The sequence below is a fragment of the Bauldia litoralis genome, from assembly GCF_900104485.1.
In the GTDB taxonomy this organism is placed as follows: domain Bacteria; phylum Pseudomonadota; class Alphaproteobacteria; order Rhizobiales; family Kaistiaceae; genus Bauldia; species Bauldia litoralis.
In genome coordinates this window covers 1-57,671 of record NZ_FMXQ01000006.1, presented here as the reverse complement: position 1 = coordinate 57,671, position 57,671 = coordinate 1, and the positions used below count along the sequence as shown (strand labels likewise).

The following is a 57,671-nucleotide window of genomic DNA, read 5'->3' as shown; positions in this document are numbered from 1 at the left end:
GATCCAGGCAAAAAGAGCGACAATGATAGACCCAAATTTCATTTCTTACTCCACCAGACAAAAGCGCCGGTTGCGGCGGAAGTTAGCGTTTGGAGCCTGTAAAACCTAGGCCCCTGCCCGCCTCACCGGGCGCTCGCTCCCCTCATCGCATATTCAGCCGACGTCCTGGAACGGGAACTGCCATCTCAATGCAAACGACTTCAACCGGAAAATGGGATTTCTGGATCGACCGCGGCGGCACCTTCACCGATGTCATCGGCCGTGATCCGCAGGGACGCCTGACCTCCACGAAGCTGTTGTCGGAATATCGTTCGGAATTCCGCGATTCCGCCGTCACCGGCATCCGCCGGCTGATGGGACTCACCAATGGCGCCTCGATCAGGCCGGAGACCATCGCCTCCGTCAAGATGGGAACCACCGTCGCCACCAACGCCCTGCTCGAACGCAAGGGTGACCGGGTCCTGCTGCTGATCACCGGCGGCTTCCGCGATGCGCTGGAAATCGGCTACCAGGCTCGCAGCGACATCTTCGCCCGGAAGATCGTCAAGCCGGAACTGCTCTATGAGCGCGTCCGGGAGATCAACGAGCGAGTCCGCGCCGACGGCACCGTCGAGAAGACACCCGATACCGGCGAGATTCGCCGCCACCTCGAATCGGCATGGCAGGACGGCATCCGCTCCGTCGCCATTGTCTTCATGCATGCCTGGGCCTGGCCCGACCACGAGCGCCAGGTCGCCAGCCTGGCGCGGCGGATGGGCTTCCCGCAGGTTTCGGCCAGCCACGAGGTGTCGCCGCTGATCAAGCTGGTCGGCCGCGGCGATACCACCGTGGTCGACGCCTATCTCTCGCCGCTGCTGCGCCGCTACGTCCTCAAGGTCGCGCATGAACTGAGCAGTCCCGCCACCACCCGCACCGTCACCGACCCGGTTCCCGATCGCGACGAGGAAGTGCCGCGGCTGATGTTCATGCAGTCGTCCGGCGGACTGACCGACGCCAGCCTGTTCCAGGGCAAGGACGCGATCCTCTCCGGACCGGCCGGCGGCGTGGTCGCGGCGGTAGAGACGGCGCGCCTTGCCGGCTTCGGCAAGGTGATCGGCTTCGACATGGGCGGCACCTCGACCGACGTTTCGCATTTCGACGGCGACTATGAGCGGACCTTCGAGACCGAGGTCGCCGGCGTGCGCATGCGCGCGCCGATGATGCGGATCAACACCGTCGCCGCCGGCGGCGGCTCGATCCTCAAATTCGAGCAGGGCCGCTACCAGGTCGGCCCGCAATCGGCCGGCGCGATGCCCGGCCCGGCCTGCTACCGGCGCGGCGGCCCGCTGGCGGTCACCGACGCCAACCTGATGGTCGGCAAGCTGCTGCCCGAACACTTCCCTCACATCTTCGGGGAGAAGCAGGACCAGCCGCTCGACGCCGCCGTCGTCGCCGAGCATTTCGCCGCACTGGCCGCTGAGGCCGGCACCGGCCAGCCTGCCGAGGAGGTCGCCGACGGCTTCCTGCGCATCGCGGTCGAGAACATGGCCAACGCCATCAAGACCATTTCGGTGCAGCGCGGCCATGACGTCACCGACTATGTGCTGAACTGCTTTGGCGGCGCCGGCGGCCAGCATGCCTGCATGGTGGCCGATACGCTGGGCATCCGCACGGTCCTGATCCACCCCTATTCCGGCGTGCTGTCGGCCTATGGCATGGGCCTCGCCGACATCCGCGCCACCCGCAACCGCGCCGTGATGAAGCCGCTCGACGCGACGGCTGAACTCGACCCGGTCGCCGGGGATCTGGAAGCGGAAGCGGTCGGCGAACTGCGCGAACAGGGAGTCGAGGCCGCGACCATCACCATCGTCGCCCGCGCCCATATCCGCTACGACGGAACCGACACAACCCTGCCGATCACCGTGCTCGAACGCCCGTTCGGCGATGCGGCCGTTCCCTTGCTGACCGCTTCCGCGATCGCGGAAGCCTTCGGCATGGCCCACCGCGCGCAATACGGCTTCGCCTTCGACGACAAGCCGCTGATCGTCGAGTCGCTGGAGGTCGAGGCGATCGGCGGCGGCGCCGATATCGACGAGACGCCGGAGCCGTTATCCTCCGAGCCGCCGGAGGCCGCCGGACGGACGCGCTTCTATTCGCATGGCGCCTGGCACGATGCCGACATCCTGCTGCGCGCCAACCTGAAGCGCGGCAACGCGGTCCCCGGCCCCGCGCTTGTCATCGAGCCGCACCAGACCATCGTCGTCGAGCCCGGCTGGCAGGCCGAGGTCACGGCCCGCGACCACATCGTCATGACCCGCGTCGTCCCGCTGCCGAAGCGCCAGGCGATCGGCACCGATGCCGACCCGGTGATGCTGGAGGTCTTCAACAACCTGTTCATGTCGATCGCCGAGCAGATGGGCGTGACACTGCAGAACACCGCCTATTCGGTGAACATCAAGGAGCGCCTCGACTTCTCCTGCGCCGTCTTCGACGGCGACGGCCGGCTGGTCGCCAACGCCCCGCACATGCCGGTCCATCTCGGCTCGATGGACCGCTCGGTCGAGACGATCATCCGCCAGAACGAAGGCGACATTCACCCCGGCGACGTCTTCGCGCTCAACGCACCCTATAACGGCGGCACCCACCTGCCCGACATCACCGTCTGCACCCCGGTCTTCGAATCCGCTGCACAAGGCGCAATCGGGAAGCAGGAAGAGGCGAGGAGTGCCGAAGGCACGACAGGGAAGCAACAAGACCCGAGGAGCGCCGAAGGCGCGACCGGGAAACAAGAAGACCCGAAGAGCGCCGAAGGCGCGACCGGGAAGCAAAAAAAGATCCTCTTCTGGGTCGCCGCGCGTGGCCATCATGCCGATGTCGGCGGGTCGGCCCCCGGCTCGATGACGCCGCTGGCGACCACCGTCGAAGAGGAAGGCGTGCTGATCGACAACTTCCGGCTGGTCGATCGCGGCCGCTTCCGCGAGGCGGAGCTGGTCGACCTCCTCACCAGTCACCGGTGGCCCTGCCGCAACGTCACCCAGAACGTCGCCGACCTGAAGGCGCAGATCGCCGCCAACGAACGCGGCGTCCACGAGCTCGGCCGCATCGTCGACCACTACGGTCTCGACGTCGTCCAGGCCTATATGGGCCACGTCCAGGACAACGCCGCCGAGAGTGTGCGCCGGGTCATCGACGCGCTGCGCGACTCCGAATTCGCGGTCGAGACCGACCAGGGCGCGACGATCCGGGTCAAGATCACCGTCGACCGTGACAAGCGCGAGGCGACTGTCGATTTCACCGGCACCAGCGCCGAACAGAAGACCAACTTCAACGCGCCGGAACCGGTGACCCGCGCTGCCGTGCTCTACTGTTTCCGCGTCATGGTCGACGACAAGATCCCGATGAATGCCGGGTGTCTCAGGCCGCTGCGCATTGTCATCCCCGAAGGCTCGATGCTGTCGCCGCGTTATCCCGCCGCCGTCGTCGCCGGCAATGTCGAGACCAGCCAGCAGGTGACCAACTGCCTGTTCGGCGCGCTGAAGGCGATGGCCGCGGCGCAGGGAACGATGAACAACCTCACCTTCGGCAACGACCGCGTCCAGTATTACGAGACGATCTGCTCGGGCGCCCCCGCCGGCCCCGGCTTCGATGGCGCCGACGCGGTCCATACCCACATGACCAATTCCCGGCTGACCGACCCGGAGATCCTGGAATTCCGCTTCCCGGTACTGCTTGAGGATTTCCACATCCGCGCCGGTACCGGCGGCCGGGGCAAGTGGTCGGCCGGCGACGGCACCCGTCGAACGCTTCGTTTCCTCGAGGAGATGGACTGCGCGATCCTGTCCTCGCATCGCAAGGTCAGGCCGCACGGCCTGGAGGGCGGCCAGCCCGGCGCGCTTGGCGAGACCCGCGTCCGCCGCGCCGACGGATCGGTCGACGTGCTCGAGGGCTGCGCCCAGACGCGCATGGCGCCGGGCGACGCGATCACCGTGACGACACCGACTGGCGGCGGCTACGGGAAATCGTAGCCGGCGATCTGTCCGCCTTCCGTCCGCGTTACTCGATGGATCCGACCGCCAGGTCGTCGATGGAGTCGGGCAGGAGTTGCTCGATTGTCTGCTCCGTCCCCTCCTTCTGCGGGAAGAACGGCGACGAGTCGTAGGTCGGCAACTGGCTGCTGATCGTCACCTGGTCCGGCGACTTGCTGATCGAACCGGTATAGGCGGCCGACAGGCCATAGCGCGGCTGGCCTGGGATCGCGGCATATTTGGCGCCGATGAAGGGTCGCCGGGCCGGCGGCGTCATCGGCGGCGACGGCTTGCAATAGGTCGCCGTGCCGTCTTTGCCGTGCCGGGCGAGATCGACGTGGAAATGATCGGCGTGGTAGGCGGCGCCGGGACCGAGCACCGTCTTGAAGGTCTTGCAGGCGCTTGAGAAGATTTCCCTCAGGAATGCCCGCTCGTCGGCGCTGCCATTCCAGTCGGTCTTGACCGAGATGTATCGCCCGTTGGCCAGCTTGAAGCCGGCGATATCCAGGGCATTGCCGAAGGCGTGCTCGGAGAGTTCGGCGCCTTTCTTGCTGTTGCGGGTGCGGCAGCTATACGCGGAAATCTGCCGGATCTCGACGATCGGCATGCCGAAATTGACGAAGGCCGCCGGCTGGACCGAGTAACGCATCCAGATCTCCAGCGCCGTCATGATCGGGCAACCGAGGGTGGCGTCCGGCCCGATGCCGATCGTCCCGTCCTCCAGCGCCTTGACCTTGAGCGGATACTCAATGCCGCAGGCGCCCTTGTCGTTGATCGATTTGACCTGGGCGACGAAATAGGACTGCGGCTTGCGCACCATGCATGCGCGCTCGGCCTGCTCGCGCCAGGAGTTCTGACGATCGGGGCCGAGGAAGTTCAAGGCGCATCCGCTGACAAGTATGCACAGACCAGCGGTCACCGTCAGATACGCAACACGACGGAGCATGGGGCGACCATGCCGCCGCCATCGTTAAGGAAGAGTCAAAAACCGGGGCCAGCGAACCGGATCGCACAGCTGAAACAGGCGGTTCCGCCGATTGCCTCAGACAACCACGACGCCCTGGTGCTTGGCCTTGTCCTCGGGCTCGACATGGATGGTGATCATCGCGTCGGGAACCTCGGTCTTCAGCGCCTTTTCGATCCGGTCGCAGATCGCGTGGGACTCAGACACCGCCATCGTCCCCGGCACGACGAGGTGGAAGTCGACGAACATCGCCCGCCCGGCGTTGCGGGTGCGCACGTCATGGGCCTCGATGGCCCCCTCCGCGTTGGCCGAGATGATGCTGCGGATCTCGTCCAGCATCTGCGCCGGCACCGCCTCGTCCATCAACCCGCCAAGCGACTCGCGGATCAGCCGCCATCCCGACCACAGGATGTTGACCGCGACCAGTGCGGCGAGCAGCGGGTCGAGCCAGGGAATGCCGGTGGCCACCGCCAGGATCAGGCCGGCGAGGACCCCGATTGAGGTGAACACGTCTGTGAGCAGGTGACGGCCGTCGGCGACCAGCGCCGGCGACCGGCGCTTGCGCCCCTCGGTGATCAGGAACCAGCACCAGGCGCCGTTGATCGCCGAGGCGAGCGCATTGACCAGCAGGCCCTCGACCGGGGCTTCCAGCATGCGGGGATCGAGGAAGGAGAAATACGCCTCGCGCAGGATCGACAGCGCGGCGATGATGATCAGCACGCCCTCGAGGACGACCGAAAGATACTCGGCCTTGTGGTGGCCATAGGGGTGGTTGGCGTCGGCCGGGCGGGCGCTGTAGGCGATCGCCGCGAGGGCGGCGACAGAGCCGGCGACATTGACGATGCTTTCCAGCGCATCCGAATAGAGCGCGACGCTGCCGGTGATCAGCCAGGCAATCATCTTCAGCCCGAGCACGGCGATACCGACGCCGACGCTGATCGCCGCGATGCGCCCCGTACTCTGCATGCGAAGGTCGGCGTGACCCTTCACCGGTCAGTCCGCCATGGTCTCGACGGAGGCGAAGCTTTCCGCCGGCCCGCCGGCCTCGAACGGGGTCGTCACCTCGACGAAGGTATCGGGATAGAAGCCGTTGAACCGGGTCCTCAGCGCCAGCGAATAGGCGCCGATATGGCCGATCTCGATCCAGTCGCCGGTATTGACCGTCTCCGGCAGGAAGAACGGCCGCGAAAGGATATCGACGGAATCGCAGGTCGCGCCGCAGACCTTGAACGGCACGACATTGGCGGGATCGCCGGTGCGCTTGCGCCGCGCCGGATCGGGCAGCAGTCGCGCCGGCAGCGTGATCTTGCCGGTCCAGGAATCCGACAACGACGCCCAGATGCCGTCGTTGATGTAGAGCCGCTTGCCCTTCTTCAGCAGCACCCGGACGATCAGCGAGAAGCTCCGCGCCGCGATCACCCGGCCGGGCTCGGCAACCATCGGCACGTCGTCGAAGCCCCACTCGGAAGCCTCGCGAACAACCTCGGCCACCAGTTCGCCGGTATCGGGATGCGGAGGCGCCTTGCGCCGCGGGTCGTGGCCATAGGGCGCGGGGAAGCCGCCACCGATGTCGAGCAGCTCGATCGGCACGCCCGAGCGCGAGCGGACCCAGGCGGCCGAGGCCAGCGCCCGCTCATAGGTGTCGGTATCCTCGACCTGGCTGCCGACATGGAAGCAGAGGCCGACGCGAAAGCCGATGCCGGCGATTCGCTGGACGAGCTCCGCCGCATGGCCGGGAGCCGCGCCGAACTTCTTCGACAGCTCGTAGGCCGCGTGGCCGCGCGAGGCGAGCCGCACCAGCAGCGTGATCTCCTCCGGGTCGAGGTCGAGGCCGCGCACGGTGCGCAGGATCTTCGCCACCTCGTCCTCGTGGTCGACGGCGAGAATGCGGATTCGATAGGTCTCGAGCGCCAGGCGGATGTCGGACTGGGCCTTGACCGGGTGGGTGTAGAACAGCTCGGCATCCGGCGCGACGGCGCGGGCGGCGGCGAATTCCGCCGGCGAGGCGACGTCGAAGCAGTCGATCCCGGCCTTCGCCAACTCGCGCAGCACCATGTCCTCGCCGTTGGTCTTGACCGCATAGGCGGTCTTGCCGGGAAAGGCGGACTTGAAGGTCAGCGCGTCGGCCCGCAGCACCTGGGGCCGAAAGCAGTAGACCGGCATGTCCGGCCGCAACGCATGGGCTGCGTCACGGGCGGTCTTGAATTGTTCCATCGGGGACCTGTTGGTGCGATCGCGCGGGCCGGATCACGCTACCAGCCATCGCAGTGCAGCGAAAGGCGACCGGCGCGCGGCCGGCGTCAAATCCACGCTGTTGATTTTAGACAACACTTTCGGAAATCCTCGACTGAACAGCCAATCGCCGGTTGAGATTTGCCCGGCGCGAAAATTATAGTGCCCGACATCGTTCTCGCCTCGTTGGCAACAGGTGGCTCCTGATTCATGGGCACGATGCTTCGGCTCACCGCCGCGACCCTGGTCGCGACCGCACTCTTCTCCCAATCCGCGGCGGCGGATTTCGAGCTCGGCTTCTACGGCGGCTGGAACGGCAGCTTCGACAGCGACGCCCAGTTCCGCCGCGGCGACACCAACTTCACGATGCACAGCGTTCCCTGGGAAGGCCTGTCCTTCGACTTCCAGGGGGGCGCGCCCTACTACGGCGCGCGGGCGACCTACTGGCCCGACGCGGCGCCCGACTGGGGCATCATGCTCGACTATACCCACGCCAAGGTACGCGCCGAAGGCTCGGCAAAGGTCAAGACGAGCGGCAAGTACATGGGCGCCCCCGCCCCCAACAAGATGCGGGTGTCCGATGCGTTCAACCGGTTCGAGTTCACCGACGGCCTCAACATGATGACGCTGAACGCGGTGCGCAAACTGCCCCCGCTGGGCGCCGCGCGCCCCTATGTCGGCGCGGGCATCGGCCTTGCCCAGCCCCATGTCGAGGTGACCGGCCCGGGCTTCCCGAAGACCTTCGAATATCAGGTGACCGGCGTCGCCGCCCAGGTGCTGGCGGGCATCAGCGTCCCGGTCGGCGAGAGGGTCTCCCTGTTCGGCGAATACAAGCTCAGCTACGCCGGGGTCGACGCTGATCTCGCCAAGGGCGGGCGCCTGTCGACCAGCGTCTGGACCAACCACCTCCTGGTCGGCGCATCGCTGCGGTTTGGCGGCGGCTCCTAGACAACGCCGGCCGCACTTTTTCCACAGCCATTCTTCCATTATTATCAACGACTTAGAGGCGAAACACCGGTATCGACCGACGCTGCTTTTGCACTGCACAACACAAAATGCTTGCCGATCGGAAATCCACGGTTACACTTTAGTCATAATTCGGAACCGGAGGAGCAAACCATGATGAGCCTTGCCCGTCCGCTCCATATGGCGATGGTGTGTGCCGCGTTCCTTTTTGTTGCTGCAGTAGTTATCGGCGCCCTGTAAGGGGCCACAAGATTTTTGTAGATTGAGTTGTTCGGTTCGGCCGGGCCCGCGGGAGCGAGGTGCCCGGCTTTTTTGTGCCCGATCCCCGGCCAGCCCTGCCCCGAGCCCCCGACTTCCCTGGCCGCTAGCGGTAGAAGCTCGGCATGAACATGATCAGCACGGCGAGGATTTCCAGCCGCCCCATGATCATCGCCAGGCACATGACGATCTTGGCGCCATCGGGAAGGCTTGAGAAATTGCCGGTCGGCCCGACGACCTCGCCGATGCCGGGGCCGATATTACCGATCGCCGAGGCGGCGATCGAGAGGCTGGTCTCGCCGCCCATGCCGAAGGCCGCCATCACCACCGCGATGACGGCAAAGGCGACGAAATAGATGAACACGAAGACCCCGACCGAGGCGGCCTGCTCGTCCTGAATCACCCGGCGCCCGTAGCGGATCGGCGCCACGGCATTCGGGTAGATCGACCGCTGGATGTGCTGGCGGATGACCGCATAGATCACCTTGAAGCGAAAGATCTTGATCGCCCCGGCCGTCGATCCGGTGCAGCCGCCGACGAAGCTGAGGGCGAAGAACCATACCGAGGCGAAGGTCCCCCACAGGACATAGTCGCTCGATGTGAAGCCGGTCGTCGTGGCGATCGAGACGACGTTGAACGCCGCCTTGGTCATCGCCGTATTCCCCGGGAACCCGACCGCGAGGAAGAGCCAGAGGGCGAAGACCGCGACGAGGATGACGAGCAGCGCCAGGTAGGTGGTGACCTGGGTGTCGAACCGGTCCTGCAGCGAGCCGGCCCGCAGCATCCGCAGGAGCGACAGGAAGGGCAGCGCCCCGAGCACCATGAACAGGATCGCCGCCCATTCGAGCGCCGGGCTGTCGAAATAGCCGAAGGACGCGTCATGGGTCGAGAAGCCGGCGGTGCAGATCGTCGTCATCGCGTGGTTGAGCGCGTCGAACGGCGTCATCCCGAGCATCCAGTAGACGACGAAACAGGCGGCGGTCAGCGTCACGTAAATCTCGACGATCGCCGTGGCGATGCTGCGCATCCGCGGCAGCGACTTCTCCGAGCGCTCGGTGAATTCCAGCCGGAAGAGCTGCATCCCGCCGATCTTGAGGAAAGGCAGGATGACGATGGCGAAGCCGATGATGCCGATGCCGCCGATCCACTGGGTGGTCGAGCGCCACAGCAGCACCGAGCGCGCCACGCCGTCGAGCCCGACCATCACCGTCGCGCCGGTTGTGGTGATGCCCGACACCATCTCGAAATAGGCGTCGACGACCGGCAGGCTGACCGGTTCGGCGATCAGCGGCAGCGCGGCGAAGGCCGGAACGACGATCCAGGCGACGACCGTCAGCAGCGTCGCGTCGCGGAACCTGAGTTCGAAGGTGCGCCCCCGCGTGGTCAGGACGCAGCCGCCGGCGACCAGCGCCGTGATCACCGCCGAAACGGCGAATTCCTCGGCATGCCCGTCCTGCGTCGCCAGGGCGAAGAGCGCCATCACCCCCTCGCCGGCCGCGATCGCAAACAGGATCCAGCCCAAGGTCAGAATCGCCGGCCAGATTTGAGGCAGCAAATGCGGACTCCGTCGCGACGGCGGCTCGTCTTCGGGAAGACCCCGCGCCTGTCTCCTCCCGCCGATACCATATGCGGCGAAGCGAACCGCCGCGAATCCCGCGACGGCTGAACTGGAGAGGTCCCTTTAGCCCAGATCGGTGCGATCGGCTATCCGCAACGGCAATCGCCGGCGAATGGCCGGATCAGTCGGTCGCCGGTCCGGCCGACCAGAATCGCGTCTCGACGGCAAGCTTTCGCCCGGCCTCGAGGATCGCCGCGTCGGTGCCGAGCGACGTCGTCACGCTGCCCCGCTTCTCGTCATAGGGCGCGCCATGCAGCGCCGGCTCGCGCCACAGCCCGGTGGTGATGGTGATGCCGCGATAGACCAGTTCGCCATCGACCCGCGACAGGTTCATGCCGCCGGAGGACGAGCCACTGGCGTCGCAATCGGAGCGGTAGAAGGAGGTGATGCTCGACGAGATCGGCACCCGCCGGATCTTGCAGCCCTGCACCACCGGCACCTCGTTGGGCACCGCCTTCTCCATTCCCGCCGGATGGGCGGTAACGACGATCAGCTCGTCGCCGGCCTTCACCGCCTTGTCCTCCGCCACCGGAAACGGCTCGGCGCCCGGCACCGGCGAAACCAGCGGCACCACGGCGAAGTCGTAATTCGAGCCGGCTTTCGGCGGCAGCGCCCCGAAGACCGCGGACTCGGGCGCCAGGTCGATCTTCACCGCCTCCCAGTCCTGTGTCTTGAAGAAGCACGACGAGCGCCGCGCTCCGGTCTCCGGATCGAAGAAGATATGCGCCGCGGTCAGGATCTGCTGGTTGTTGAGGAACAGCGCGCCTGAGCCCAGCGACGGCGTCGGCTGGAAGCAGCCGACATAGCCGGACACCTTGCGGATGCGGTCGATCTCGTCCGGCGAAAGGCCGAGCGATGGCCCGATCACCAGGAGCGAGTCCCGGTCGTCGGTGCCGTCGATGACATTGGCGCTCGCAAAGGCGGTCGACAGAACCAGGGCAAGCGCGGGAAGGACGATTGATTTCATGATGCGGGCCGGCAGACCGTCAGATGGTGGGCGGGGCCGCATCTGATACAACCGGCAGCGCCATTTGCCAAACGGGGACGCCTATTCCGCCGCGTCCCGCCGTCCCGGCTGGTAGTTGAGGATCGGCGCCAGCCAGCGCTCGGCCTCGGCCATCGACCAGCCCTTGCGCCGCGCATAGTCCTCGACCTGGTCCTGCTCGATGTGCCCGACGCCGAAATAGTAGCTCTCGGGATTGGCGAAATAGACGCCGGAAACCGAGGAGGCCGGCCACATGGCGAAGCTCTCGGTCAGCCGGATGCCGGTCGCCGCCTCGGCGTCGAGGAGATCGAACAGCGTCTGCTTCTCCGTGTGGTCGGGCTGGGCGGGATAGCCCGGCGCCGGCCGGATGCCATCATAGCCTTCGCCGATCAGTTCGGCCGGAGTGAGGTTTTCGTCCGGCGCATAGGCCCACAGTTCCTTGCGGACGCGCTCATGCATCCGCTCGGCGAAGGCCTCCGCCAACCGGTCGGCCAGCGCCTGGCTGAGGATCTTGGAATAGTCGTCATTGGCCCGCGAGAAGCGCTCGGCGATCGCTTCCTCGCCGATGCCGGCGGTCACGGCGAAGCCGCCGATATAGTCGGCCCGGTCGCTGCCGACCGGCGCGACGAAGTCGGCCAGCGCCACATGTTTGCGCCGGTTGCTGGAGCGCGCGATCTGCTGGCGCAGCGTATGCAGGCGCGCCCGTTCGGTTGTCCGCGTCTCGTCGGCATAGACGACGATGTCGTCGCCGTCGGCATTGGCCGGCCAGAAGCCGACAACGCCGCGCGCCGTCAGCCAGTTTTCCTCGACCAGCTTGGTAAGCATCGCCTGGGCGTCGTTGAACAGCGAACGCGCCGCCTCGCCGACCTTCGGATCGTCGAGAAGCAGCGGGTATGTTCCCTTGATCTCCCAGGCCGAGAAGAACGGCGTCCAGTCGATATAGGGGACCAGTTCGGCAATCGGGTAGTCGTCGAAGGGGCGCGGACCGAGGAAACTTGGCGCCGTCGGCGTGAAGGCCGGCCAGTCGATGGCGTGGCGGTTCTCGCGCGCCTTGATGATCGACACGCGCTTCTTGTCCGCCTGGCCACGGGCGTGGCCCTCCGCCACCTTGCGATACTCGTCGCGGATGCCGGCCATGTAGTCGCCCCGCGTCGCGCCGAGCAGGCTGCCGGCGACGCCGACCGCCCGGCTGGCATCGAGCACATGGACGGTCTGGCCGCGCTCGTAATTCTGGGTGATCTTCACCGCCGTATGGACCCGGCTGGTGGTGGCGCCGCCGATCATCAGCGGCACCTCGAAGCCCTCGCGCTCCATCTCCGCCGCGACATGGCACATCTCGTCGAGCGACGGGGTGATCAGGCCGGAGAGGCCGATGATGTCGACCTTTTTCTCGCGCGCCGTCTCAAGGATCTTCGCCGCCGGCACCATGACGCCGAGATCGATGACCTCGTAGTTGTTGCACTGGAGGACGACGCCGACGATGTTCTTGCCGATGTCATGCACGTCGCCCTTGACGGTGGCGAGCAGGATGCGGCCGGCGAGGTTGGATTCCTCGGAGCCGGAGATCCGCTTCTCCTCCTCCATGTAGGGCAGCAGGTAGGCGACCGCCTGCTTCATCACCCGCGCCGACTTGACCACCTGCGGCAGGAACATCTTGCCGGAGCCGAACAGGTCGCCGACGACGTTCATGCCGCTCATCAGCGGGCCTTCGATGACGTCGAGGGTCTTGTCGGCCGCGGCGCGCGCCTCCTCGGTGTCCTCGATGATGAAGTCGGTGATGCCCTTGACCATCGCATGCGACAGCCGCTCGTTGACCGGCCATTCGCGCCAGGCGAGGTCGACCTCCTTGCGCGCCGACGCGCCACCCTTGTAGCGCTCGGCGACTTCCAGAAGACGCTCGGTCGAATCCTCGCGACGGTTGAGGACGACGTCCTCGGCCAGCTCGCGCAGTTCCGGGTCGATGTCGTCATAGACCGGCAGCGCGCCGGCATTGACGATGCCCATGTCCATGCCGGCCTGGATCGCGTGGTAGAGGAACACCGAATGCATGGCCGCGCGCACGCTCTCGTTGCCGCGGAACGAGAAGGACAGATTCGACACGCCGCCGGAGATATGGGCGCCCGGCAGGTTCTGCCGGATCCAGCGCACCGCCTCGATGAAGTCGACGCCGTAATTGTTGTGCTCCTCGATGCCGGTGGCGACAGCGAAGATGTTCGGGTCGAAGATGATGTCGCTCGGCTCGATCCCGACTTCCTCGGTCAGGATGCGATAGGCGCGGGCGCAGATCTCCGTCTTGCGCTTGAAGGTGTCGGCCTGGCCCTCCTCGTCGAAGGCCATGACGACGACCGCGGCGCCGTAATTGCGCACCTTGGTCGCCTGCTCGCGAAACGGCCCCTCGCCTTCCTTCATCGAGATCGAGTTGACGATCGACTTGCCCTGGACGCACTTCAGCCCGGCCTCGATCACCGACCATTTCGATGAGTCGATCATCACCGGCACGCGGGCGATGTCCGGTTCCGCCGCCATCAGGTTGAGGAAGGTGACCATCGCCGCTTCGGAATCGAGCAGGCCCTCGTCCATGTTGACGTCGAGGACCTGCGCCCCGTTCTCGACCTGGTCGCGGGCGACCTCGAGCGCGGTGTCATAGTCGCCCGCTGTGATCAGCTTGCGGAAGCGGGCCGAGCCGGTGACGTTGGTGCGTTCGCCGATATTGACGAAGGTGGCTGTTGGTTTTGTCATGATGCGACTTCAAATGCCTCGAGACCGGATAGCCGGAGCTTTGGTGTTGCCGTCGGCAGCACGCGCGGCGCCGCCCCCTCGACGGCCTTGGCGATCGCCCGGATGTGATCCGGCGTCGTTCCACAACAGCCGCCGACGATATTGACCAGCCCGGCTTCGGCGAATTCGCCGAGTTGCGCCGCCATCGCTTCCGGGCTCTCGTCATATTCGCCGAATTCGTTCGGCAGGCCCGCGTTGGGATAGGCGCAGGTCAGCGTATCGGCAATCCGCGAAATCTCGTCGATATGGCCCCGCATCTCCTTGGCGCCGAGCGCGCAATTGAGCCCGATGGTCAGCGGGTGGGAATGGCGCAGCGAATACCAGAAAGCGGTCGGCGTCTGGCCGGACAGCGTCCGCCCGGAGAGATCGGTGATCGTGCCGGAAATCATCACCGGCAGCCGCACGCCCTTCTCGGCGAAGACATTCTCCAGCGCCATAACGCCGGCCTTGGCGTTCAGCGTGTCGAAGATCGTTTCGTAGAGGATCAAGTCGGCGCCGCCGTCGATCAGGCCGCTGGCCGCCTCGCCATAGGCGGCGACGAGGTCGTCGAAGGTGACGTTGCGAAAACCGGGGTTGTTGACGTCGGGCGAGATCGAAGCCGAGCGGTTGGTCGGGCCGATCGCGCCGGCGACGAAGCGCGGCCGGTCGGGCGTCTCGGCGGTGACCTCGTCGCAGGCCTCGCGGGCAAGCCGCGCGCCTTCCCGGTTCAACTCGTAGGCCAGCGCCTCCATGCCGTAATCGGCCTGGGCGATCGAGGTCGAGGAGAAGGTGTTCGACTCGACGATATCGGCGCCGGCGCGCAGATATTCGAGGTGAAAGCTCTTGATATGCTCGCCCTGGGTCAGGTTGAGCAGATCGTTATTGCCCTTGAGGTCGCTCGGCCAGTCCTTGAACCGCTCGCCGCGAAAATCCGCCTCGGTGAGCTTCAGCCCCTGGATCATCGTGCCCATCGCGCCGTCGAGCACGAGCACGCGCCTGGCGGCGGCGTCGCGGAGACGCTTCTCGGTTTCGCTGTAGTCAGCCATGGTTCGTTACTCCGTTACGCCCGCCTTGGCGGCAATGAATTCGAGCCGGTTGCCGAAGGGGTCGCGCATGTGGAACCGGTCCTTGGCAATCGAGTCGGCGCGGGTAATCTCCTGCCCCGCCGCGGTCAGGCGATCCGCCAGTCCGCCGATGTCATCGACGAGGATGCCCGGATGGGCAAGCGCCGCGGGCCGAAAGCCGGCACCGCAGCGAAAGTGAACTTCCTGTTCGCCGAGCCGCACCCAGAGAAAGCTGCGTCCCGCATTCTCGCGCGGCCGCGGGATTTCCTCCAGCCCCAGCAGATCGACATAAAAGCCTCGCGCCGCGTCCTCGCCGCCCTCGGGCACCTCGATCTGGATGTGATCGATGCCGAGGAAGGTCACGCCGCGGCCTCGGTCGGCGCCGGCTTGGCCGGCCGCATGCCGAGCAGGTGGCAGATGGCATAGACCAGGTCGGCGCGGTTCATCGTGTAGAAGTGGAAGTCGGTGACGCCGCGATCGACGAGGTCGAGCACCTGTTCGGCCGCGACCGCGGCGGCGACCAGCTGCCGTGTCGCCGGATCGTCCTCCAGCCCCTCGAAGCGCTGCGCCAGCCAGTCCGGCACCGAGGCGCCGCAGCCGGCCGCGAAACGCGCCACCTGGGCGAAGTTGTGGACCGGCGCGATGCCCGGAACGATCGGGATATTGATGCCGGCCGCCCGCACCCGCTCGACATAGGCCTCGTAGAGGTCGTTGTCGAAGAAGAACTGGGTGATGGCGCGGTCGGCGCCGGCATCGACCTTGCGCTTCAGCATGTCGATGTCGGCGGCAAGGCTGCGGCTCTCGGGATGCTTCTCCGGATAGGCGGCGACCGAAATCTCGAAATCACCGACCTTCTTGATGCCGGCAACGAGTTCCGCGCTGTTGGCATAGCCACCCGGATAGGGTTCGTACGCCGTGCCTACCCCGTCGACCGGATCACCGCGCAGCGCCACGATGTGCCGGACGCCGGCTTGACCATAGCCGCGCACTACCTCGTCGACCTCGTCGCGCTTCGAGGCGACGCAGGTCAAGTGGGCGGCGGGACGCAGCGGCGTTTCCTTGAGAATCCGCGTCACGGTCGCGTGGGTGCGCTCGCGGGTCGAACCGCCGGCGCCATAGGTCACCGAGACGAAGTTCGGCGCCAGGGGCGCCAGGCGCTCGATCGACTGCCAGAGCTTCTCCTCCATCGCCGGGGTCTTCGGCGGGAAGAACTCGAAGGAGACGCGAAAACTGGAGTCGGCTCCCAGCAGCCGGCTTGGGCGATTGTCTTTATCCTGCATCACGCTACCTCCCGATCGGCGTCGCCTGCGACGGCGATTCTTTGATCCCTGGCAAGCCACAGGATCACCTTGAGTTCATCGTCATCGCCCGACGGCAATTCGACCACCTGGTCGAGCTTCAGGCCGGGCGCCTGGACCCACTGGGCGACCTGGTCACGGCCGAAGCCGAGCCGCCGGTGGGCGTGTTCTTCCCGCAGGAATTCGAGATCGTGCGGGGCGAAGTCGACGATCAGAAGCCGGCCGCCGGGTCGCAGCACCCGCGCCGCCTCGGCCAGCGCCCGCTCCGGATCGTCGAGGAAATGCAGCACCTGGTGGACGACCACGAGATTGAAGGAATCGCGCGGCAGCGGCAGGTTGTAGATGTCGCCAAGCCGGACCTGGACATTGCCGATGCCGGCGCGGTCGAGATTGGCGCGGGCAACCGCCAGCATGCTCGACGACGCGTCGACGCCGATCGCCCGGCTGTAGAGCGGATTGAGGAGTTCCAGCATCCGCCCGGTGCCGGTACCGAGATCGAGCAGGCTGTCGAACGGCCGCTCGCCGATCAGGTCGGCGACGGCAGTCTCCACCGCATCCTCGGCGACATGCAGGGCGCGGATCTTGTCCCATGCACCGGCATTCTCGGTGAAATAGCGATCCGCCTCGCTGGCATGATCCTGCTTGATCTGGGCAAGCCGCTCGCGGTCGCGCGCCAGCACCGGATCGTCCGGATCGGCCGCGGCCAGCAGTTCATCGGCGAAGCGCCGCCCGGCCCTGCCCTCGGTCAGGCGGTAGAAGACCCAGGCGCCTTCCGGATAGCGATCAATCAGCCCGCCATCGGACAACAGCTTGAGATGCCTGGAGATACGCGGCTGCGACTGGCCGAGGATCGCGGTCAGGTCCTTTACCGACAACTCCGCCTGATGGAGAAGCGACAGGATTCGCAGACGCGACGACTCGCCGGCCGCCCGCAGCGCGGCCAGAAGCGCATCGATGGAGAATCGTTCCTGCATGGTCTCGGTGCCGCTGATCATTTGTTGTGAACATATACATATCTTTATATGTCGTGAAAAGCCCTGACATCCGGCGCCGTCGTCATTGACAGACACAGGCCAATAAATTAACCATTTGATTAAATAATGGAGATGCTGTCATGGCCGCAGCCCCCGCCGTCACCACCGTGTTCGGCGCCCTGTCCGATCCGACGCGTCTTGCCATCGTCGAGCGCCTCCTTACCGAGGGCGAGCACTCGGCCGGCGAGATCGCCGCCCCCTTCGCCATCAGCAAGCCGGCGATCTCCAAGCACCTGCGCGTCCTCGAGGAGGCCGGCCTGATCGAGCGGCGGGTTGCCCGCCAGTGGCGGGTCTGCCGCATTCGCCCAGAGGCGATCCAGGTGGTCGACGACTGGATGCAGCAATATCGCCGGTTCTGGGAGGGGTCTTTCGACCGCCTCGAAAAACTGCTCGCGGCTCGTGAAGGAGAGGAAAGCGACAATGGCCGACCCGACAAGTAACGCCAACAGTGCCTCCGCCGTCCGCGAGGGCTCGGAGGCCGACCGGACGCTGGTCGTCGAGCGCGTCTTCAAGGCGCCGCCCGAGACGGTCTTCGCCGCCTGGACCGACCCGGACATCCTCGTCCAGTGGTGGGGGCCTGAGGGTTTCCACACACCCGAGCGCAGCATGGACGTGCGACAGGGCGGTGCCTGGCGGACAGTGATGCGCAACGCCGAGGGCGAACCGCACGCCGTTTCGGGCGTCTATCACGAGATAACCCCGTCGCGCCGGCTGGTGATGACCTGGGGCTGGGAGCAGCCCGACGGCAGCCGCGGTCACGAAACGCTCGTCGAGCTGACCTTCGAACCGACCGAAGACGGCACGCGGCTGAAGCTCGTCCAGCGCCTCTTCGAGACCACCGAAGGCCGCGACCGCCACAACATGGGCTGGACCTCGAGCCTCGACTGCCTCGAGCAGTTTCTCGGCTGAGCGGGCCGCCGTCGGCATGGCCGGCGGCGCTTCCCGACGGCGGAGGTTCCTGTCGGCGACGGACGTCCGAAATGTGTCGGCATGGCACGATACCGTGCTATGCGAACCAAGTTCCCGCGGCGGAAACCTGGCCGCCTGACCGACCGTGGCGCCCTTGACGATCAGGGTGGCCACGCTAAGAAAACCATTGGCTATCGCCAGCGGCCAATGCTCATCCCGATCATCAGATTCGATATGAATTTGGCGACGACCACGCTGCGTCATGTCAGGAATGGAAACGTCGCCGAATGACTGCCGCGCCTGCCGCATCGATCATCATCTCGGCCTATAATCGGCCGAAGGTCGTCTCCTTCGCCATCAGGTCGGTGCTGGCGTCGGATTTCGCGGATTGGGAACTGATCGTCGTCGGCGACGGTTGCAATGCCGAGACCGAGGCGGCGATCCGTGCTTTCGACGACCCCCGGCTGCGGTTCGAGAACCTGCCCGCCAATACCGGACACCAGTCCTCGCCGCACAATCGCGGCGTCGAGCTTGCCCGCGGCGCCTTCGTCATGTTCCTCAACCAGGACGACCTTTATTTCGCCGATCATATCGGCCGCCGGCTGGCCTTCATGCGCGACACCGGCGCCGAGATTTCGTGGTCACCCGTCATCGCCTTCCGGCATGCCGGCCTCGACACCGGCCCCGCCGATGTCGACCGGGACAAGCTGACGCTCGACGGCGCGACCGGCGACGGCGCTTTCGACCCGGAGAGCTTCGTCATCTCGTCCTGCTGGGCGGTCCGCCGGGACATCTGCGGCGCGGTCGGGCCGTGGATGCAGCCCGAGGAGACGCGCCTGTCGCCGTCGCAGGAGTGGCTGCACCGCGCCCATCGCCAGGGCCGCAAGATGATCTACCACCCCTATGTCTCGGTCCTGTGCATCCACTCCGGCGCCCGCCGCCATTCCTATATCAGCCCGGAATCCCCCGAGCACGACCGGGCCTGGGGCTGGCTCGAGGACGGCATGGCGGAACGGCTCAACATGATGCACTGCATCGCCGTGCAGCAGGCCAACGAACGGGTGCGCATGCAGAAGCGACTGGCGCGGCGCGAGCGTCCCCTCCAGTCCCTGGCGGAGCGGGCACTGGCCAGGATCGGCGTCCACCCCACCACGACGCAGGCGCTCTTCAGCGGCGTCGGCAAGGGCGAAATGGTCGGCAAGCACCGCCAGTTCACCTCACGGCCGCCGCCGCTGCCCATCGGCCAGCAGGTGGCCGTCGGCAAGGCCGCCGCCGATGGCCATGTCGGCCGTGGCTGGCACATGAACGACGGCAAGTCGCGCTGGACCTCGGCCGCGACCTCGGAGATTCTCTTCTCGCGCCCCGATGACGAGCCGGACGACATCCCTTCGTCACTGGAGATCTGCGGCTTTCCGCTCCGCGACGAAGAAGCCGTCACGTTCCGGATCAATTCGGAGCAGCCGGTCACCATGACGATGAGCCGGACCGAACGGATGGCGACAATCGACCTGCCGTCAGCGGACATCTGCCGCCTGACGATTTCCATCGAGGCGCCGACCAGCCCGGTCAAGCTCGGGCGATCGATGGATCAGCGGATCCTCGGATTCTGCATGGTCTGGATACGTCGCGTGCCCCGCGACGACGACCCGCTGGCCGACCACGAACAGAGCGCCGAGCAACGCGCCGGAAAGAAAGCGAAAGGAAACTGATGCGGGTAGCCGTACTGGGTGGCGGGTTGCAGGGTTGCTGCGCCGCGCTGGCAATGGCCGACAGGGGCGCGCATGTCACGATCTTCGATCGGAACGACAGCCTGCTGACGCGGGCCGGCGCCGCCAACGAGGGCAAGATCCACCTGGGCTACATGTATGCCGGGGACCGGAGCCTGAAGACGGCCAGGACGATGATGATCGGGGCGCTGTCCTTCGAGCCGTTCCTCAAGCGCCATCTCGGCGCCGCCTCGCCCGCCCTCAGGACCTCGGCGCCCGCCACCTATGTCATCCACCGCGACGCGCAGCAGCCGGCCGACGAGATCGCCGCCTATCTCGGCACCGTTCATTCACTGATCGCCGAGCAGGCCGCGAGCGATCCCTCGGCCTATTTCGGCATGGACCTGACCGCGCCGCCGCGTCGCCTGTCGGCCGCCGAACGCGCAGCCGGCTTCGACCCCGAACTCGCCGTCGATGCCTACCAGACGGCCGAAGTCGCCATCGACCCGATGGTTGTCGGCGAGGCGGTGCGCGCCTGCATCGCCGACCATCCGCGGATCGAAACCCGACTCGGCTGCGAGGTCCTCGATGCACGCGACGAGGCCGACCAGATGACGGTCATCGGGCGGGAGGGGAGCGGCGCGGTCGCCGAGCCGTTCGACCAGGTCGTCAACGCGCTGTGGTGCGGACGACTGGCGCTCAACGAGGCCGTCGGCCTCGAGACCGGGCGCGCCTGGGTACATCGCCTGAAATACGGCGTCAGCTTTCGTTTCCCCGAAGGCGCCGAAAGGCCGCCCAGCGCGACCTTCATCCTCGGCCCCTTCGGCGAGGTGGTCAGCTATGGCGAGGGCCTCACCTACCTGACCTGGTATCCGGCTTGCGTCCGGGCGATCTCGCGCGACCTCGCCCCGCCGCAATGGGCGACCTACCCCGACGACCCGCTCCGCAGCGAGGTGCTGGAGGGCACGCTGACGGCGATGAAGGATATCGTCCCGGCGCTGAGGGGGCTCGATCCCGCCGCGCTGCCGGAAGCGACGGTGAAGGGTGGCGCTATCGTCGCCTGGGGCGCCACTGACATCTACGACCCCGGCAGCGAGTTGCACCGGCGCTACGAAATCGGCGTCACCAGCCGCGGGCGCTTCCACTCCGTCGATCCCGGCAAGCTGACCATGGCGCCCTATTTTGCCGAGCAATGCGCCGACCGGGTGCTCGGCCGGGCCTAGACTGTCGCGCCGTCCGTTTCCGTCATCGCAGGCTGACCAGCGGCTGTCGCCGGTCGGCGATCGTCACCCGCACCGTGCCGCCGGCGAAGCGGCCGACGAGGTCGCCGAGATCCGCCACCGCCGCATCGAGGTCGCCCTCGCCGTTCGACTGCACCGTGACCACCGCCCGGTCGGTCAGCGCCGTCACCAGCGACCGCAGGTCCTGTCGCCAGTTCCAGCGCCGGCAGAGGATCTTCTCGTCGTCGGCATAGACCACCTCGCCCGGCTTCGGCGGATCGGACTGCGGCGCGTCGCCGGCGCCGGAGGCCATGTCGAGGAACTCGTCGCCGGGCCGGCTGTAGCGGAAGGCGAGGTCGCCGCTCACCCTGGCCAGGTCATCGGCGCCGAGCGGCATGACATGGGTCAGCGACACCGCGTTATAGGCATCGACGAAGGGGTTGATCCGCGGCAGCCCCCTGCCCGCCTGGACATTCTTGACCAGCCGCTCGACCGACGAGCGGTAGCTGGTCTTCTTGATACCGAAGGCGCGATAGGCGCGCCGCCATGCGGCGACGCCGGGTATCTCGGAAAGCTCCCGCCCCGCCCATGCCTCCCGGGCGGCGGCCTCGCGCTCGGCGATGATCGCCTCCAGCGCATCCGGACGATCGCCGCCAATCTCCAGCCCGTCGGCGATCATCACGGCGACGCGAAAGTCGGGGAAGTCGGCGATGATGTCCGAAATGTCGATGTTCATGGGGCTACCGGATACACCGTGGACTCCCCTCCCCGCGACGGGAGAGAGGCAGCTTTTACAACGCCATCCGGTAGTGAAGGTCAATCATGATCCACAGCGATCCGCCGACCATCACCATGATCAGGAAGCAGGCGAAGAACAGGGTCAGCAGGTTCTCCTTCGGCGTCCGCCTGAAATCGATGTGGAGGAAGAAGCGCAGGTGCACCAGCACCTGGACGATTGCGGCGATGACGATCGCGGCGACGGTCGGTCCGGTCGATAGCAGCTTGAAATAGACCAGCGCGAACGGGATTGCGGTCAGGATCAGCGCCAGCACCAGCCCGGTCAGGTAGGCGCGGAGGTCGGGACCCTGGGTCGAGGCGGTGTGTTGCATGTCAGAGCACCCCGGGAAGGTAGACGACCGAAAAGATGCCGATCCAGACGATGTCGAGGAAATGCCAGAACAGCGCGAGCCGCATCAGCCGCGACAAGACCGGGACGGTCAGCCCCTTGGTGGCGATCTGGCCCATCATCACGACGATCGAGATCAGCCCGACGCTGACGTGGACCCCGTGGGTGCCGACCAGCGTGAAGAAGCCGGAGAGGAAGCCGCTGCGATCCGGCCCGGCGCCCTTGGCGATCATGCCGGCGAATTCCTGGATCTCCATGCCGACAAAGGCGAGGCCGAGCACCGCGGTAATCGCCAGCCAGGCCAGCACCCCGCCCCGGTTACCGGCCCGCGCGGCGAGGCTCGCCATGCCGAAGGTCGTGCTGCTGACGAGGAGCAGCATCGTCTCGCCGAAGGTATGAGGCAGGCTGAAAAGGTCGCTGCCCGTCGGCCCACCGGCAGTGCCACGCGACAACACGATATAGGTGGCGAAGAGCAGCGCGAAGATGACCGCGTCGGTCATCAGGTAGATCCAAAAGCCGAAGTCCTTCTCCGCGTAGCGCTCGGCGTCGTGCGCGGCCTCCGCCCCGGCCGGCGTCGCGGCTGTCGTGTCGCTCATGACGACGTCCCCGGGATCGGCGCGCCGGGGACCCCGACGGGAATATGCTCGAGATCGGGCGGCGGCGCCTTGGCCAGGTCCTCGAAGCGCTGGTTCTCGATCGCCTCGACCTCCGCCGCGGTCATCACGTATTCGGTGTTGTCGCTGCTGGCGCGGATGATGACGATGACGGCGCAGAGAATGGCGCTGGCTGCCACCAGCCACCACATGTGCCAGACGGCGGCAAAGCCGAGGACGAAGGCGAAAGCGCCGATCGCCATGCCGAACAGGCTGTTCTTCGGCATCGGGATGTCCTCGTAGCGCGCCGGCCGCTGATAGGCCGTGCCGGCATCCTTCATCATGTGGAAGGCGTCGAGCCCCTCGACCTTCGGCAGCACCGCGAAGTTGTAGGGCGGCGGCGGCGAGGCGATCGCCCATTCCAGCGTCCGCCCGTGCCACGGATCGCCTGTCCAGTCGCGCAGCGCCGCGCGGTTGCGGAAGGAAACGGCGATCTGGACGATCAGGAAAGCCAGACCGAAGAGGATCAGCACGGCGCCGACGAAGGCGACGATCAGCCAGGGCTGCCAGGCCGCCGTGTCGTAATGCTCCATCCGCCGAGGCATGCCCATGAAGCCGAGCAGGTAGAGCGGCATGAAGGCGAGGTAGAAGCCGATCACCCAGCACCAGAAGGACCGCTTGCCCCATTTCTCATCGAGCTTGAAACCCATCGCCTTCGGGAACCACAGGTTCAGCGCGGCGAAATAGCCGAACAGCGCGCCGGGGATCAGCATGTTGTGGAAATGCGCGACCAGGAAGGTCGAGTTGTGCATCAGGTAGTCGGCCGGCGGCAGCGCCAAGAGCACGCCGGTCATGCCGCCGATGACGAAGGTGACGATGAAGGCGATCGTGTACATCATCGACACGTGGAAGCGGATCCGGCCGCGATACATCGTGAACAGCCAGTCGAAGACCTTCACCCCGGTCGGCACCGCGATGATCATCGTGGTGATGCCGAAGAAGGCGTTGACGTTGGCGCTGGAGCCCATCGTGAAGAAGTGGTGCAGCCAGACGGTGAAGGAGAGGATGGCGATGGCGCAGGTCGCCCAGACCAGCGACGTGTAGCCGAACAGCCGCTTGCTGGAGAAGGTGGTGACGACGCTCGAATAGATGCCGAAGGCCGGCAGGATCAGGATGTAGACCTCCGGGTGGCCCCAGATCCAGAGCAGGTTGGCGAACATCATCATGTTGCCGCCGTCGCCGTTGGTGAAGAAGTGCATGCCGGCGACGCGGTCGAGTTCGAGCATCGTCGCCACGACGGTGATCGCCGGAAAGGCGAAGGCCATCAGGATCGCGGTGCACAGCGCCGTCCAGGTGAACAGCGGCATGCGCATCAGGAACATCCCCGGCGCCCGCTTCTTGAGGATGGTGACGATGAAGTTGATGCCGGTCAGGGTCGAGCCGATGCCCGAGATCAGCACAGCCCAAATCCAGTAGTCGACCCCGACATAGGGGCTGTATTCGATGCCGGAATACGGCGGATAGGCGGTCCAGCCGGCGGTCGAGAACTTGCCGATGACCAGCGACACCATGACCAGCGCCGCGCCGGCGGCGGTCAGCCACAGGCTCATCGAGTTCATGTAGGGAAAGGCGACGTCGCGGGCGCCGATCTGCTGCGGCACGATGATGTTGATCAGGCCGGTGAGGAACGGCATCGCCATGAAGAAGATCATGATCGTGCCATGCGACGAGAAGATCTGGTCGAAATGGTCGGGCGGCAGGTAGCCCTCGGAATTGACGGCGATGGCCTGCTGCGTCCGCATCATGATCGCGTCGACGAAGCCGCGCAGCAGCATGATCAGCGCCAGCGTCACATACATGATGCCGATCTTCTTGTGATCGACGCTGGTGAACCACTCGCGGAAGAGATAGCCCCAGGCCTTGAACCAGGTGATCACCGCCATCACCGCCAGCGTGCCGAAGACGGTGATCAGGGCACCGCCCATGGCGACCGCGCTGTAGAGCGGCAATGCCTCGATGGTCAGCCTTCCCAGCATTGGCGAATTCTCCCCCCGGCCGATACGCGGATTATTCCGCGGCCATCGCCCCGTGCGTCATCAGGCCGTGATCGTATTTCTCGATGATCGAAACGAAGAGTTCGGGCTCGACGCTCGAATAATAGGTCACCGGATGCTTGCTGCTCGGCTTGGCCAGCGCCGCGTAGGCGGTGGCGTCAAGCGTGTCGCCGGCTTGCTTCGCCGCCGCGACCCAGGCCTCGAAATCGGCCTCCGACAGGGCCTTGGCGGTGAAGTGCTGATCGGCGAAGCCGTCGCCGCTGTATTGCGTGTTGCGGCCAACGAAGGTGCCGGGTTCATCGGCCAAAAGGTTGAGCTGCGTCTGCATGCCCGCCATCGCATAGATCTGGCCGCCGAGCGCCGGGATGATCAGGGCGTTCATCACCGTGTCGGAGGTGATCCGCAGCGTCAGCGGCGCGCCGCTCGGGAAGGCGATCTCGTTGACGGTCGCGATCCCCTGCTCCGGATAGATGAACAGCCACTTCCAGTCCTGCGCCACCACCTGCACCTCCAGCGGCTTGCCGGCGGATTCGAGCGGCTTGTAGGGGTCAAGCGCGTGGGTCGATGTCCAGACATGATAGGCGAGCGCGATGACGATCAGCGTCGGCACGATCCAGGCGACCGCGTCGATCCTGTTCGACATCCAGTCCGGCTCGTAGCGCGCCTGCTTGTTGGTCGCTCGGTAGCGCCAGGCGAACCAGAAGGCCATCGCGAAGACCGGAATGATGACGACCAGCATGATGAGGAAGGCGCGAAACAGGATGTCGCGCTCGGCCAGGCCGACCGGTCCCTTCGGATTGGCGATCGGGATCGCGTCGCCGCCGCATCCGGCTGTCACCGCCGCCAGTCCGCAGACTGCGGCAATGGCGAATAGCTTGCTGGCCCGTGGCTGTGTCACCATCTCTCCACGCGGTCCAATGGTTTCCGGTCACTGTCGCCACAACCGGCGACTCGGTCCCATCATCGCAATGCGCCAAGCCTAGCACGAACCGGCCGCGAGGCCAGTTCCCGACGCCAGGACCTAGTGATACCCCTCGCTGCCGACCACGACCTTGCCGTGGCGCAGGAAGGTCCAGTAGACGAAGACCGTGTAGCCGAGGATGATCGGCAGCATAAGCAGCACGCCGATCAGGCTGAAGATCTGGCTGTCGGGCACCGCGGCCGCATCCCAGATGGTGAGGGTCGGCGGCACCAGATACGGGAAGGTCGAGATCGCCAGGCCGATGAAGCAGAGCAGGAACAGCGCGATGGTGGCAAAGAACGGCTTGGCCACCGCACCGCTGGCGAGCCACCGCCACGCGCCGAAGGCCACGAGCAAGGTGACCGCCGGCAGGATCCACAGGAAGTAGATGCTCGGAGTCGAGAACCAGCGCTCCTGGATGCGCTCGAAGCCGAGCGGCGTCCACAGGCTGACGACGCCGACGAAGACCAGCACCGCGAGCATCAGCATCCGCGCATGGCCCCTCGCCCGCGCCTCGATCTCCCCCTCGGTCCGCGCGATCAGCCATGTCGCGCCGAGCAGCGCGTAGCCGAGCACCAGCCCGACGCCGCACATCAGCGAGAAGGGCGTCAGCCAGTCGAAGGCGCCGCCGGCAAACTTGTTGTCGACGACGGTGATGCCCTGGATGAGGCTGCCGAGGATCACCCCTTGCGCAAAGGCGGCGATCGTCGACCCGGCGGTGAAGGCAATATCCCACGCACCGTGCTTGGGCTTGGCGACGCCGCGGAATTCGAACGACACGCCGCGGAAGATCAGCGCCAGCAGCATGACGATCACGGGCAGGTAATTCGCCGGCATGATGATCGAATAGGCCGCCGGGAACGCCACCCACAGTCCGCCGCCGCCGAGGATCAGCCACGTCTCGTTGCCGTCCCAGAAGGGCGCGATGGTGTTGATCATCGTGTCGCGCTCTTCCTCCTTCCTGGTGAAGGGGAAGAGGATGCCGATACCGAGGTCGAAACCGTCGAGGATGACATAGAGGCCGACGGCCGCGGCGATCAGCACCGCCCAGACGATCGGGAGATAGAACTCCATCGGGCTCATGGTTCAGCCTCCCGCCGTCGCTTCGGTGCCTGTCTCTGCTTCGGCCCCGGTCGCGCCGGTCAACGGCCGGTTCGGCACGCCGTCCGGTGGCTCCATCGTCGCCGGGCCCGGCCCCTTGTTGATCAGCCGGTTGATGTAGATGAGACCGGCCGAGAACACGATGCCATAGACGATGACGAAGAGCACCAGCGTCGTCGCCACCTGCGCGGCCGAGATCGGCGACGCGGCGTCGACGGTTCGCAGGATGCCGGTCGCCAGCCACGGCTGGCGGCCCACTTCGGCGACCACCCAGCCACTGAGCACGGCGAGGAAGCCGATCGGCCAGGACCATGAGGCGAGGCGCAGGTAGAGGCGCGACTTGCCGAGATTGCCCCGCCCCCAGGAGATGCCGCCCCAGAAGGCGAGCCCCAGCATGATCACCCCGAGGCCGACCATGATCCGGAAGGCGAAGAAGGGCAGCAGTACCGGCGGCCTGTCGTCGACCGCGAAGTCCTTCAGCCCCTCGAAACCGCCGTCCCACGACTTGGTGACGATGATGCTGGCCAGTCGCGGCACGGAAATCTCGAAATAGTTGCGCTCCTCCTCGTCGGAGGGAATCGCAAACAGCACCAGCGGCACCGGCCCCTCGGTACCGGCTTCCCACTTCGCCTCGATCGCGGCGAGCTTGGCCGGCTGGTAGCGCAGCACGTCGTCGCCCGAGGCGTCGCCGACGAGGATCTGCAGGGGCACCAGCACGACCGCCAGCCCGAGCCCCATCTTGAGCATCGTCATCGCATGCGCCTTGTGCGTCCCGGCCAAGAGGTAGCGGGCGCCGGTGGCGATCACCACGAAGGCGGTGGTGATGTAGGCGGCGAAGACCATGTGAAAGAAGCGCAACGGGAAGGTCGGGCTGAACACCACGGCCAGCCAGTCGGCCGGCACCGCGATACCGTTCTCGATCGCGTGGCCGGTCGGATACTGCATCCAGGAATTGGCCGAGAGGATCCAGAAGGCGGAGAACAGCGTCCCGACCGCGACGAAACAGGCGGCCAGCACATGCAGGCCGGGCGGGAAGCGGTTCCAGCCGAACAGCAAGATGCCGAGGAAGGTCGCCTCGAGGAAGAAGGCGGTCAGCACCTCGTAGCCGATCAGCGGCCCGACGACATTGCCGACGACCAGCGAGAAGTGGCTCCAGTTGGTGCCGAACTCGTAGGACATGACGATGCCGGAGACGACACCCATGCCGAAGGACACGGCGAAGATCTTGGTCCAGAACTTGGCGAGGTCGCGGTAGTGGTCCTTGCCGGTCCGCCGCCAGATCACCAGCAGCGTCGCGATCCAGGCGGACAGGCCGATGGTGAAGGACGGGAAGATGATGTGGAAGGCGATGGTGAACGCGAACTGCATCCGCGCCAGCATGACCGCATCGAGTTCCATCGTTCGCCCCTTATGAACGAGTCGTCTCAGTCGCCTTTAGCGTAACATGCTTCCCCGCCTCCCGGCGGCAACACCGGCTACCCTCTTGTCGCAACGACAAAAAGTCGCGGAAAGCGCAGCAGCACCTTGCCGTCGACGAGCGGCGGATGGCTCGCCGCAATTCTCTCAAGATAATCCGCGAGATAGGCTTCGCGCTCGCCCGCCTCGAGCCGCTCGAGATAGGGCAAGAGCCCCGTCCCCTTCAGCCATTCGACGATCGCCTCCGGGCCGTCGAGGACGTGATGATAGGTCACGCGCCAGATGTCGATCGACGCGGCGAGCGGCCTCAGACGGTCATAATAGGCGTCCGCTGTCGGGATCGCCTCGCGCGCCACCGGCGCCTCGAACCGGTTGCGCCACGGGCCGGCCAGCGCCACGTCGGCCATCAGCCGGTGCGTCGGCTCGCCGAGATTGTCCGGGACCTGAATGGCCAGCACCCCGCCCGGCTGGCAACTCTCGAGGAGCCGCGCCAACACGCCCAGATGATCCGGCACCCACTGGAAGACGGCGTTGCCGAAGATCAGGTCAAACGAAGCGTCGGGAACCCATGTCGCGACCGACGCCTCGATGAACGCGGCCTTCGGCAAGCGTTTGCGCGCCGCGGCCAGCATGTCCGGCGACGTATCGAGGCCGACAAGCGTTGCGTCCGGGTAGCGGGCAGCGAGCAGTGCCGTCGAGTTGCCCGGTCCGCAACCGACATCGACGATGCGCTTCGGAGCGTCCAGCGGCACGCGGGCCAGCAGTTCGGCAGCCGGCCGACTGCGCTCGTCCTCGAACTTGAGATACTGCGCCGGCGACCAGGTCAACTCTGCTGCCCGCTCAGCGGCCCCGGCGGCCGGCTCAGCGTTTCGGCGAGGATCATCCAGACGATCGGCACCATCGCGACCAGCGCGACGACGCTCGCCGCCCGCCCGACCCGCACCGCGTCCGCCGCGAAGGGCGAGGTCATCACGCCTTGCGTCATCGCGGCGAGCCAAAGCCCGAACAACCCGACCGACACCGCGCCCAGCACCAGCGCGCCGAGCGAGGCGAGCCAGCCGCATTCGCAGGAGATCCGCCGGCGACGCCACAGCACCCGACCCGATCCTTCCGGCTCCTTCGCCACGGCGAGGAGCAGGATGATCAGCAGCGCCAGGATCGAGAAATAGGGAAGCCCGGTATTGAGGATGCCCTTGTCGAAGGAGACCGGCCAGTAGCCGCCGAGGACGGTCAGCACCTGCCAGTCGAGCAGGAAGAGCGCCGGAACGATAAAGCCGGTCAGCCGCGGCATGCCGACGGTCCGGGCCCGTCGCCAGACGGGGCGGATCAGCGACAGCGCGAAGAGGCCGAGGATCGCCACGCGAAGGACCGTTCCCGACAACACCGCGACGATCCAGCAGTCGCGGCCATTGTCGCTGCTGCTGCATTCGGAGAATGTCTGAAGCGCCTCGGCGATATACGGGTAGGCGAATGACACCGCGACAAAGGCGGCGATCCGCCAGCCAACGGTTATAGAGAACCTCCTGCCGCTGAGCGGACGCATCCCTTAGGCCCCCTGCCTGCCTGTCGCAAAAACCCGCGATTCGTATCACGCGTCCAAGCGACTGCGAAGCGAGCGCCATGTCAACGCACCGTGCGCGCGGCACCCGCCTGTCGCCCCCCGATGTGGACGATGCAGGCCGGGCGTGACATCCTTGAATAACAATCGTTTCACGGCGGCCTGACTGCAACGGGGAGCACACATGGCACCGGCCGGGACTGACCGGAAAGGAACCGCGACCGGACGCCTGTTCACCGCTGTCGTCGCCGGGCTGATCTGCGGCATCCTCGCCGTGGTGCTGTCGATCGGCGCGGGCAGCCTGCTCTTCTCGCTGACGCTCGACACGCATCTTGCCGCCACTGTCGGTATGGCGCTTGCCGCAACGGCGTTGATTTCCCTGGTCGTCGGCCTGACCAGTTCGATCCCCGGCGCTGTGGCTCCGGTCCAGGAAGTCCCGGTCATCGGCCTGACGGCGGTGGTCGTCGCGGTGCAGTCGGCGATGCCGGAAGGCGCATCCCACGATGCGACCTTCGTCACCGTCGTCGTCGCCGTGGTCCTCTCGACGCTCGTTGCAGGCATCGTCGCAGCAGGGCTCGGGCTGGTGCGCGGCGGCGCGATCGTTCGCTTCGTCCCCTACCCGGTCGTCGGAGGCTTTCTCGCCGGAACGGGCTGGCTGATCGTGCTCGGCGGCTTCGGGCTGGTCTTTGGCCATACGCCCGGTGTCGACGATATCGGACGGCTTCAGAACCTCTCCTTCGCGACGAATCTCGGTCTGACGCTTCTCTTCGTCGTGCTGCTGGCGACCATCGAGGCGCGGGCGACGAGCAGCCTCGTCCTGCCGGGCGCCATCCTGATCACACTCCTGATCTTCAATCTCGTCGTCGTCACCACCGCCATCGACCCGGTCTCGCTCCATGACGACGGCTGGCTGGTCCGCGTCTCGATGGACGGCAACCTGTGGCCTCCGATCGCGCTCGCCGACCTCGCCGTCGTTGAATGGCGGGCGGTGGCGCTGGCGATGATCGCCATGCCGACCATGGTCTTCATGACGGTCCTGTCCCAGTTGATGAACGACACCGGCATCGAGTTGGAGACCCGGGCCGATGTCGACCTCGACCGCGAATTGCGCACCAACGGCGCGGCAAACCTCCTCGCCGGTGTGGTCGGCGGCATGCCCGGCTTCCCCTCGGTTTCACTGACGCTGCTCGCCCGCCGGCTCGGCGCGACCTCGCGGCTGGTTGGCGTTCTGGTCGCGGCGGTCGCGGTCGGCGCCCTGCTCCTCGGCAGCACCGTTCTCGACCTCATCCCCACCTTCCTGCTCGGCGGCATGCTGATCTGGATCGGCGGCGGCCTGCTCGTCCAGTGGCTCTTCGCGTCCTACCGGCGGCTCGACCGCTGGGAGTATCTGGTCATCGTCCTGATCTTCGGCGTGATCGTCGGTGTTGGCTTCGCCCAAGGCATCTTCCTCGGGCTGGTCGCCGCGGTCATCCTGTTTGTCATCCAGTATGGCCGCGTCGACACCATGCGCCTCTGGCTGACCGGGCGGGACTACCAGAGCAGCGCCGCCGCATCGGAAGAACGCCGCAAGCTGCTTACCGCCCTGGGCGATGCCATCGTCATCATCCGCCTGCAGGGTTTCCTGTTTTTCGGCACGGCCGACCGCCTGCGGCGCGCGGTCGAGCGCTACGCCGCCAGTGGCGAGGCTTCCGCCCGCTTCGTCCTGATCGACTTCGGTCGCGTGACCGGCATCGACTCATCGACGGTGCTCAGCCTCACGCGCCTCGTTCAGGTCGCCGAGCGCGATGGTTTCATCGTGGTTCTGTCATCCCTGACGACCGAGCACGGCAACGCCCAGCAGCGTGGCGGCCTCCTTCCCGGGCCGAACCTCCATTTCGGCAGCGATATCGACGCATCGCTGCGCTGGTGCGAGGACGCCTTGCTCACCGAGGCCCATCCCGAGTTCGTTACCGGACCACGAACCCTGATGGCGCTGCTGACCGGCCTGATGTCTGACGAAGCGATGGCGGCGCGGATCGCCCCGCATTTCGAGGCGCGCGACATCCCGCCCGATACCTGTTTCATCGAGCAGGGCGCAGTGTCGGACGATATCTTTCTGGTCGAGTCGGGTCATGCCGCAGTCCAGGTGCGGTCGGCCACCGGCCAGCCAGTCCGGCTGGCGACGATCGGTCCGGGCGCGATCGCCGGGGAGCTTGCCTATTACCTGCAAACGCCGCGCACCGCCTCGGTGGTCAGCGAGGAGGACATGAAGCTCTGGCGCCTGAGCAGGGCGTCGATCGATCAGCTTCGGGCCGAGGCCCCGGAAGTCGCGCTGGCGCTCCATCAGGCAATGGCCACCATGCTCGCCGGCCGCCTCGACGGCACCAACCGCGTCCTCCGTTTCATGGCCGACTGACGCCGTCCTTCGGACGACGGGCAATATGACAGTCCTGTGACAACGAATCCGTGTACCAAGGTTGCGGACCCGCGCCCAATACGATGCACAAGATTTTCGATATATGCGCTCCCCGTCACCGCCAGCATCGTCGGTCCCTTTGCCGGTTCATTCCCTTATTCCGGGCATCGGCGCCGGCGTCATCTGCGGCTTCCTCGCCATCGTCCAGTCCGCCGGCTTCGGCATGCTGCTTCTCGTCGGCGAGAGTCAGGCCCTGGCGCCGACGGCGATCGGCATGGCGCTCTTCTCGACCGCCGTCATGGCCGCCGTGGCGGCGCTGACCAGTTCGACGCCGGGCGTCGTCGCCATCGCCCAGGGCATCCCGATCGCCGCGCTGGCCGGCCCGGTTGCGATGATCATCGCGACAACGGCGGCCGGCAACGGCGACGAGGCGGTTCCGGTGACCGTGGTCGCGGCGGTGGCGCTGGCGACCGTCATCATCGGCCTCGCCTCGTTCCTGATCGGCACGCTGAAGCTCGGTCGCTTCGTCCGTTTCGTCCCCTTCCCGGTGATCGGCGGTTTTCTCGCCGGCTCCGGCTGGCTGATCTTACTCGGCGGTGTCGGGGTTGTCGCCGGCCACTCGGTCACCGCCGCCAACGTCACCCATCTCGGCGACACCTCCACCCTCCTTCGCTTCGCCACCGCCGGCGGCTTCGTCCTGCTGGTCGGCTTGCTGAAGTTGCGGTTACCGGTGAACCTCGTCGTCCCTGCGGTGGCCCTCGCCGCGATCGTCGGCTTCAACCTTGTCACCCTTCTCTTCGCTATCGACGACCCCGGCCTTCGCGCCGACGGCTGGCTGATCTCCGTCGCCGATGGCCAGGCGCTCTGGCCGCCCGTCGTCCCCGCCGACTTCGCCATGATCGACTGGTCGGCGATTGCCGGGCAGTTGATCAGCCTGCCGACGGTCGTCATCCTGACCGTCGTCGCCGTGCTGATGAACGCCACCGGCATCGAGATGGAGACCGGCCGGGACGTCGACCTCGACCGTGAACTGCGCTCGGTCGGCCTTCAGAACCTGCTCGGCGGCGCCGGCGGCGGCATGCCCGGATTCCACTCCGTCTCGCTGACCATCCTTTCCACCCGCCTCGGCGCGGCCAACGCGGTGGTCGGGCTGATCGCCTCCGGTTTCTGCATCGCCGCGCTGGTCTTCGGCCAGGTCGTGCTGTCGCTGGTGCCAACGCCGCTGCTCGGCGGATTGCTGATCTGGGTCGGCCTGTCGCTGCTCACCGCCTGGCTCGTCCAGTCCTTTTCCCGCCTGTCGATCTGGGAATACCTGGTGATCCTGCTGATCTTCCTGGTCATCGTCGGCGCCGGCTTCGCCTGGGGCATCCTCACCGGCCTGATCGCGGCCGCCGTGCTCTTCGTCATCGAATACGGGCGGATCGAGATCGTTCGCCACATCATGACCGGCCGGGACTACCAGAGCAGCAACGACACCGCAGAGGGCCGCCGCGAGGCGCTGCGTCAGGTCGGCGACGCCATCCTCATCGTTCGCCTCCAGGGCTTCCTGTTCTTCGGCACCGCCGACCGCCTGCGCAAGAGCATCCAGCAGCGGATCGAGAGCCACGACGGCACCGCCATCCGCTACCTCATCGTCGATTTCCACCGGGTCAGCGGCCTCGACTCGTCGACCGTGCAGAGCTTCAGCCGCCTCGCCCAGATGACCGGCCCGGACGGCTTCGTCCTGGTGCTGTGCGGCATGTCTGAGAGTGTCCGCACCGCGATGGTGCGCGGCGGCCTCAAGACCGGCGGCGAGTCGCATATCCGCATCGAGAACGATCTCGACCACGGCCTCGAATGGTCGGAGAACAGGCTCCTTGGCGAGACGACGCCGGACATCATCGCCAGCACGCCGGTATCGGCCGAGACCCTCCTGATCGAGGTTGTGAAGAGCCAGAAGCTTGCCGAGGCGCTGCTGCCGCATCTCGAGCGCGCCGAGATCGGGTCCGGCGACACGCTCATCGCACAAGGCACGCCATCGGACGACATCTACTTCATCGCCCAGGGCCGCGCCGCGATCATGCTGGAGGACGAGGCGCTGGGCACCGTCCGCGTCGCCACCGTCGGCCGCGGCTCGATCGTCGGCGAGATGGCCTTCTACCTCGCCAAGCCGCGCTCGGCCTCGGTCGTCGCCGAGGGGCAGGTCGTCGCCTGGCGCTTTAGCGCCCGGAGCCTCGACCGCCTGCAAGCGGTATCGCCGGAATCCGCCATCGGCTTCCACCGCGCCATGGCCAGCCTCCTCGCCGATCGCCTGACCAGTACCAACCAGCTCGTCCGCCTGCTGGCGGATTAGGGATCGGTCGGCGTTTCCAGCTCACGTTCTCGGTCTGCCGCAAGACGGCGGAGGCAAGCGCCACCCGCCAAGCGAGTTCTCTGGCTGTGAGCACAATCACTGCGGTAACGATCGAAGTCTGTAGTCTGCGCCGACTGCGGAAAGTCAGCCGGAAGATTAGAGGAGGAAGGGAATGATCAACCGCAAGTTCTTCTTCGATGAGGTCCGCTGGTCGCTGTTTGGCGGTTCTCTTACCCAGGCACAGGTCGACGGCATGTCGGGCGTGCTCGACGAGTGGGAGGAAAACCACCGCAACGACGATGATCGATGGCTCGCCTACATGCTGGCCACGATTTTCCATGAGGTTGCGAAAAGGATGCAACCGATCCACGAATTCGGCAGCGACGCGTATTTCTTCCGAATGTACGACAAGGACGGCGAACGCCCCGCCGTGGCCAAGGCGCTCGGCAACACGCACAAGGGAGACGGCGTCAAGTTCCACGGCCGCGGTTTCGTGCAACTCACCGGCCGCGACAACTACAAGAGGATGTCGAAGCTTCTTGGTGTCGACCTGATCAAGAACCCCGACGACGCGCTCAAGCTCGATGTCGCGACCAGCATCCTTTTCATCGGCATGCGCGACGGCGTCTTCACCGGCCACAAGCTGGCAGACTACTTCAACCCGATGGAGGAGGACTGGATCGAAGCCCGCCGGATCATCAATCGCCTCGACCGGGCGGAGATGATCGCCGGCTACGGACGCAAATTCTACGCCTCGATCAGCTACACGACCGGGTGACCGGGTCGCGAAATGCTTGATCGATGCCCTCCGCATCCACTTCGGAGTGCGGGGGGCAATGGAGCTCGACTTTGCGTCGGATGCCGGCGACGCAGGGAACGCGAGCGCTCCCCCTCAAGCCCGCGTCAGGCGCTTGTACTTCACCCGGCGGTGGTCGATCGATTCCTGGCCGAGCCTGCGCACCTTGTCGGCTTCGTATTCCTCGAAGTTGCCCTCGAACCACTCGACATGGCTGTCGCCCTCGAAGGCGAGGATGTGGGTGGCGAGGCGGTCGAGGAACATGCGGTCATGCGAGATGACCACGGCGCAGCCGGCGTAATCCTCCAGCGCGTCTTCGAGTGCCGCCAACGTTTCGGTGTCGAGGTCGTTGGTCGGCTCATCGAGCAGGAGGACGTTCGAGCCTTCCTTGAGCAGCTTGGCCAGGTGGACGCGGTTGCGTTGGCCGCCAGAAAGCGAGCCGACCTTCTGCTGCTGGTCGCCGCCCTTGAAGTTGAAGGCGCCGACATAGGCGCGTGAGTTCATCTCGCGCTTGCCAAGGCGGATGATGTCGTTGCCGCCGGAGATTTCCTCCCACACCGTCTTGTTGCTCTCGAGGTCGTCGCGGCTCTGGTCGACATAGCCGAGATGCACCGTCTCGCCGAGGCGGATCGAGCCGCTGTCCGGCTTTTCCTGGCCGGTGATCATCCGGAACAGCGTCGTCTTGCCGACGCCGTTCGGGCCGATGACCCCGACGATGCCGCCCGGCGGCAGCTTGAAGGTCAGGTTGTCGATCAGCAGCCGGTCGTCATAGCCCTTCGACAGGCCCTCGACCTCGATCACCGTATCGCCCAGCCGCTCGCCCGGTGGAATGATGATCTGGGCGGTGCCCGGCGCCCGCTCCTCGTTGCGCTGGAGCAATTCGTCATACGCGCGGATACGGGCCTTCGACTTGGCCTGGCGGGCGCGGGGGGAAGCCGCGATCCACTCGCGCTCGCGATCGAGCGCCCGCTGGCGCGCCGCCTCCTCGCGGCCCTCCTGCTTCAGGCGCTTGGCCTTCTTGTCGAGATAGGCGGTGTAGTTGCCCTCATAGGGAATGCCGCGGCCGCGATCGAGCTCGAGGATCCAGCCGGTGACATTGTCGAGGAAATAGCGGTCATGGGTGACAATCAGCACCGAGCCGGGAAATTCCCTGAGGTGCTTTTCGAGCCAGGCGACGGATTCGGCGTCGAGGTGGTTGGTCGGCTCGTCGAGGAGGATCAGGTCGGGCGCGGAAAGCAGCAGCTTGCAGAGCGCGACCCGGCGCCGCTCGCCGCCGGAGAGCTTGGTGACGTCGGCGTCGTTGGGCGGGCAGCCGAGCGCGTCCATCGCCATCTCGACCTGGGCATCGAGGTCCCAGAGGTTCTTCGCGTCGATCTCGTCCTGGAGCTTGGCGCCCTCCTCCGCCGTCTCGTCGGAGTAGTTCATCATCAGTTCGTTGTAGCGGTCGAGGATCGCCTGCTTGCCGGCGACACCTTCCATGACGTTGCCGAGCACGTCCTTGGCCGGGTCGAGTTCCGGCTCCTGCGGCAGGTAGCCGACGGTCGCGCCCTCGGCCAGCCACGCCTCGCCGTTATATTCCTTGTCGAGCCCGGCCATGATCCTGAGCAGCGTCGACTTGCCCGAACCGTTCGGCCCGAGCACGCCGATCTTGGCGTCGGGATAGAAGGACAGGTGGACGTCCTCGAGGACCTTCTTGCCGCCCGTATAGGCCTTGGTCAGGCCCTGCATGTGGTAGATGAACTGGCGTGCCATGGAGACTCCGGGCCGGGCGCGCGCGACCGGCAATGGGGGAAAAACGAGACAGGATTGGCGCCCTTCTAGTGGAACCGGTGTGCCCCGCGCAAGAGCATGTGCAAATCCCCGCCGGTCGGCGCGGTCCCGTCTCCGCCCGGCAGGCTTGCGCAATACGCGTCCGACCGGCACGGGAGTTGCTTTATCCAGTCCGGGAGAACGGAACAGGGAGGAACCAGAGAAAGACCTGAAGGACAGATCCCATGAACAAGACCGCATGCGCCGTCATCGCCCTTGCCCTGTCCGGGGCCGCCGCCGAGGCCGGTGAAGCCATCCCCCTGCGCGGGCTCTTCTGCCAGACGGAAGCGCAGATTCACGACGCTTCCGACAAGCTGCGCGCCGGCCTTCCGGCCGCCATGGTGGCTGAATCGATGAACCGGGAGGGCGTGCACTGTGTCTATGCCGACCGGATCGATTACGTCGTCGAGACTCCGTATATCATCGACGAGGACAGCCGCGGCAGCCTGTTCACATACGAGGCAAGCCTGACCGGCATCCGGGCCGGCGACAACCTCCGCCCGATCGAACCCCCGCTTCCAATCTATTTCGTCCGGCCGGATCGTATCGCCGGCGCGGTTGCTGCCGGCAAGGTCTAGGCGCAGCGCTGCCGACGCCATCGACCGGGGCGACGAGTCGAGGCCCCGGCGGTTGGCCGATCCAGCCAGAAGCGTTATCCAGTGCCGACATACGGCGCGGAAGTCAGTTGCGGTGCGGACCTTTCTCAAATTCCTGCTGGTCGTCATCGTCGTTGCGGTGGCGGCGATCGTCATCCTCCGCCTGCTGTATCCGCTGCCGAGCCTCGACGGGCGGCAGGTGAGCACCGCCCTTCCCGCCTCCGCCGACACGAGGCTCGGCGCCGCGCTCCTCCCGGCCATCGCCAGTCGCCCGGACGTCAGCGGCGTCGTTCCCCTCCTCGACGGGCGCGACGCCTTTGCCGCGCGCGCGGTGCTCGCCCGCGCCGCAGAAGAGTCCATCGACGCGCAATATTACATCTGGCAGACCGACACGACCGGGCTGATCCTGCTCGACGAGTTGCGGGCAGCGACCGAGCGCGGCGTCCGTGTCCGCCTGCTCGTCGACGATAACGGCATTCCCGGCCTCGATCGCCAGCTTGCCGCGCTGAATGCCCTCCCCACCATGGACGTGCGGCTCTTCAACCCCTTCACGCTGCGCGACCCCAAGCTCCTTTCCTACGCCTTCGATTTTCCGCGCCTGAACCGCCGCATGCACAACAAGTCCTTCACGGTGGACGGCGTGGCGACCATCCTCGGCGGACGCAATATCGGCGACATCTACTTCGCTTACGGCGACGGCGTGCATTACTTCGACGTCGACGCGCTGGCGGTCGGCCCGGCCGCGACCGAGGTCTCGGCCGATTTCGACAGGTACTGGGCAAGCGGATCCGCATATCCGGCGGAAGAAATCCTTGCGCCCGCCCCGGACGGGTTGTCGCTCCTCACCGATGCGGCCGCCGAAGCGCGCGCTTCGGAAGGAGCAAAGGCCTATGTCCAGGCGATCGCCGGATCGACGCTGGTGCAGGAATTCGAGTCCGGCTCGGAGGGATTGGAATGGGTTCCGGTGACCGTTGTCAGCGACGATCCCGCCAAGGGCCTTGGCGAGGCGCCGGTCTCCGACCTCCTGGTCGGCAAGCTCCACGCGTTGCTCGCCCAGCCGGAATCGGAAGTCGATCTGGTGTCCGCCTACTTCGTTCCCGGCGAGGAGGGAACCGCGCTCCTCACCGGTCTCGCCGCGAACGATGTCGCGGTTCGCGTCCTCACCAACGCGCAGGAATCGACCGACGTCGTCGTCGTCCATTCCGCCTACGCCCGCTACCGGCCGGAGCTTCTGGATGCCGGCGTGACGCTCTACGAACTCCGCGCCGACCAGGCCGGACCGCCGGAGGAAGAAGCCGGCTTCACGATATTCGGCCCATCGGCCTCCAGCCTCCACGCCAAGACCTTCGCCATCGACGGCAAGCGGATCTTCATCGGATCGTTCAACTTCGATCCCCGCTCAGCCAGGCTCAACACCGAGATGGGCGTTCTGATCGAGAGCCCCGCGATGGCAACCGGGCTTTCTCGTTTCATGCAATCCGAAGCCCCGCTCGTAGCCTATGCGGTGGTGCCTGGCCCCGACGGCGGTCTCGCGTGGGTGACGACGGAGGCCGACGGCGAGACGACCGTCTTCGATGTCGAACCCGACACCACCGGCTTCCAGCGCTGGATGGTCCGGTTCCTCGGCCTGCTGCCGATCGAGTGGATGCTTTAGCCGGGCCGGCTGGCGGCAAAGCAGGGTCGGCTCGCCGCCGCCTTGCCCCGGCCGCGTTGCCGGGCGACGATGCGCGCGGACAGGCGAGCCAGCGGAGACGACATCTTGGCAGGACCGATGCGCGACAATTCCAACCGGGGACGGGCGCGGAAGCTGCTTGATGAACGCCTCCAGCGCGAGGAGATGGGTGACGAGGCCTACGAGAAATACGTGTTCCGCCCGGACCGCACGACCAGGATCGCGCTGTTCCTGATTTTCCTGGCCGTCGCCGCCATCATCCTGACGCTGGCCTAGGCGCGCCTCGGGCGGCCTTCCGTCCGCCGCAGCGCTCCCCCTCGGCTCAATACAGGGTCTTCCTGTACTCGTCCTCGAGGTCCTCATCCTTCTTGCGAATCTCGTCGTCGTCGCTCGGCGCGCCCGTCGTCTGGTCGAGGAGGATGTTCATCAGCGACGGCATCTCGCGCCGATCCTGCAGGTGGTCCGGGTCCCAGAGATGCGACCGCCGAAACGCCTTGGCGCAATGCATGAACACCTCGTCGACCCTGACCACGATCGCGAGCCGGGGACTGCGACCGTTGACGCTCATGCTCTCAAGAAGGTCGGGATCGGTGACCAGGCTGGCCTTGCCGTTGACCCGCAGCGTGTCGTCGAAGCCCGGGATGATGAACAGCAGCCCCACATTCGGATTGGCGACGATGTTGGCCAGGCTGTCGAGGCGGTTGTTGCCGGGCCGATCCGGGATCGCCAGCGTGTGCTCATCGAGAATCCTGACGAAGCCGACGGGGTCTCCGCGCGGACTGACGTCGGCTTTCCCGTCCAGCCCCTGCGTGCCGACGCAGACGAATGGCGAGCGCCTGATGAAGGCCTGCGCATGCGTGTCGAGCGCGTCCTGGGACTTCAGGGCGGCCAGCGTATGGGTCGCCTCGAACAGGCTTCGAAGCGCGGGCTCATCCGATATGACGAACTTCGGATCGACCGTGTACTCTTTCACTATCCTGCCTCCTGACATCATCCCGCGCGCCTAAGTCTTACGTCCGTACAGCACCATCGCCACCGGCGCGACCAGCGCCGTCACCACCGCTGGCCCGATCAGCGCCAGCGCGACATCGCCGAGGGTCGCGGTGCCGGCCATGATCTCGCGCACCGCCGTCACCAGCAGCGCCACCGGGTTGACCGCGACGATCGCCTGCAGCCAGCCGGGCATCGTCGCCGGGTCGACGAAGATGTTGGAGAGAAAGGTGACCGGCATCAGCACCAGCCAGCTCATCGTCATCACCACCGAGGGCGAGCGGACGATCAGCGCCAGCACGACGAACAGCCACGAGATGCCGAAGCCGTAGAGGTTGAGCAGGACGATCGCCGCGATCACGCCGGCCACCCCGGTCTCGGGCCGGAAGCCGAGGATCAGGCCGATGACCACGACGATCAGCGACGAGATCGTGTAGCGGATCGTGTCGCCGGTCATCGCGCCGACGATCGGCGACGGACGCCAGATCGGCATCGAGCGGAAGCGGTCGTAGATTCCCTTGGACAGGTCGGTATTGAGGCTGAAGCCGGTGTAGATCGTGGTGAAGGTGACGGTCTGCACCAGGATTCCCGGCAGCAGGAATTGCAGATACTGGTCGGGCGAGCCGGCCAGCGCCCCGCCGAACAGGAAAGTGAACATCACGGTGAACATCACCGGCGTGACGATCACGTCGAAGAGTTGCTCCGGCATGTGCTTGAGCTTGAGCAGCGCCCGCCAGCCGAAGGTCAGCGCGTTGGCGACCGCTCCCGGCCGCTCCGGCCGTACTGCCGTCACCAGCACCCGGCTCAGCCCGGCCGTATCGAGGCCGTCATCCGCCATGGTCATCGGCCGCCCTCCCCCTCTTGCGTTGTCTCCACTTCCTCACCCTTAGCGTCCTTCTCGATCGCCGCGTGTCCGGTGAGCGCGAAGAACACTTCGTCGAGGCTCGGCTGACCGAGGGAGAAGTCGGAGACGACGATCCCGGCGTCACTCAGCGCCGCCAGCGCCGCCGCCGCCCGGCCGGGCTCGGAGACCTGCGCCGTCAGCGCGCGCGGGTCGCCATCGGCATGGACCGGCGCGCCGATCGCCTCGGCCAGGCAGCGCTCCGCCGCCTCGCGGTCCTCGGCGCTGGCCAGCCGGACGTGCACCACGCCGGAGCCGACCGAGGCCTTGAGTTCGGCGCTGGTTCCCTCGGCGATCACCTTGCCCCGGTCGATCACCGCGATGCGATCGGCAAGGGTATCGGCCTCCTGCAGGTATTGCGTGGTCAGGAGTACCGTCGTGCCGTTGGCGGTCAGCATCCGGATGATGTCCCAGACCTGGTTGCGGCTCCTCGGATCGAGGCCGGTCGTCGGCTCGTCGAGAAACAGCAGGTCCGGGGTGACGACGAGGCTGGCGGCGATGTCGAGCCGCCGCCGCATGCCACCGGAATAGGTCTTGACCTGCCGCCCCGCCGCGTCGGCGAGGCCGAAGCCGCCGAGCAGGTCCTCCGCCCGCCGTTTCGCGTCGCGCCGGGAGAAGCCGAGGAGCCGCGCCAGCAGCTTGAGATTCTCGGCCCCGGTCAGGTCCTCGTCGACCGAGGCGAACTGGCCGGTCAGGCTGATCCGGCCCCGCAACGCATCCGCGTCGTCGACGACGTCGAGGCCGAGCACCTTTGCGGAGCCGGCATCGGGCTTGAGCAGCGTCGCCAGGATGCGGACCGTCGTCGTCTTGCCGGCGCCATTCGGCCCGAGCAGGCCAAACACCCGCCCCCGCCCGACGGCCAGATCGACGCCGTCGACCGCCCTGTTGTCGCCGAAAAGCTTGACCAGCCCGCTCGTCTCGATGGCCAGGTCGGATTGCTGGAGCATGGCGGTCCTCTCGCCCGGACGTGGTCGACCATGAAAGTGTGAGACGCCAGTGCCGGACGCCGGGACGTGGCTCTTCCCCGGCGCGCCGGCAGGGCAAAGCCTCTAGCGCGCAGCCGTTGCCGATGCAACGGTTGGATTGCGGTCTGCTGCCACGCAACCGCGCCCGGTCAGGCGGCCGCCTCGTCCGCCCTGGGCCAGTAGGTGCCGAAAGCCCAGACGTTGCCTTCCGGATCCCGGCAAATGAATTCGCGGCTGCCATAGTCGCGGTCGGTCAGGCCCTCCTCGATCGTCGCCCCGGCCTTGACCACCCGGTCGAACAGCGCGTCCGGGTCGTCGACCGCGATATAGGTCGCCCGCCCGCAGGGCTCGCCCGCGGTACCGACCATCCGGCCGAAGTCGTCGTCGCGCGCCGAGCCGAGCATGATCATCGACGAGCCGAGCGCCAGTTGCGCATGGGCGACGCCGCCGCTGTCGTCGGGATACCGGGCATGGACGGAGAAGCCGAAGGCCTCGACCAGCCAGTCGATCATGGTCGGGGCATCGCGATAGCGGAAGGTCGGGTAGATGCGCGGCGGTTCGATGGCGGCGTGTGGCATGGCAGTCTCCTTGGTTGCTGGTGCAGCAGGATTGCCATGCGCGCCCGTCGCCGGATTGAACAAATGTAACCGCCGGAGGTCCTGGTCGTCGGTGGTCGTCGATCGCCGTCGGCACCGTGTCGAGCCCCCTCGCCTCACCCGAAGGCAGCCCGCCAGGCGGTGGGCGTCAGCCCGGCGAAATCGTTGAACTCGCGCACCAGATGCGCCTGGTCGGCGTAGCCGCAGGCGGCGGCGACATCGGCCCAGCCGCTGGTCTTCTCCGCCCAGGCGATGTCGGTGGCCCGGTTGAACCGGGCGATGCGGGCGACCGTCTTGGGAGCCGCCCCGACCTCGTCGCGAAATCGCGCCGCCAGGTGCTTGCGGCTGCAGTCGAGCCGGTCGGCCAGCCGCGCGATGGCGATGCCGCCGCCGGTTGCCACCAGCGACTCGTAAGCCCAGGCGACGGCGGGCGACGCCGCCTTGCCCCGCGCCAGCCGCGCCCCGACAAACCGCTCGACCAGCGCGAAGCGCGTCGGCCAGTCGCGCGCCTCGCCAAGCGCCTGGCGGAACGTGGCAAGGTCCGCATCCGCCAGGTCGTCCAGCGGCACCATCCGGTCGGCCAGCAGGTGCATCGGCAGGCCGAAGAAGCGGTAGGCGCCGGGCGGGGTGAAGTCGATCTGCAGGCAATGCGCCTCGCCATGCGAGCGGATGTGCACCGGACCACCGAACAGGCCGGCGGTGAAGCTGGCGAACCGATCGTCGTCGTCCGGTGCGCGGCCGAGGCCGATGGCGAAGGGCGCGCCGAAGGAGATGATCAGCGGCACGACCAGCGACGCCGTCTCGGTCTGCCGGATCAACGAGCGGGCAATCTCGCGATAGCCGGTGATGCGCAGGACCGACCCCGCCAGCGCCGCCGATGGCCGGTGGCGAACGATCTCGTAGGGAGCCGGCGACCCGGGCGTATCGGCGTCAAAGGATGCCATGGCGCTCACCTCGCTCGACGCAGGTTAGCCCTCCGCCGAAAGGACGCAAGACGGCTACCCGTCGAGTTCCGGGTAATGCCGGAAGATGCCGTCCTCGTTGAAGGCGATGCGCCGGTTGCTGGCGAGATAGGCCTTGATCCGCGCCCGCGCCGCCACCGAGTCATGGACTCCGATCACTCGCTCGTATTCCGGCTGGACCCGCGCCATCGCCTTCGGGAAGGCGTAGCGCAGGCCGGCGACCACCTGGAACAGGGACAGGTCGGCATAGGAGAGCCGCGCCCCGACCAGGTGCTTGTCGGTCTTCGGATTGCGGGTGAGGATCGTCTCGAACCATTCGAGATAGCGGGGAATCCGCACCTCGCGGAACACCTTTGCCCGCCGTTTCGCTTCCGGCTTCTGATCCTCGTAATAGAAGTCGCCGCCGAGCGGGTGATGGACGTCATGCGCCTCGGTCACCAGGTCGGCGACGGTCAACTGGATCTGCTGCGTCCACAGCCGCGCCGCCTCGCTCTTCGGCACCAGCCCGTGACGCTCGCCGAGATAGGCGAGGATATTGGCGGTCTGGCCGATGATCCGCTTGCCATGCTTGAGGAACGGCGGCGCGAAGGACGGCGTGTCGATTCCCGGCCCGTCCCACATCCGCATCAGTGCCTCGGCGCCCTGCTGCCGCCCGACGTCGACATAGTCGACGCCGGCTTCCTCGAGCGCCAGCCGCACGAACTCGCCGCGCCCCTGGATGCCTGGCCAGTAATAGAGTTCGTAAGCCATGCCGCTCCCTTTTCTTTCCGTGGCCGTGATCCGGCCATTCTGCGCCCGCGGGAAGCGAAAGGAAACGGACGGCGTTTGTCGCCTCTTTGACGCCGCAGCGGGAAGCCCTACCATCAGGGGCGTTCACGATCCGGAGCACCGCCATGTGCCGCAACATCAAGACGTTGTTCAATTTCGACCCGCCGGCGACCGACGAGGAGATCGAGGCCTCGGCCCTGCAATTCGTCCGCAAGCTGTCGGGCTTCACCAAGCCGTCAAAGGTCAACGAGGCCGCCTTCGCCCGCGCGGTGGAGGAGGTGACGGCCGTCGCCCACCGGCTGCTCGACTCGCTGGAGACCAACGCCCCACCCCGCGACCGCGAGATCGAGGCCGCCAAGGCCCGCGCCCGCGCCGCCGAGCGCTACGCCACCTGACGACGGCCTATTCCTCCTCGCCCTCCGCGGTCATCACCACGAAGTCGGAGGCGCTGCGGGTGTCGGTGGCGAGCGGATCGTCGGTGACGACGAAGAGCATGCCCGGCGCGACCCGTTTGGCGATCGCCGCCGCCAGGTCGGCCGGCGCCTTGATCCGGTCGAGCGTCAGCGAGTCCGGAACACTGACCTGCGCATCGTTTCCCTCGCTGTAGCCGATCGCTTCCCAGCGCAGGCCCTGCTCGTCTGTCCCGGCGCCGGAGAGCACGAAGACATTGGACGGGAACGGCCGGTCCGGCTCGGCGATCTCGACCGGCCCCTCGGCGACGATGTCGCCATTCTGGAGGACGATCGCCCGCGAATCCTGCCGCGACACCAGCACCGAGGTCACCGGACGATCCTCGGGATCGTCGGAGAGCCAGGTCCGTTCCGCCCGGCGCAACCCGGCCAGCGCCTTGGCCGAATAGAACTCGCCGACGAAATTCGGGCTGGACACCGGCTCAGGCTCCGAGAAGGCCGACGCCACCACCACAGGGGTGCCGAGCCGCGTCGCCCCGAACAGCAGTTCGGCGAAATCCAGCGGCATCCGCACGCAGCCATGCGAGGCCGGGTAGCCCGGCAGGTTGCCGGCATGGAGCGCAATCCCGGTCCAGGTCAGCCGTTGCATGAAGGGCATCTCGGCACCTTCATAGATATTGGAAACATGGTCCTTGTTCTTCTGCAGGATGGTGAAGACGCCGGTCGGGGTGTCGTGGCCCGTCTTGCCGGTCGAGACAGTGGAGACCCCGATCCGCACCCCGCGCCGGTGGACATGCATCATCTGGGCGCCGATCGAGACGATGATCGAGGTAGCGCCACGCTTCTGCAGTTCCGGCTGCCAGATGAACTGGCCGGGTTTCAGCGCCCGCTCGGCGGCGGTGGTGGCGGCGAGGCCCGGTCGGGCGAGGAGCGCGGTGCCGGCCAGTCCGGCGAGACCGGCAAGGGCGGCGCGCCGGGTCGGGAAAAGCGGTTCGAAGGTCATCGGCATCCCTGTCAGCGAGAAGAGTCTTGAAAACACGCGGAAATCTCGCCGATCATAGCGCCAAAAGCATGGCGTTTCAGCAGCCCAAACGCCATGGAACCGTCCGGGTTCGGCCATGAAAGGTCCGCATTCTGCTGCGAATGAAGCACCCTGTTCTTGGGGGACACGAATGACGACCAACCGACGGCCAATCCAGAAGAGCAAGCAGCGCGCGCGCCTCGATGACGAGCCGATCGTCACCTATTCGCGCCTGGAAGCCGAAGTGGCAGCCTCGCCGCATGACTTCGATGCCCACGAGCCGGCGACCCCGCTCTATGACGCGGTGGAAGTGCCGCGCGCCACCCGGCCGCCGCCGCGCGACGCCTTCGTGGCGGAGCCCGAACTGCGCGCCGAACGTGATTTCGACGACGGCGTCGATCCCTTCGAGCCGGAGCCGCGCCGCGGCCGTTTCCGGCTGCTCATCGTCGCCGGTATCGGGGTCATCGGTCTTGTCGCCGGCATCGGCGTCCTGGTGGCGACCCTCGGCCCCTCCGGCCCGGTCACCGCGACGACCGAGCAGCTCAATCCCCCGGCTCTGAGCGAGCCGGGCGAGGAGACCGACGATGTCGCCCGGACCATTCCGGCCGTGCGCGAAATCCCCCTCGCTCCCGGCAGCACGGCCGGTGGCGGAGCCGGCGCCGTGGCCACCGACCCGCTGGTCCCGGCCGAGCCTGTCGCGGAAGTCCCGCCGCCCGCCCCGCGCCCGCGCCCGGAAAAGCCGGCGACCGAGACCGCGGCGACGGACCCCGGACAGCCGGCAGCCGCCGTGCCGCTCGACGCCCCCGTCGCCACGACCGCGCCTGCCGCCCCGGCGGCGACCGCGCCGGCCGGCGAGGACGATTTCCTCCGCCGCATCGAACAAACCCTCAATCGGGTCGAGGAACCGGCGGCGACCGCCACGCCCGCCGCCCCTGCGCCCGTTGTCGTTTCACCCGCCCCGGTCGCCACGCCCGCGCCGTCCACCGCGACGCTTCAGCCGCTCGCGCCTGCCGATTCCGACGGCGGTGTCCTGCCGGCCGACGGCATCATCCTCGACGAGCCGGGCATCGCCGCGGACGAGGACCTGATGATGGACGGCGGCGGCCATTTCGACTTCGAGCAGGGCCCGGCCGCACTCGAGGACCCGGCCGCCGTGACGACGCTGGAACCGCTGCCGACCCCGCCGGCGACCTTTGACACCGGTGCGCCGCTGACGCCGCCCAACGACCTGCTGCTCGGGCCGCCTCCCGCCGCCACGACGCCGCCGCCGGCCAGGGCAAGCCGGCTCCAGCGGCTTTTCCCCCGCCTGCTGCCGCCGGCCGAAGCCCCGGCCCAGCCGGTGCCGCTCAACTGATCGGACGGCGCTTCGAAGCGCGCCGACGGCCGGTCAGTTGATGCCGTTGGCCCGCTGCACCTCGCGCACGTAGACGACGATGTCGCTGACCTCGTCGTCGGTAATGCCCTCCACCGGCGGCATGTTGCCGAACGACCAGTGGTGCGACCGCACGCCCTGCTTCGCCGCGAGGTGGAAGGCGCCGTCGGCGTGGTGGCCGGGTTCGTAGATCTTGTGGATCAGCGGCGGGCCGTTTTCCGAACCGCTGCCGTTCGGTCCGTGGCACGCCGCGCAATTCTCATCGAAGAGCGCGGCGCCGGCCCGGGCGGTTTCCGTCAGTTGCGGCACGGTGACCTGCAGACTGGCCGGTGGCGCGGTCTCGAACACGCCGGCGCGCCAGGCCAGGACGGCGACCGCCCCGGCGACGATTGCCAGGGACACGAACACTGTTCTCTTGTTCATCGCTTCGGATCCCTTGCCTGAGCCGGTCAGCCGCCGTGGCCGGCATGGCCGCCGCCGTCGTAGCCGCGTTCCCGGGCGTAGAGCATCGTCTGATGCCTGGTCAGCACCGGCGCGGTCCGCAGATGGGCAACGAGGTGCGCGGCCCTCAGCCGCCCTTCGATCGCCGCGATGCTTGCCGTCGCCGCCTCGACCGCGGATGCCGACGGATCGCCCTCGGCGAACAAGCGGTCCAGAGCGCCTTCCGCCGCAATCAGTTCTTCGCCGAGCGGCATCGTCCGGGCCAGCATGTCGGCGCGCAATGTCTCGAGTTCTGCGACCTGCACGGCCGACAGATCCAGGCGATCGCGCATCTCCAGTGCGTGCGCGGGTCCGGGCCAGCCGTTGAGTTCGGCGGCCTTGGCGTAGCCGAGGCCAGCGCCGGCGCGCAGGCCCGTCACGTCCTCCGGGGACAGCGCCTTGACGACGCGCGTCTCCTGTCCGGCGTAGGGCTGGTTCTCCGCGCCAAACGATGGGGCGACGACAGACAATGTCGCTGCCATCGCCGCGATTGCCGTTGTCATGCTTCGCACGGGATCGCTCCGTTGTTGTGGACACTATCGGTGCACAGTACCCCATGGGGGTATAATGCGAAACGGCCGGTGTGACGAAAATCGTCGCGCTTCGCGCGATCGTGATCGAAGCGCGTCGAAGAGCGCCACGTCGCGAGCGAAGCTGCTTGTCGTTTTGGCCCGTGGTGCTAGCTTGCCGGCCGCTGTCCCCTTCAGACGAGGCCCATCATGACGCTATCGCTCCACCAGGCATCGGTAACTGTCTATCTACGTCTGCTCAATCAGTTGAGCGCGACGCTCGACAAGGCGGCCGCCCATGCGGAAGCCGGCAAGATCGAGCCTTCCGCTCTGCTGGACGCGCGCCTGTTTCCGGACATGTGGCCGTTCAGCCGCCAGGTCCAGGCGGCAACCAACCACGCCTTCCGCGGCGTCGCCCGGCTCGCCGGTCTGCCGATCCCGGAGATCACCGACGCGGCGGCAAGCTTTGACGACCTCAAGCAGCGGGTCGCGGAGACGCTGGCCTTCATCGAAAGCGCCGACCCGGCGGCGGTCGATGCCGGCGCGGATCGCGAGATAACCTTTCCGTTGGGAAGCCGGCAGGCGACGTTGAGCGGCACCGACTATTTCCTGCATTTCTCGCTGCCCAATTTCTATTTCCACCTCACCACCGCCTACAACATCCTGCGGACCAACGGCGTGCCGCTGGTCAAGGACGACTTCGTCGGCCGCACCGAATAGCGCGACGCCTCATCAGGCTGGAATGAAAGACGGCAGCGGCCGGTCAGTATCGGACGCCGGCCGTGAAGCGAAACCGGACGCCCGGATCGGTGCCCTTGGCCGTGTTGATCCACGGCGCGGCGACATAGGCGGCGACCGAGCCGTGCTTGCCGAGCCGGCTGCGGATGCCGCCGCCATAGGAGCCAAGCGCCGCGAATTCGTAGGGCGCGACACCGGGGTCGTTCCACACCGCGCCATAGTCGCCGAAGGCGAAGATCGTGAAGCCCTGCAGCCAGGCAACGCCGGTGTCGATGCGCTTGCCGATCTCCAGCGCCGCCGCCACGCCGTCCTCGCCGGTGATCGTGCCGCCATCGAAGGCGCGACCGTAATTCTCGCCGCCGACATCGAACTTGACCGCGGAGGGCAATGGCGTCAACGCCTTCTGGCCTGTGACCCTGAGCCCCGCGGTCACCGTCTCCGTGAGATCGCGGCCGAGGGTGCCGTCGAAGGAGACGAAGCGGAAGTCGGCGTCCTCGCCGGTCGAGCCGAGGTCATCGAGCCCCTGCGCCACGGCGACCTCGATGATCAGCGCCGCGCCGGCGATGACGTCGTCATACGTGGCGCCGGCGGTGACCCAGCGATTGTATTCGCGGGTCGCCGGCAGTTCGCCGACGTCGACAGCCACATTCTTCGTGTTGAGGGCCAGCGAACCGATCAGGCTGCGTTCGATCCGCCGCATGAAGGCGTAGTCGAGATGGACCTTGCCGATCGTCGTCTCGGCGTGAACGTCGAGCGCGGCAAGGTCACCGCCCGGATTCGACCAGACCTGGCCGATCTCGTAGCCGGCCGCGAAGCCGCTCGGCCCGAGCTGGTAGATCTGTGACAGCCGCAGGAAGACGAGTTCGTCCGGCTCCAGCGGATTGGTCACCGCCAGGAAATCCGTGCCCTCGAACTGCCCGAACAGGTCGTTGAACCGCGCAGTCATCGAGGCGGTGAGCGGCCCGGTCTCATCGTTGCCGAAATTGTCGACCCGCCCGGCGATCACCTGGCGGTCGAACCCGACGGTGAGTTCCAGCTTGCCGGCGCCCGGCTCGTCCGGGATCTTCGAGAATTGCGCGTCGAGCGTCACCCCGGCCAGGTCGGCCTTCAGCAGGAGATAGCGTTCGAGCCGCGAGATCCGCACCGGGTCCATGGCGACGATCCTTGCGATATACGGGTCGAGCCGCTCCGCCAGTCCCGGATAGTCGCCGACGATCACCACCTCGCGGATATAGGCCTCATAGACCCGCACCTCGATGCGACCGTCGCTGAAATCCTGGGGCGGCGCGATCGCCAGTCCGTAATAGTCGTTCTGCCGGTAGACCTCGGCGATGCCGTCGAGAACGTCGCGGAGATCGGCGAGCGAAATTTCGCGGCCGATCATGCCGCGCCACAAGGCCGCGAGTTGATCGGTCGGCACCGACTTGGCGCCGACCAGGTCGATGGCAGTCAATCGGAAGCGGACCGTGTCGAGTTGCCCCGCTGGAATGCCGAGCACGTCGGCATCAACCGTCACCCCGACCGACGGTGGCCGCCGCGGCGGCGGCTCGAACCGCTCGATCACCGTCGTCATGTTGTCCGCCGCCTCCTGGGCCGGCTGGGCGAAGGATGGCGCGGCGGACGAGGCGAGAACCAGCACGGCAAAGGCAGCAAGGGTCGGCAAGAACCATCCTCGCCAGCCCTGCGAAACCATGCCAATTGCGCGAATCATGACGTCCCCCGGGCCCGGAGACAGAACAGTCCGTGCAAAAGCGGCACAGGACAAGCACGCGGTTGTGTGTCAGTTTGAAATTTGGTCTGGGGCGGAGCTTCCAAGAGAAAGCCGCCTTTGTATCCGAGTTGGATGACCGACGATCTTGCCGAGCGAGCCAAGTCCATTGGCGACGAGGCAGCGGCTCGCGCTATAGACACGTTCGGACCACACTAGCCCTGAACGCGCTTCCGGTAAGTCTTCGGCCGAGCCGGCTTCGGTGCACGGGCGTCAATCAGCGCCACGACACCTTCCTTCGACCAGAGTCTGTGGTCAGTTAAACGTGGCCTGAAAGCCGCTCGGCAGGATCGACCATGAAGTAGTTGGCCGTCTCAGCGCCACGGTCGCCAACGGGCCAGGACCAACCATTTTTTTTCACCTCACAATGGTGAGGCGGGGACGCGGAGGCTCCTTTGCTTCGATTCCGTACAGCGCGCGCAAATCCCAAGGATGGATCCGCAGTAGCTGCGCAAGGTCACTCTCCGAATATCCCAAACCCTCTAGGTGGACTCGAAGAATTGAATCAATGACCGTTGGTTGTTCTGCGGGGAAATCGAGTTCGGGTGGCTCGCGTAATTTCAAGCGGCGAGCGCTGATTTGTTTCCACATATTGCGAGCTTGATGCGCGGTCACGAGGTTGAGGGCCGACACCCTCATCAACAGTGCCTGCATGGCAACCTTCCACTCCGGCTTCAGAGAAGCCAGAAGTGCCAAATCAACACGACGACCAGCAACATACGGGCGCAGATCGGAGGCTGGCATGAGCAGCGCTGACGCAAATTCGTTTGCTTCATCCTCCATCTTCGGGGACGGGAAGCGATGCATCACCAGATGACCCAGCTCATGCGCCAATGTAAACCGACGCCGATCTGCGGGTTGCTCGCTGTTGACGACGACCAATGGGGGCACGCCAGGCGTTGCGAAAGTCACGCCGCTTATCGCCGCGCCGGCCAAAGGCGATTGATACACAATCACACCCGCGCGCTCGACTAGAAGCGTGAGGTCCGCGATTGGGCCTTTCGGCACTTTCCAGTGCGCCCTTACAAGACCAGCGATCTTTTCGGCCGACCCATAATCATCAATGTCCAACCGGGGCAATGTCTCCGTGTGCGCGTATTCCGCGCCTTCCAAGAGCCGCCGCAGATGCATCACGCGGATATTCAACTCCGCGACAACCGCGTCCATGTCGCGGCCGATCACATCAGCTTTGCGACGCCACATCGGGTGAACGCTGACCGGCGCTCCGTAAACCGGATCGGTTATCTCGAAGAACGAGTGCGGCATCTCGTACACCAACTCAGCGCGCTGGATGAGTTCATCGCCAGCAGACACCAAGCCATTCTCAACCCGAGATAGTACGGGTTGCTCCACGCCGAGCCGAGCTGCGGCATCGACTTGGCGGAATCTCTTTCTCTGCCGCGCAAGGCGCAGCATCTCCCCGTTCGGTGGCATGGACTATTCGCCTTGCTTGGCGGGCTTCTCCGCAGACTTGCGGACGCGGACCTCTGGCAAACCACCGTCGTGTCTCGGAGCCATTGGAAGCGGCATTACACGGGTATCCGCCGACCGCCTCATTTCATAGGTCCAAAGGCGCTTGTTGCGCTGACGAGCAGCGACGGTCAGCAGGGCCATCTTCGTCGCCAGTTTGTCCAGATGGTAGCACCCCTCGACGTGGTAAATCGGCGGAAGAGGAAGCAAAGACATCTGGGGGTCGATGAACTCGATTACGGCTTGCGTCTCGATATTCGAGCCAAGCCCCCTCGTGTTTGCCTTTTTGAACCGGAGGAGCACCTTGTCATGGAATAGAAAGTGGACCGTCTGCCCCTTCGGAATTGCCCTGATCTCTGGGTCGCTGTCGAACTCCTCCAAAGCGCGACGCCGGATGAAATCAAAGACCATGGAAGCCCGGGAGCGAGGAGACAGGGCCGCGCGGCGCGGCACATCGAGCCACTCCTGCCAAGCCCCTTCGAGGATTGCCGCCATGCGGTCCTCGAAATCTGCAAGGATGGCCTGAACTTCGTCCTTTGGCGGGAAAACCATACGTCGCGCTCCAAGAATCATTGAAGCTGGAGGGTAGCAATGCACCCCGAAAACGCAAAGATTTTTATGCATATTCTATTTATCTGTTGTTTTTCAGATGCTTGCGTCATACTTCTTAGCGATCGTCGCCCACCGCTCTAGTGTCATCGACTTCGCCCGTGCCTTGCCGCCCTTCTTGCCGGGCGGCTAGGCCATGCATTTGCCAGGGCATGTCCAGTTGCGATGGTGCAAGCCGAGGCGTTCCTCACAGGCGAGAAAGCCGAAGCCTTCGCATCGCCGACAAACTGCGGCGCGACTGCGCTTGTCCGATGGAAACTGGAAGCGCCCCCCCTGTGGATAACCGGGACAACCCTCACAGTCGTCCGCGCCATCCCCTTGCCACGCTCGACTGTCCTATAGTGATACGCGCCCACGATAACCCGGACCGAATCACCCGCGACAATGCGATTTCCGCCCTCCTTCCTTGACGAAATCCGTGCCCGGCTGCCGACCTCGGCGGTCATCGGCCGGCGGGTCAAGCTAAAGAAGCAGGGCCGCGAATTCGCTGGCCTCTCCCCGTTCAATGCCGAGAAGACGCCGTCCTTCTACGTCAACGACCAGAAGGGGAAGTGGTTTGACTTCTCGGCCCAGAAGAACGGCGACATCTTCACTTTCCTGATGGAGACCGAAGGGCTCACCTTCCCCGAGGCGGTCGAGCGGCTGGCGAAGGATGCCGGCGTCGCGATGCCGGCCCGCGACGCCCAGGCTGAGGAGCGCGAGAAGGTCCGCGCCACCCTCCACGAAGTGATGGAACTCGCCACCGCCTTCTACGAGGAGGCGCTGCAATCGCGCGCCGGCGCGAGCGCCCGCGGCTATCTCACCAATCGCGATATCGGCCCGAACCTCCAGAAGCGCTTCCGCATCGGCTACGCCCCGGCCGACCGTGGTGCGCTGAAGCAGCACCTCGCCTCGAAGAATGTCTCGCAGGAACAGATGGTCGAGGCCGGGCTGCTGATCACCGGCGACGACGTGCCGGTTTCCTTCGATCGCTTTCGCGACCGGGTGATCTTCCCGATCGCCGATTTTCGCGGCCGCATCGTCGGGTTCGGCGGCCGGGCGATGTCCTCCGACGTGCCGGCCAAGTACCTCAACTCGCCGGAGACCGACCTCTTTCACAAGGGCAGCCTCCTTTATAACGGCGCCGAGGCCCGCAAGGCGGCGCATGACGCCGATACCGTCATCGCCGTCGAGGGCTATGTCGATGTCATCCAGATGGTCGGCGCCGGCTTCGGCCACACCGTCGCGCCGCTCGGCACCGCCCTCACCGACCGCCAGCTCGAGATCCTGTGGCGGATGGCCGACGAGCCGATCCTCTGCTTCGACGGCGATTCCGCCGGGGTCCGCGCCGCCTGGCGCGCCGCCGAGACGGCGCTGCCCTTCCTCCAGCCGGGCAAGAGCCTGCGCTTCGCCCTGCTGCCCGAGGGCCAGGACCCCGACGACCTGATCCGCACCGCCGGCCGCCAGGCCATGGCCGACGTGCTGGCCGCCGCCCGGCCGCTGGTCGACCTGATCTGGTCGCGCGAAACCGAGTCCGGCGTCTTCGACACGCCCGAGCGCCGCGCCGCCCTCGAGGCGCGGCTGCGCGAGATCGCCCGCGCCATCGGCGACGAAAGCGTGCGCCGCCACTACAGCCAGGCCCTGACCGAGCGGCTGGTCGCCTTCTTCCCCGCGCCCGAGCGCCGCTATGGCGGCCGCGGCCGCGACGACGGTGGACGCTCCGGCTATGGCGAGCGCGGCGGGTTCGGCGGCGGACGACGCGACGGACGCTCCACCGGTCCCGGCCGGACCCAGATCCCGGTCTCCGACCGGTTGCGCCGCACCGGCATCCTCTCCCGCCAGGGCACGCCGCCGCTACGCGAGGCGGTGCTGGTGATGACCATGCTCGACCACCCGGCGCTGATCGTCCGCCATCTCGACGAATTCGCCCATGTCGAGATCGGCCATCCCGATCTCGCCGGGTTGCAGGCCGCCCTGCTTGAAATCGTCGCAACCGATCACGATGTCGAGGCCGCCGCGCTGCGGGAGCGGCTGGCGCAATCGCGGTTTTCCGCGCTTGTTACCCGTCTCGACGCCCAGATTTCCGCCTGTGGGCTGTGGCTGGCCACCACCGCGGCCTCCGACGAGGACGCCGAAAAAGGCTGGCATCAGGCCTTGACCTTGCACAGGCGGCAGCGGACGTTACATAAGGAACTCAAGGAAGCGGAGGCCGCGCTCGCGCAGGATGCAAGCGAGGCCAATCTCGCGCGACTTGTCGACATCCAGAACCAGTTGGCGAGCGTCGAAGGGATGGAGGCTTTGATCGAAGGATTCGGAGCGTCCTCCGGTCGCGAGGCCCGGGTGTTCTAGATCGTTCGTCGGGAACGGCTGTCGTCCTTGCCGGAAGAGCGGACAGGAGAGCAACACGGCGTTGTCGAAACGTCACGGTTAATCGCCGTTTAACGCGCGATGCCGTAGGTGTCTGGAAAGATTGGACCGAACGGCCTAGATACTGGGGCCGCCCGGTCGTTGGAATACAGGTTCGGTGACATAGAGTGACGCGCGCGGGAGCTTCCCGGCCCCCGGTTCGCGCCCCCTTCGGAGACGTGCATGGCAACCAAGGTCCAGGAAAAAGAAGACGCGCAGGAAGCCCCGCCGGAGGCCCCGGACGGTCCGCTTCTCGACCTCAGCGATGCCGCTGTCAAGAAGATGATCAAGGCCGCCAAGAAGCGCGGCTATGTCACCTATGACGAGCTCAACGCGGTCCTGCCGTCGGACCAGAATTCCTCCGACCAGATCGAGGACATCTACGCGATGCTCTCCGAGATGGGCATCAACGTCATCGAGTCCGAGGAGGCCGAGGAGGCCGACTCGAACAGTGACGACGAGAATGCCGAGGGCCGCGAGCTGGCCGAGACCTCGACCGCCTCGACCGCCGTCGCCAAGACCGCCAAGGAACCGACCGACCGCACCGACGATCCGGTCCGCATGTATCTGCGCGAGATGGGCTCGGTCGAGCTGCTCTCCCGCGAGGGCGAGATCGCCATCGCCAAGCGCATCGAGGCCGGCCGCGAGACGATGATCGCCGGCCTCTGCGAGAGCCCCCTCACCTTCCAGGCCGTCATCATCTGGCGCGAGGAGTTGGCCGAGGGCAAGATCCTCCTGCGCGACATCATCGACCTCGAGGCCACCTATGCCGGCCCCGACGCCAAGAACGCCCCGCCACCGCCGAACCCGCACGCCCCCCAGGCCAATGGCGCCAACGGTGCCGCGACCAACGGCGCTGCCGCCGCCAAGGCGCCGCCGACCGCGCCGGCCGACGACGTCGACCCGGTCGAGGCCGAGCGCGCCCGTCGCCAGCAGGAAGAGGAAGAGGACGAGGATTTCGAGAACGCCCTGTCGCTCGCCGCGATGGAGGCCGAGCTCAAGCCGGCGGTTGTCGAGACCTTCGATTCCGTCGCCGACCTCTACAAGAAGCTCCGCCGCCTGCAGGACCAGGATGTCGAGCTGAAGCTCGGCAACAAGACCCTCTCCCCCTCGCAGGAGCGCCGCTACAAGAAGCTCAAGGAAGAGATCGTCACCGCGGTCAAGTCCCTGTCGCTCAACCAGGCGCGCATCGACTCGCTCGTCGAGCAGCTCTACGACATCAACAAGCGGCTGATCGGCTTCGAGGGCCGCCTCTTACGCCTCGCCGAGAGCCACCGCGTCTCCCGCGTCGAGTTCCTGAAGGAGTATCCCGGCTCCGAGCTCGACCCGCACTGGCTGCGCCGCATCTCGAACCTGACGGCCCGCGGCTGGAAGGATTTCGTCGCCAAGGACAAGGACAAGATCAAGGACATCCGCAAGGAGATCCAGGCCCTTGCCACCGGCACCGGCCTCGAGATCACCGAGTTCCGCCGCATCGTCTCGATGGTCCAGAAGGGCGAGCGCGAGGCGCGCCAGGCGAAGAAGGAGATGGTCGAGGCCAACCTCCGTCTCGTCATCTCGATCGCCAAGAAATACACCAACCGCGGCCTGCAGTTCCTCGACCTGATCCAGGAAGGCAACATCGGCCTGATGAAGGCGGTCGACAAGTTCGAGTACCGCCGCGGCTACAAGTTCTCGACCTACGCGACGTGGTGGATTCGCCAGGCGATCACCCGGTCGATCGCCGACCAGGCCCGCACCATCCGCATCCCGGTCCACATGATCGAGACGATCAACAAGATCGTCCGCACGAGCCGGCAGATGCTGCACGAGATCGGCCGCGAGCCGACCCCGGAAGAGCTCGCCGAGAAGCTCGCCATGCCGCTGGAGAAGGTGCGAAAGGTCCTGAAGATTGCCAAGGAGCCGATCTCCCTCGAGACGCCGATCGGCGACGAGGAAGACTCCCACCTCGGCGATTTCATCGAGGACAAGAACGCCATCCTGCCGATCGACGCGGCGATCCAGTCGAACCTCCGCGAGACGACGACGCGGGTGCTCGCTTCGCTGACCCCGCGCGAGGAACGCGTGCTGCGCATGCGCTTCGGCATCGGCATGAACACCGACCACACGCTGGAAGAAGTCGGCCAGCAATTCTCGGTCACCCGCGAACGCATCCGCCAGATCGAAGCCAAGGCGCTCAGGAAACTGAAGCATCCGAGCCGGTCCCGGAAGCTGCGCTCCTTCCTGGATAACTAGGGCGCGACGCTCGCACCGCGCATCCTCCCCCGTTCACGGGGGAGGGGGACCATGCGAAGCATGGTGGA

The 57,671-nt window shown here is 66.4% G+C and carries 49 protein-coding genes and 1 pseudogene (1 of these 50 running past the window's edge); 18 read left to right on the top strand and 32 right to left on the bottom strand.

What is annotated here, in order from left to right; genetic code table 11:
* Positions 1-42, bottom strand: the 5' end (the start) of a protein-coding gene (locus tag BLT60_RS14635) for a hypothetical protein (RefSeq protein ID WP_139167849.1). The gene continues 585 nt to the left of window position 1, outside the view; 42 of the gene's 627 nt are visible here — the first part of the coding sequence; it begins with the start codon at positions 40-42; the stop codon falls past the left edge of the window.
* A 146-nt stretch (positions 43-188) separates the two neighbouring features.
* Here BLT60_RS14635 and BLT60_RS14630 point away from each other — a divergent pair, with 146 nt between their 5' ends.
* Entirely contained in the window at positions 189-4,004 is a 3,816-nt protein-coding gene (locus BLT60_RS14630; RefSeq protein ID WP_090877282.1) for a hydantoinase B/oxoprolinase family protein, read from the top strand.
* Positions 4,005-4,032: 28 nt separating this feature from the next.
* On the opposite strand, the gene BLT60_RS14625 is transcribed toward BLT60_RS14630, so the two are convergent.
* The 3 genes from BLT60_RS14625 to BLT60_RS14615 form a co-directional block, all read right to left on the bottom strand.
* On the bottom strand, positions 4,033-4,884 hold the full coding sequence (locus BLT60_RS14625) for an extensin-like domain-containing protein (protein ID WP_175478455.1): 852 nt from the start codon (positions 4,882-4,884) through the stop codon (positions 4,033-4,035).
* Positions 4,885-5,046: 162 nt separating this feature from the next.
* Positions 5,047-5,934, bottom strand: a complete 888-nt coding sequence (locus tag BLT60_RS14620) for a cation diffusion facilitator family transporter (protein WP_090877793.1) — start codon at positions 5,932-5,934, stop codon at positions 5,047-5,049.
* Between the two features lie 27 nt (positions 5,935-5,961).
* On the bottom strand, positions 5,962-7,182 hold the full coding sequence (locus tag BLT60_RS14615) for an alanine racemase (RefSeq protein WP_090877278.1): 1,221 nt from the start codon (positions 7,180-7,182) through the stop codon (positions 5,962-5,964).
* 228 nt (positions 7,183-7,410) lie between these two features.
* On the opposite strand from BLT60_RS14615, the gene BLT60_RS14610 reads away from it, so the two are divergent.
* The gene (locus BLT60_RS14610; RefSeq protein ID WP_090877276.1) at positions 7,411-8,148 is read left to right on the top strand and encodes an outer membrane protein; all 738 of its coding nucleotides are present in this window, start codon (positions 7,411-7,413) and stop codon (positions 8,146-8,148) included.
* A 382-nt stretch (positions 8,149-8,530) separates the two neighbouring features.
* On the opposite strand, the gene BLT60_RS14605 is transcribed toward BLT60_RS14610, so the two are convergent.
* The 6 genes and pseudogenes from BLT60_RS14605 to BLT60_RS14580 form a co-directional block, all read right to left on the bottom strand.
* Complete coding sequence (locus tag BLT60_RS14605; protein ID WP_139167848.1) at positions 8,531-9,946, bottom strand: TrkH family potassium uptake protein; 1,416 nt, start codon at positions 9,944-9,946, stop codon at positions 8,531-8,533.
* A gap of 217 nt (positions 9,947-10,163) precedes the next feature.
* On the bottom strand, positions 10,164-11,009 hold the full coding sequence (locus tag BLT60_RS14600) for a S1 family peptidase (RefSeq protein ID WP_175478453.1): 846 nt from the start codon (positions 11,007-11,009) through the stop codon (positions 10,164-10,166).
* Between the two features lie 81 nt (positions 11,010-11,090).
* Positions 11,091-14,830 (bottom strand): annotated as a pseudogene (gene metH / locus BLT60_RS14595) (methionine synthase).
* Positions 14,831-14,836: 6 nt separating this feature from the next.
* Positions 14,837-15,211, bottom strand: a complete 375-nt coding sequence (locus tag BLT60_RS14590; protein WP_090877271.1) for a VOC family protein — start codon at positions 15,209-15,211, stop codon at positions 14,837-14,839.
* Positions 15,208-16,128: a methylenetetrahydrofolate reductase [NAD(P)H] gene (gene metF / locus BLT60_RS14585; RefSeq protein WP_090877270.1), complete on the bottom strand. Its 921-nt coding sequence runs from the start codon at positions 16,126-16,128 to the stop codon at positions 15,208-15,210. Before metF ends, BLT60_RS14590 begins: the two co-directional genes overlap by 4 nt.
* The gene (locus BLT60_RS14580) at positions 16,128-17,141 is read right to left on the bottom strand and encodes an ArsR/SmtB family transcription factor (RefSeq protein WP_244521277.1); all 1,014 of its coding nucleotides are present in this window, start codon (positions 17,139-17,141) and stop codon (positions 16,128-16,130) included. Before BLT60_RS14580 ends, metF begins: the two co-directional genes overlap by 1 nt.
* Positions 17,142-17,260: 119 nt before the next feature.
* On the opposite strand from BLT60_RS14580, the gene BLT60_RS14575 reads away from it, so the two are divergent.
* From BLT60_RS14575 to BLT60_RS14560, 5 genes are all read left to right on the top strand, one after another.
* The gene (locus tag BLT60_RS14575) at positions 17,261-17,620 is read left to right on the top strand and encodes an ArsR/SmtB family transcription factor (protein ID WP_090877268.1); all 360 of its coding nucleotides are present in this window, start codon (positions 17,261-17,263) and stop codon (positions 17,618-17,620) included.
* Positions 17,601-18,089: an SRPBCC family protein gene (locus BLT60_RS14570; RefSeq protein WP_090877266.1), complete on the top strand. Its 489-nt coding sequence runs from the start codon at positions 17,601-17,603 to the stop codon at positions 18,087-18,089. The genes BLT60_RS14575 and BLT60_RS14570 overlap by 20 nt, the downstream gene beginning before the upstream one ends.
* Before the next feature lie 99 nt (positions 18,090-18,188).
* Positions 18,189-18,380 carry a hypothetical protein gene (locus BLT60_RS24070; protein WP_139167847.1) on the top strand — a complete coding sequence of 64 codons (192 nt, stop codon included), beginning with the start codon at positions 18,189-18,191 and terminating at the stop codon, positions 18,378-18,380.
* Positions 18,377-19,798: a glycosyltransferase family 2 protein gene (locus BLT60_RS14565; protein WP_090877264.1), complete on the top strand. Its 1,422-nt coding sequence runs from the start codon at positions 18,377-18,379 to the stop codon at positions 19,796-19,798. The genes BLT60_RS24070 and BLT60_RS14565 overlap by 4 nt, the downstream gene beginning before the upstream one ends.
* Positions 19,798-21,018, top strand: coding sequence for an FAD-dependent oxidoreductase (locus BLT60_RS14560; RefSeq protein WP_090877261.1), 1,221 nt, complete (start codon positions 19,798-19,800; stop codon positions 21,016-21,018). Before BLT60_RS14565 ends, BLT60_RS14560 begins: the two co-directional genes overlap by 1 nt.
* Positions 21,019-21,040: 22 nt before the next feature.
* Here the strand turns inward: BLT60_RS14560 and BLT60_RS14555 are convergent, their stop codons facing one another.
* The 9 genes from BLT60_RS14555 to BLT60_RS24770 form a co-directional block, all read right to left on the bottom strand.
* Positions 21,041-21,751, bottom strand: a complete 711-nt coding sequence (locus BLT60_RS14555) for a B3/B4 domain-containing protein (RefSeq protein ID WP_090877259.1) — start codon at positions 21,749-21,751, stop codon at positions 21,041-21,043.
* Between the two features lie 55 nt (positions 21,752-21,806).
* A complete protein-coding gene (gene cyoD / locus BLT60_RS14550) occupies positions 21,807-22,124 on the bottom strand; it encodes a cytochrome o ubiquinol oxidase subunit IV (protein WP_090877257.1) in 318 nt (105 codons plus the stop codon).
* A 1-nt stretch (position 22,125) separates the two neighbouring features.
* Positions 22,126-22,737: a cytochrome o ubiquinol oxidase subunit III gene (cyoC, locus tag BLT60_RS14545; RefSeq protein ID WP_090877255.1), complete on the bottom strand. Its 612-nt coding sequence runs from the start codon at positions 22,735-22,737 to the stop codon at positions 22,126-22,128.
* Positions 22,734-24,770 (bottom strand): cytochrome o ubiquinol oxidase subunit I, encoded by a 2,037-nt coding sequence (cyoB, locus tag BLT60_RS14540; protein WP_090877253.1) that lies wholly within the window; start codon positions 24,768-24,770, stop codon positions 22,734-22,736. Before cyoB ends, cyoC begins: the two co-directional genes overlap by 4 nt.
* A 31-nt stretch (positions 24,771-24,801) precedes the next feature.
* Complete coding sequence (gene cyoA / locus BLT60_RS14535) at positions 24,802-25,686, bottom strand: ubiquinol oxidase subunit II (protein WP_244521276.1); 885 nt, start codon at positions 25,684-25,686, stop codon at positions 24,802-24,804.
* 123 nt (positions 25,687-25,809) lie between these two features.
* Entirely contained in the window at positions 25,810-26,823 is a 1,014-nt protein-coding gene (gene cydB / locus BLT60_RS14530) for a cytochrome d ubiquinol oxidase subunit II (RefSeq protein WP_090877249.1), read from the bottom strand.
* Between the two features lie 12 nt (positions 26,824-26,835).
* Positions 26,836-28,248 carry a cytochrome ubiquinol oxidase subunit I gene (locus BLT60_RS14525; protein WP_090877248.1) on the bottom strand — a complete coding sequence of 471 codons (1,413 nt, stop codon included), beginning with the start codon at positions 28,246-28,248 and terminating at the stop codon, positions 26,836-26,838.
* A 77-nt stretch (positions 28,249-28,325) separates the two neighbouring features.
* The gene (gene tam / locus BLT60_RS14520; RefSeq protein WP_090877246.1) at positions 28,326-29,093 is read right to left on the bottom strand and encodes a trans-aconitate 2-methyltransferase; all 768 of its coding nucleotides are present in this window, start codon (positions 29,091-29,093) and stop codon (positions 28,326-28,328) included.
* Complete coding sequence (locus BLT60_RS24770; RefSeq protein WP_090877244.1) at positions 29,090-29,809, bottom strand: hypothetical protein; 720 nt, start codon at positions 29,807-29,809, stop codon at positions 29,090-29,092. Before BLT60_RS24770 ends, tam begins: the two co-directional genes overlap by 4 nt.
* Before the next feature lie 199 nt (positions 29,810-30,008).
* Between BLT60_RS24770 and BLT60_RS14510 the strand changes: the two genes are divergently transcribed.
* From BLT60_RS14510 to BLT60_RS14500, 3 genes are all read left to right on the top strand, one after another.
* Entirely contained in the window at positions 30,009-32,219 is a 2,211-nt protein-coding gene (locus BLT60_RS14510) for a SulP family inorganic anion transporter (protein WP_090877242.1), read from the top strand.
* A gap of 139 nt (positions 32,220-32,358) precedes the next feature.
* Entirely contained in the window at positions 32,359-34,551 is a 2,193-nt protein-coding gene (locus tag BLT60_RS14505; RefSeq protein ID WP_175478452.1) for a SulP family inorganic anion transporter, read from the top strand.
* A 172-nt stretch (positions 34,552-34,723) separates the two neighbouring features.
* A complete protein-coding gene (locus BLT60_RS14500; protein ID WP_090877238.1) occupies positions 34,724-35,329 on the top strand; it encodes a hypothetical protein in 606 nt (201 codons plus the stop codon).
* Between the two features lie 114 nt (positions 35,330-35,443).
* On the opposite strand, the gene ettA is transcribed toward BLT60_RS14500, so the two are convergent.
* Positions 35,444-37,099: an energy-dependent translational throttle protein EttA gene (gene ettA, locus BLT60_RS14495; RefSeq protein WP_090877236.1), complete on the bottom strand. Its 1,656-nt coding sequence runs from the start codon at positions 37,097-37,099 to the stop codon at positions 35,444-35,446.
* 242 nt (positions 37,100-37,341) lie between these two features.
* On the opposite strand from ettA, the gene BLT60_RS14490 reads away from it, so the two are divergent.
* From BLT60_RS14490 to BLT60_RS24065, 3 genes are all read left to right on the top strand, one after another.
* Complete coding sequence (locus BLT60_RS14490) at positions 37,342-37,734, top strand: hypothetical protein (protein ID WP_090877234.1); 393 nt, start codon at positions 37,342-37,344, stop codon at positions 37,732-37,734.
* A 112-nt stretch (positions 37,735-37,846) separates the two neighbouring features.
* Complete coding sequence (locus BLT60_RS14485) at positions 37,847-39,406, top strand: phospholipase D family protein (protein WP_175478451.1); 1,560 nt, start codon at positions 37,847-37,849, stop codon at positions 39,404-39,406.
* 105 nt (positions 39,407-39,511) lie between these two features.
* Positions 39,512-39,700, top strand: coding sequence for a hypothetical protein (locus tag BLT60_RS24065; protein ID WP_139167845.1), 189 nt, complete (start codon positions 39,512-39,514; stop codon positions 39,698-39,700).
* Between the two features lie 46 nt (positions 39,701-39,746).
* On the opposite strand, the gene BLT60_RS14480 is transcribed toward BLT60_RS24065, so the two are convergent.
* From BLT60_RS14480 to BLT60_RS14455, 6 genes are all read right to left on the bottom strand, one after another.
* On the bottom strand, positions 39,747-40,415 hold the full coding sequence (locus tag BLT60_RS14480) for a pyridoxamine 5'-phosphate oxidase family protein (RefSeq protein WP_090877788.1): 669 nt from the start codon (positions 40,413-40,415) through the stop codon (positions 39,747-39,749).
* Between the two features lie 12 nt (positions 40,416-40,427).
* Positions 40,428-41,258, bottom strand: coding sequence for an ABC transporter permease (locus BLT60_RS14475; RefSeq protein ID WP_244521275.1), 831 nt, complete (start codon positions 41,256-41,258; stop codon positions 40,428-40,430).
* Positions 41,255-42,262, bottom strand: a complete 1,008-nt coding sequence (locus BLT60_RS14470; RefSeq protein ID WP_090877230.1) for an ATP-binding cassette domain-containing protein — start codon at positions 42,260-42,262, stop codon at positions 41,255-41,257. The genes BLT60_RS14475 and BLT60_RS14470 overlap by 4 nt, the downstream gene beginning before the upstream one ends.
* Before the next feature lie 167 nt (positions 42,263-42,429).
* Positions 42,430-42,858, bottom strand: a complete 429-nt coding sequence (locus tag BLT60_RS14465) for a VOC family protein (protein WP_090877228.1) — start codon at positions 42,856-42,858, stop codon at positions 42,430-42,432.
* A 134-nt stretch (positions 42,859-42,992) separates the two neighbouring features.
* Positions 42,993-43,820, bottom strand: a complete 828-nt coding sequence (locus BLT60_RS14460) for a helix-turn-helix domain-containing protein (RefSeq protein ID WP_090877226.1) — start codon at positions 43,818-43,820, stop codon at positions 42,993-42,995.
* A 54-nt stretch (positions 43,821-43,874) separates the two neighbouring features.
* On the bottom strand, positions 43,875-44,588 hold the full coding sequence (locus BLT60_RS14455; RefSeq protein ID WP_090877224.1) for a glutathione S-transferase: 714 nt from the start codon (positions 44,586-44,588) through the stop codon (positions 43,875-43,877).
* 143 nt (positions 44,589-44,731) lie between these two features.
* Here BLT60_RS14455 and BLT60_RS14450 point away from each other — a divergent pair, with 143 nt between their 5' ends.
* Entirely contained in the window at positions 44,732-45,001 is a 270-nt protein-coding gene (locus BLT60_RS14450; protein WP_090877222.1) for a DUF2277 domain-containing protein, read from the top strand.
* Between the two features lie 7 nt (positions 45,002-45,008).
* On the opposite strand, the gene BLT60_RS14445 is transcribed toward BLT60_RS14450, so the two are convergent.
* Positions 45,009-46,055, bottom strand: coding sequence for a L,D-transpeptidase (locus BLT60_RS14445; RefSeq protein ID WP_175478450.1), 1,047 nt, complete (start codon positions 46,053-46,055; stop codon positions 45,009-45,011).
* 133 nt (positions 46,056-46,188) lie between these two features.
* Between BLT60_RS14445 and BLT60_RS14440 the strand changes: the two genes are divergently transcribed.
* Positions 46,189-47,391: a hypothetical protein gene (locus tag BLT60_RS14440; RefSeq protein ID WP_090877218.1), complete on the top strand. Its 1,203-nt coding sequence runs from the start codon at positions 46,189-46,191 to the stop codon at positions 47,389-47,391.
* Positions 47,392-47,424: 33 nt separating this feature from the next.
* Here BLT60_RS14440 and BLT60_RS14435 read toward each other — a convergent pair whose 3' ends face one another.
* Both BLT60_RS14435 and BLT60_RS14430 read right to left on the bottom strand, forming a co-directional pair.
* Positions 47,425-47,832 carry a c-type cytochrome gene (locus tag BLT60_RS14435; protein ID WP_090877216.1) on the bottom strand — a complete coding sequence of 136 codons (408 nt, stop codon included), beginning with the start codon at positions 47,830-47,832 and terminating at the stop codon, positions 47,425-47,427.
* A 26-nt stretch (positions 47,833-47,858) separates the two neighbouring features.
* Positions 47,859-48,392, bottom strand: coding sequence for a hypothetical protein (locus tag BLT60_RS14430; protein WP_090877214.1), 534 nt, complete (start codon positions 48,390-48,392; stop codon positions 47,859-47,861).
* A gap of 216 nt (positions 48,393-48,608) precedes the next feature.
* Here BLT60_RS14430 and BLT60_RS14425 point away from each other — a divergent pair, with 216 nt between their 5' ends.
* A complete protein-coding gene (locus tag BLT60_RS14425) occupies positions 48,609-49,118 on the top strand; it encodes a DUF1993 domain-containing protein (RefSeq protein ID WP_090877212.1) in 510 nt (169 codons plus the stop codon).
* 43 nt (positions 49,119-49,161) lie between these two features.
* Here BLT60_RS14425 and BLT60_RS14420 read toward each other — a convergent pair whose 3' ends face one another.
* The 3 genes from BLT60_RS14420 to BLT60_RS14410 form a co-directional block, all read right to left on the bottom strand.
* Positions 49,162-50,799 carry a ShlB/FhaC/HecB family hemolysin secretion/activation protein gene (locus BLT60_RS14420; protein ID WP_175478449.1) on the bottom strand — a complete coding sequence of 546 codons (1,638 nt, stop codon included), beginning with the start codon at positions 50,797-50,799 and terminating at the stop codon, positions 49,162-49,164.
* A 462-nt stretch (positions 50,800-51,261) separates the two neighbouring features.
* Positions 51,262-52,320 carry an ImmA/IrrE family metallo-endopeptidase gene (locus BLT60_RS14415; RefSeq protein ID WP_244521274.1) on the bottom strand — a complete coding sequence of 353 codons (1,059 nt, stop codon included), beginning with the start codon at positions 52,318-52,320 and terminating at the stop codon, positions 51,262-51,264.
* A 21-nt stretch (positions 52,321-52,341) separates the two neighbouring features.
* Complete coding sequence (locus tag BLT60_RS14410) at positions 52,342-52,926, bottom strand: hypothetical protein (RefSeq protein ID WP_090877207.1); 585 nt, start codon at positions 52,924-52,926, stop codon at positions 52,342-52,344.
* Positions 52,927-53,367: 441 nt separating this feature from the next.
* Here BLT60_RS14410 and dnaG point away from each other — a divergent pair, with 441 nt between their 5' ends.
* Positions 53,368-55,311 carry a DNA primase gene (gene dnaG, locus BLT60_RS14405; protein WP_090877206.1) on the top strand — a complete coding sequence of 648 codons (1,944 nt, stop codon included), beginning with the start codon at positions 53,368-53,370 and terminating at the stop codon, positions 55,309-55,311.
* A 240-nt stretch (positions 55,312-55,551) separates the two neighbouring features.
* On the top strand, positions 55,552-57,603 hold the full coding sequence (gene rpoD / locus BLT60_RS14400; protein ID WP_090877204.1) for an RNA polymerase sigma factor RpoD: 2,052 nt from the start codon (positions 55,552-55,554) through the stop codon (positions 57,601-57,603).
* Positions 57,604-57,671 lie beyond the last annotated feature (68 nt).

Coding starts and splice junctions, on each gene's coding strand:
- BLT60_RS14630 (WP_090877282.1), top strand. CDS start 189: ATGCAAACGACTTCAACCGGAAAATGGGATTTCTGGATCGACCGCGGC.
- BLT60_RS14620 (WP_090877793.1), bottom strand. CDS start 5,934: ATGCAGAGTACGGGGCGCATCGCGGCGATCAGCGTCGGCGTCGGTATC.
- BLT60_RS14615 (WP_090877278.1), bottom strand. CDS start 7,182: ATGGAACAATTCAAGACCGCCCGTGACGCAGCCCATGCGTTGCGGCCG.
- BLT60_RS14610 (WP_090877276.1), top strand. CDS start 7,411: ATGGGCACGATGCTTCGGCTCACCGCCGCGACCCTGGTCGCGACCGCA.
- BLT60_RS14600 (WP_175478453.1), bottom strand. CDS start 11,009: ATGAAATCAATCGTCCTTCCCGCGCTTGCCCTGGTTCTGTCGACCGCC.
- metF (WP_090877270.1), bottom strand. CDS start 16,128: ATGCAGGATAAAGACAATCGCCCAAGCCGGCTGCTGGGAGCCGACTCC.
- BLT60_RS14580 (WP_244521277.1), bottom strand. CDS start 17,141: ATGATCAGCGGCACCGAGACCATGCAGGAACGATTCTCCATCGATGCG.
- BLT60_RS14575 (WP_090877268.1), top strand. CDS start 17,261: ATGGCCGCAGCCCCCGCCGTCACCACCGTGTTCGGCGCCCTGTCCGAT.
- BLT60_RS14570 (WP_090877266.1), top strand. CDS start 17,601: ATGGCCGACCCGACAAGTAACGCCAACAGTGCCTCCGCCGTCCGCGAG.
- BLT60_RS24070 (WP_139167847.1), top strand. CDS start 18,189: ATGCGAACCAAGTTCCCGCGGCGGAAACCTGGCCGCCTGACCGACCGT.
- BLT60_RS14565 (WP_090877264.1), top strand. CDS start 18,377: ATGACTGCCGCGCCTGCCGCATCGATCATCATCTCGGCCTATAATCGG.
- BLT60_RS14560 (WP_090877261.1), top strand. CDS start 19,798: ATGCGGGTAGCCGTACTGGGTGGCGGGTTGCAGGGTTGCTGCGCCGCG.
- BLT60_RS14555 (WP_090877259.1), bottom strand. CDS start 21,751: ATGAACATCGACATTTCGGACATCATCGCCGACTTCCCCGACTTTCGC.
- cyoD (WP_090877257.1), bottom strand. CDS start 22,124: ATGCAACACACCGCCTCGACCCAGGGTCCCGACCTCCGCGCCTACCTG.
- cyoC (WP_090877255.1), bottom strand. CDS start 22,737: ATGAGCGACACGACAGCCGCGACGCCGGCCGGGGCGGAGGCCGCGCAC.
- cyoB (WP_090877253.1), bottom strand. CDS start 24,770: ATGCTGGGAAGGCTGACCATCGAGGCATTGCCGCTCTACAGCGCGGTC.
- cydB (WP_090877249.1), bottom strand. CDS start 26,823: ATGGAGTTCTATCTCCCGATCGTCTGGGCGGTGCTGATCGCCGCGGCC.
- BLT60_RS14525 (WP_090877248.1), bottom strand. CDS start 28,248: ATGGAACTCGATGCGGTCATGCTGGCGCGGATGCAGTTCGCGTTCACC.
- BLT60_RS24770 (WP_090877244.1), bottom strand. CDS start 29,809: ATGCGTCCGCTCAGCGGCAGGAGGTTCTCTATAACCGTTGGCTGGCGG.
- BLT60_RS14510 (WP_090877242.1), top strand. CDS start 30,009: ATGGCACCGGCCGGGACTGACCGGAAAGGAACCGCGACCGGACGCCTG.
- BLT60_RS14500 (WP_090877238.1), top strand. CDS start 34,724: ATGATCAACCGCAAGTTCTTCTTCGATGAGGTCCGCTGGTCGCTGTTT.
- ettA (WP_090877236.1), bottom strand. CDS start 37,099: ATGGCACGCCAGTTCATCTACCACATGCAGGGCCTGACCAAGGCCTAT.
- BLT60_RS14490 (WP_090877234.1), top strand. CDS start 37,342: ATGAACAAGACCGCATGCGCCGTCATCGCCCTTGCCCTGTCCGGGGCC.
- BLT60_RS14480 (WP_090877788.1), bottom strand. CDS start 40,415: ATGTCAGGAGGCAGGATAGTGAAAGAGTACACGGTCGATCCGAAGTTC.
- BLT60_RS14475 (WP_244521275.1), bottom strand. CDS start 41,258: ATGACCATGGCGGATGACGGCCTCGATACGGCCGGGCTGAGCCGGGTG.
- BLT60_RS14470 (WP_090877230.1), bottom strand. CDS start 42,262: ATGCTCCAGCAATCCGACCTGGCCATCGAGACGAGCGGGCTGGTCAAG.
- BLT60_RS14465 (WP_090877228.1), bottom strand. CDS start 42,858: ATGCCACACGCCGCCATCGAACCGCCGCGCATCTACCCGACCTTCCGC.
- BLT60_RS14460 (WP_090877226.1), bottom strand. CDS start 43,820: ATGGCATCCTTTGACGCCGATACGCCCGGGTCGCCGGCTCCCTACGAG.
- BLT60_RS14455 (WP_090877224.1), bottom strand. CDS start 44,588: ATGGCTTACGAACTCTATTACTGGCCAGGCATCCAGGGGCGCGGCGAG.
- BLT60_RS14450 (WP_090877222.1), top strand. CDS start 44,732: ATGTGCCGCAACATCAAGACGTTGTTCAATTTCGACCCGCCGGCGACC.
- BLT60_RS14440 (WP_090877218.1), top strand. CDS start 46,189: ATGACGACCAACCGACGGCCAATCCAGAAGAGCAAGCAGCGCGCGCGC.
- BLT60_RS14435 (WP_090877216.1), bottom strand. CDS start 47,832: ATGAACAAGAGAACAGTGTTCGTGTCCCTGGCAATCGTCGCCGGGGCG.
- BLT60_RS14430 (WP_090877214.1), bottom strand. CDS start 48,392: ATGACAACGGCAATCGCGGCGATGGCAGCGACATTGTCTGTCGTCGCC.
- BLT60_RS14425 (WP_090877212.1), top strand. CDS start 48,609: ATGACGCTATCGCTCCACCAGGCATCGGTAACTGTCTATCTACGTCTG.
- BLT60_RS14415 (WP_244521274.1), bottom strand. CDS start 52,320: ATGCTGCGCCTTGCGCGGCAGAGAAAGAGATTCCGCCAAGTCGATGCC.
- BLT60_RS14410 (WP_090877207.1), bottom strand. CDS start 52,926: ATGGTTTTCCCGCCAAAGGACGAAGTTCAGGCCATCCTTGCAGATTTC.
- dnaG (WP_090877206.1), top strand. CDS start 53,368: ATGCGATTTCCGCCCTCCTTCCTTGACGAAATCCGTGCCCGGCTGCCG.
- rpoD (WP_090877204.1), top strand. CDS start 55,552: ATGGCAACCAAGGTCCAGGAAAAAGAAGACGCGCAGGAAGCCCCGCCG.